Annotated in this window: 47 protein-coding genes and 3 tRNA genes (2 of these 50 cut by a window edge); 17 read left to right on the top strand and 33 right to left on the bottom strand. The window is 37.1% G+C overall.

All coding sequences use genetic code 11. The annotated features are described in order from the left end of the window. From L1I30_RS11855 to L1I30_RS11835, 5 genes are all read left to right on the top strand, one after another. Positions 1-1,807, top strand: the 3' portion of a protein-coding gene (locus L1I30_RS11855; protein WP_236134507.1) for a polyribonucleotide nucleotidyltransferase. The gene continues 410 nt to the left of window position 1, outside the view; 1,807 of the gene's 2,217 nt are visible here — the last part of the coding sequence; its start codon lies beyond the left edge, outside the window; it ends in the stop codon at positions 1,805-1,807. A 263-nt stretch (positions 1,808-2,070) separates the two neighbouring features. Continuing rightward, positions 2,071-2,934 carry a sigma-70 family RNA polymerase sigma factor gene (locus L1I30_RS11850; RefSeq protein WP_029035204.1) on the top strand — a complete coding sequence of 288 codons (864 nt, stop codon included), beginning with the start codon at positions 2,071-2,073 and terminating at the stop codon, positions 2,932-2,934. 223 nt (positions 2,935-3,157) lie between these two features. Further along, positions 3,158-3,568 (top strand): BLUF domain-containing protein, encoded by a 411-nt coding sequence (locus L1I30_RS11845; protein ID WP_236134506.1) that lies wholly within the window; start codon positions 3,158-3,160, stop codon positions 3,566-3,568. Between the two features lie 46 nt (positions 3,569-3,614). Beyond that, complete coding sequence (rpe, locus tag L1I30_RS11840) at positions 3,615-4,277, top strand: ribulose-phosphate 3-epimerase (RefSeq protein WP_236134505.1); 663 nt, start codon at positions 3,615-3,617, stop codon at positions 4,275-4,277. After that, a complete protein-coding gene (locus tag L1I30_RS11835) occupies positions 4,264-5,256 on the top strand; it encodes a YpdA family putative bacillithiol disulfide reductase (RefSeq protein ID WP_236134504.1) in 993 nt (330 codons plus the stop codon). Before rpe ends, L1I30_RS11835 begins: the two co-directional genes overlap by 14 nt. Positions 5,257-5,291: 35 nt before the next feature. On the opposite strand, the gene L1I30_RS11830 is transcribed toward L1I30_RS11835, so the two are convergent. From L1I30_RS11830 to L1I30_RS11805, 6 genes are all read right to left on the bottom strand, one after another. Beyond that, positions 5,292-6,755: an aldehyde dehydrogenase family protein gene (locus L1I30_RS11830; protein WP_236134503.1), complete on the bottom strand. Its 1,464-nt coding sequence runs from the start codon at positions 6,753-6,755 to the stop codon at positions 5,292-5,294. Positions 6,756-6,871: 116 nt separating this feature from the next. After that, positions 6,872-7,228: a hypothetical protein gene (locus L1I30_RS11825; RefSeq protein WP_236134502.1), complete on the bottom strand. Its 357-nt coding sequence runs from the start codon at positions 7,226-7,228 to the stop codon at positions 6,872-6,874. A 110-nt stretch (positions 7,229-7,338) separates the two neighbouring features. Continuing rightward, entirely contained in the window at positions 7,339-8,469 is a 1,131-nt protein-coding gene (locus L1I30_RS11820; protein WP_236134501.1) for a cytochrome-c peroxidase, read from the bottom strand. A gap of 1 nt (position 8,470) precedes the next feature. After that, the gene (locus L1I30_RS11815) at positions 8,471-10,063 is read right to left on the bottom strand and encodes a DUF6850 family outer membrane beta-barrel protein (RefSeq protein ID WP_236134500.1); all 1,593 of its coding nucleotides are present in this window, start codon (positions 10,061-10,063) and stop codon (positions 8,471-8,473) included. A gap of 6 nt (positions 10,064-10,069) precedes the next feature. Next, a complete protein-coding gene (locus L1I30_RS11810; protein WP_236134499.1) occupies positions 10,070-11,416 on the bottom strand; it encodes a DUF4876 domain-containing protein in 1,347 nt (448 codons plus the stop codon). A gap of 29 nt (positions 11,417-11,445) precedes the next feature. Continuing rightward, on the bottom strand, positions 11,446-14,097 hold the full coding sequence (locus L1I30_RS11805) for a TonB-dependent receptor (RefSeq protein WP_236134498.1): 2,652 nt from the start codon (positions 14,095-14,097) through the stop codon (positions 11,446-11,448). 516 nt (positions 14,098-14,613) lie between these two features. Here L1I30_RS11805 and L1I30_RS11800 point away from each other — a divergent pair. Further along, entirely contained in the window at positions 14,614-15,768 is a 1,155-nt protein-coding gene (locus L1I30_RS11800; RefSeq protein ID WP_236134497.1) for a porin, read from the top strand. Between the two features lie 78 nt (positions 15,769-15,846). After that, the gene (locus tag L1I30_RS11795; protein ID WP_236134496.1) at positions 15,847-16,557 is read left to right on the top strand and encodes a DUF4488 domain-containing protein; all 711 of its coding nucleotides are present in this window, start codon (positions 15,847-15,849) and stop codon (positions 16,555-16,557) included. A gap of 120 nt (positions 16,558-16,677) precedes the next feature. On the opposite strand, the gene L1I30_RS11790 is transcribed toward L1I30_RS11795, so the two are convergent. From L1I30_RS11790 to mraZ, 15 genes are all read right to left on the bottom strand, one after another. Continuing rightward, a tRNA-Arg gene (locus tag L1I30_RS11790) sits at positions 16,678-16,751 on the bottom strand. 33 nt (positions 16,752-16,784) lie between these two features. Next, entirely contained in the window at positions 16,785-17,237 is a 453-nt protein-coding gene (locus L1I30_RS11785) for a GatB/YqeY domain-containing protein (RefSeq protein ID WP_236134495.1), read from the bottom strand. An 88-nt stretch (positions 17,238-17,325) separates the two neighbouring features. After that, positions 17,326-19,305, bottom strand: coding sequence for a cell division protein FtsZ (gene ftsZ / locus L1I30_RS11780; RefSeq protein ID WP_236134494.1), 1,980 nt, complete (start codon positions 19,303-19,305; stop codon positions 17,326-17,328). Between the two features lie 28 nt (positions 19,306-19,333). Continuing rightward, positions 19,334-20,686 carry a cell division protein FtsA gene (gene ftsA / locus L1I30_RS11775; protein WP_236134493.1) on the bottom strand — a complete coding sequence of 451 codons (1,353 nt, stop codon included), beginning with the start codon at positions 20,684-20,686 and terminating at the stop codon, positions 19,334-19,336. Positions 20,687-20,689: 3 nt separating this feature from the next. Then, positions 20,690-21,406: a cell division protein FtsQ/DivIB gene (locus L1I30_RS11770; RefSeq protein WP_236134492.1), complete on the bottom strand. Its 717-nt coding sequence runs from the start codon at positions 21,404-21,406 to the stop codon at positions 20,690-20,692. Beyond that, complete coding sequence (murC, locus tag L1I30_RS11765; RefSeq protein WP_236134491.1) at positions 21,396-22,751, bottom strand: UDP-N-acetylmuramate--L-alanine ligase; 1,356 nt, start codon at positions 22,749-22,751, stop codon at positions 21,396-21,398. The genes L1I30_RS11770 and murC overlap by 11 nt, the downstream gene beginning before the upstream one ends. A gap of 5 nt (positions 22,752-22,756) precedes the next feature. After that, positions 22,757-23,857, bottom strand: a complete 1,101-nt coding sequence (gene murG, locus L1I30_RS11760; RefSeq protein WP_236134490.1) for an undecaprenyldiphospho-muramoylpentapeptide beta-N-acetylglucosaminyltransferase — start codon at positions 23,855-23,857, stop codon at positions 22,757-22,759. Then, positions 23,854-25,056, bottom strand: coding sequence for an FtsW/RodA/SpoVE family cell cycle protein (locus L1I30_RS11755; RefSeq protein WP_236134489.1), 1,203 nt, complete (start codon positions 25,054-25,056; stop codon positions 23,854-23,856). Before L1I30_RS11755 ends, murG begins: the two co-directional genes overlap by 4 nt. 44 nt (positions 25,057-25,100) lie before the next feature. Then, positions 25,101-26,444 carry a UDP-N-acetylmuramoyl-L-alanine--D-glutamate ligase gene (gene murD, locus L1I30_RS11750; RefSeq protein WP_236134488.1) on the bottom strand — a complete coding sequence of 448 codons (1,344 nt, stop codon included), beginning with the start codon at positions 26,442-26,444 and terminating at the stop codon, positions 25,101-25,103. A 6-nt stretch (positions 26,445-26,450) separates the two neighbouring features. Next, positions 26,451-27,683 carry a phospho-N-acetylmuramoyl-pentapeptide-transferase gene (mraY, locus tag L1I30_RS11745; RefSeq protein WP_236134487.1) on the bottom strand — a complete coding sequence of 411 codons (1,233 nt, stop codon included), beginning with the start codon at positions 27,681-27,683 and terminating at the stop codon, positions 26,451-26,453. Between the two features lie 37 nt (positions 27,684-27,720). Continuing rightward, positions 27,721-29,184, bottom strand: coding sequence for a UDP-N-acetylmuramoyl-L-alanyl-D-glutamate--2,6-diaminopimelate ligase (locus L1I30_RS11740; RefSeq protein WP_236134486.1), 1,464 nt, complete (start codon positions 29,182-29,184; stop codon positions 27,721-27,723). Continuing rightward, positions 29,181-31,187 carry a PASTA domain-containing penicillin-binding protein gene (locus L1I30_RS11735; protein WP_236134485.1) on the bottom strand — a complete coding sequence of 669 codons (2,007 nt, stop codon included), beginning with the start codon at positions 31,185-31,187 and terminating at the stop codon, positions 29,181-29,183. The genes L1I30_RS11740 and L1I30_RS11735 overlap by 4 nt, the downstream gene beginning before the upstream one ends. Before the next feature lie 7 nt (positions 31,188-31,194). Then, a complete protein-coding gene (locus L1I30_RS11730) occupies positions 31,195-31,506 on the bottom strand; it encodes an FtsL-like putative cell division protein (RefSeq protein ID WP_236134484.1) in 312 nt (103 codons plus the stop codon). A gap of 46 nt (positions 31,507-31,552) precedes the next feature. Beyond that, positions 31,553-32,449 carry a 16S rRNA (cytosine(1402)-N(4))-methyltransferase RsmH gene (gene rsmH, locus L1I30_RS11725; RefSeq protein WP_236134483.1) on the bottom strand — a complete coding sequence of 299 codons (897 nt, stop codon included), beginning with the start codon at positions 32,447-32,449 and terminating at the stop codon, positions 31,553-31,555. Continuing rightward, on the bottom strand, positions 32,436-32,903 hold the full coding sequence (mraZ, locus tag L1I30_RS11720) for a division/cell wall cluster transcriptional repressor MraZ (protein ID WP_236134482.1): 468 nt from the start codon (positions 32,901-32,903) through the stop codon (positions 32,436-32,438). The genes rsmH and mraZ overlap by 14 nt, the downstream gene beginning before the upstream one ends. Positions 32,904-33,193: 290 nt before the next feature. On the opposite strand from mraZ, the gene L1I30_RS11715 reads away from it, so the two are divergent. Continuing rightward, a complete protein-coding gene (locus L1I30_RS11715) occupies positions 33,194-33,958 on the top strand; it encodes an alpha/beta fold hydrolase (protein WP_236134481.1) in 765 nt (254 codons plus the stop codon). A gap of 11 nt (positions 33,959-33,969) precedes the next feature. Continuing rightward, positions 33,970-34,575, top strand: a complete 606-nt coding sequence (gene yihA, locus L1I30_RS11710; RefSeq protein ID WP_236134480.1) for a ribosome biogenesis GTP-binding protein YihA/YsxC — start codon at positions 33,970-33,972, stop codon at positions 34,573-34,575. A gap of 124 nt (positions 34,576-34,699) precedes the next feature. Here the strand turns inward: yihA and rpsT are convergent, their stop codons facing one another. From rpsT to proS, 4 genes are all read right to left on the bottom strand, one after another. Then, positions 34,700-34,948, bottom strand: coding sequence for a 30S ribosomal protein S20 (gene rpsT, locus L1I30_RS11705; protein WP_236134479.1), 249 nt, complete (start codon positions 34,946-34,948; stop codon positions 34,700-34,702). A gap of 30 nt (positions 34,949-34,978) precedes the next feature. After that, positions 34,979-35,050, bottom strand: a tRNA-Glu gene (locus L1I30_RS11700). Positions 35,051-35,127: 77 nt separating this feature from the next. After that, a tRNA-Glu gene (locus L1I30_RS11695) sits at positions 35,128-35,199 on the bottom strand. 261 nt (positions 35,200-35,460) lie between these two features. Then, complete coding sequence (proS, locus tag L1I30_RS11690) at positions 35,461-36,939, bottom strand: proline--tRNA ligase (protein WP_236134478.1); 1,479 nt, start codon at positions 36,937-36,939, stop codon at positions 35,461-35,463. 119 nt (positions 36,940-37,058) lie between these two features. Between proS and L1I30_RS11685 the strand changes: the two genes are divergently transcribed. Both L1I30_RS11685 and L1I30_RS11680 read left to right on the top strand, forming a co-directional pair. Then, a complete protein-coding gene (locus L1I30_RS11685) occupies positions 37,059-38,084 on the top strand; it encodes a hypothetical protein (protein ID WP_236134477.1) in 1,026 nt (341 codons plus the stop codon). Between the two features lie 22 nt (positions 38,085-38,106). Then, positions 38,107-39,618: an OmpP1/FadL family transporter gene (locus tag L1I30_RS11680; RefSeq protein ID WP_236134476.1), complete on the top strand. Its 1,512-nt coding sequence runs from the start codon at positions 38,107-38,109 to the stop codon at positions 39,616-39,618. Between the two features lie 10 nt (positions 39,619-39,628). Here L1I30_RS11680 and L1I30_RS11675 read toward each other — a convergent pair whose 3' ends face one another. Next, positions 39,629-41,443 carry a T9SS type B sorting domain-containing protein gene (locus L1I30_RS11675; protein WP_236134475.1) on the bottom strand — a complete coding sequence of 605 codons (1,815 nt, stop codon included), beginning with the start codon at positions 41,441-41,443 and terminating at the stop codon, positions 39,629-39,631. A 189-nt stretch (positions 41,444-41,632) separates the two neighbouring features. Here L1I30_RS11675 and folE point away from each other — a divergent pair, with 189 nt between their 5' ends. The 5 genes from folE to L1I30_RS11650 all read left to right on the top strand — a co-directional run bounded on the left by folE (position 41,633) and on the right by L1I30_RS11650 (position 45,468). Beyond that, positions 41,633-42,310, top strand: coding sequence for a GTP cyclohydrolase I FolE (folE, locus tag L1I30_RS11670; RefSeq protein WP_236134474.1), 678 nt, complete (start codon positions 41,633-41,635; stop codon positions 42,308-42,310). A gap of 40 nt (positions 42,311-42,350) precedes the next feature. Continuing rightward, positions 42,351-43,838 (top strand): cysteine--tRNA ligase, encoded by a 1,488-nt coding sequence (gene cysS / locus L1I30_RS11665; protein WP_236134473.1) that lies wholly within the window; start codon positions 42,351-42,353, stop codon positions 43,836-43,838. Positions 43,839-43,855: 17 nt separating this feature from the next. Beyond that, entirely contained in the window at positions 43,856-44,080 is a 225-nt protein-coding gene (yidD, locus tag L1I30_RS11660; RefSeq protein ID WP_236134472.1) for a membrane protein insertion efficiency factor YidD, read from the top strand. Between the two features lie 79 nt (positions 44,081-44,159). Beyond that, positions 44,160-44,972, top strand: coding sequence for a prolipoprotein diacylglyceryl transferase (gene lgt, locus L1I30_RS11655; protein ID WP_236134471.1), 813 nt, complete (start codon positions 44,160-44,162; stop codon positions 44,970-44,972). A gap of 4 nt (positions 44,973-44,976) precedes the next feature. Next, the gene (locus L1I30_RS11650) at positions 44,977-45,468 is read left to right on the top strand and encodes a DUF192 domain-containing protein (protein ID WP_236134470.1); all 492 of its coding nucleotides are present in this window, start codon (positions 44,977-44,979) and stop codon (positions 45,466-45,468) included. A 287-nt stretch (positions 45,469-45,755) separates the two neighbouring features. Here L1I30_RS11650 and secDF read toward each other — a convergent pair whose 3' ends face one another. The 5 genes from secDF to asnB all read right to left on the bottom strand — a co-directional run bounded on the left by secDF (position 45,756) and on the right by asnB (position 54,740). After that, entirely contained in the window at positions 45,756-48,737 is a 2,982-nt protein-coding gene (gene secDF, locus L1I30_RS11645) for a protein translocase subunit SecDF (protein ID WP_236134469.1), read from the bottom strand. 165 nt (positions 48,738-48,902) lie between these two features. Beyond that, positions 48,903-49,829, bottom strand: a complete 927-nt coding sequence (gene mdh, locus L1I30_RS11640) for a malate dehydrogenase (RefSeq protein ID WP_236134468.1) — start codon at positions 49,827-49,829, stop codon at positions 48,903-48,905. An 88-nt stretch (positions 49,830-49,917) separates the two neighbouring features. Further along, complete coding sequence (locus L1I30_RS11635) at positions 49,918-50,913, bottom strand: DUF6588 family protein (protein ID WP_236134467.1); 996 nt, start codon at positions 50,911-50,913, stop codon at positions 49,918-49,920. 127 nt (positions 50,914-51,040) lie between these two features. Then, a complete protein-coding gene (gyrB, locus tag L1I30_RS11630) occupies positions 51,041-52,981 on the bottom strand; it encodes a DNA topoisomerase (ATP-hydrolyzing) subunit B (RefSeq protein WP_236134466.1) in 1,941 nt (646 codons plus the stop codon). A gap of 142 nt (positions 52,982-53,123) precedes the next feature. Continuing rightward, positions 53,124-54,740, bottom strand: a complete 1,617-nt coding sequence (gene asnB, locus L1I30_RS11625; RefSeq protein ID WP_236134465.1) for an asparagine synthase B — start codon at positions 54,738-54,740, stop codon at positions 53,124-53,126. A 255-nt stretch (positions 54,741-54,995) separates the two neighbouring features. Here asnB and L1I30_RS11620 point away from each other — a divergent pair, with 255 nt between their 5' ends. Next, entirely contained in the window at positions 54,996-55,556 is a 561-nt protein-coding gene (locus L1I30_RS11620; protein ID WP_236134464.1) for a DUF2911 domain-containing protein, read from the top strand. Between the two features lie 57 nt (positions 55,557-55,613). On the opposite strand, the gene L1I30_RS11615 is transcribed toward L1I30_RS11620, so the two are convergent. After that, the gene (locus L1I30_RS11615; protein ID WP_236134463.1) at positions 55,614-56,246 is read right to left on the bottom strand and encodes a 7-carboxy-7-deazaguanine synthase QueE; all 633 of its coding nucleotides are present in this window, start codon (positions 56,244-56,246) and stop codon (positions 55,614-55,616) included. A 155-nt stretch (positions 56,247-56,401) separates the two neighbouring features. Continuing rightward, positions 56,402-57,671, bottom strand: partial view of a SusD/RagB family nutrient-binding outer membrane lipoprotein gene (locus L1I30_RS11610; RefSeq protein ID WP_236134462.1) — the 3' portion only. 119 nt of this gene lie beyond the right edge of the window; only the last 1,270 of its 1,389 coding nucleotides appear in the window; its start codon lies off the right edge, out of view; the stop codon is at positions 56,402-56,404.

Genomic DNA, 57,671 nt, shown 5'->3' with positions numbered 1-57,671 from the left:
CGCTATACAACTTTCAGACATCCCTTTTGAAACTCCAATTTCAGAAGCACGTGTAGCTAGAATTGATGGAGAATTCGTTATTAACCCTAGCCGTACCGATTTAGCAAAAGCCGATATCGACATGATTGTAGGTGCTTCTGCAGATTCAGTAATGATGGTAGAAGGTGAAATGCACGAGTGTAGCGAGGAGGAAATGGCTGAAGCTATTAAATTTGCACACGAAGCAATTAAAGTTCAAATTGATGCACAAGTTCGCTTAGCTGAGGCTTTTGGTAAGAAAACCCCACGTGACTACGAGCCTGAGAAAAAAGACGAGTCTATTAAAGACCGTATAAATGAAGCGGTATATCAAAAGATATACGACATTGCAAAACAGGCACTTCCAAAGCATGACCGTGCAGATGCATTCTCATCTCTTAAAGAAGAAGTTAAAACTCTCTTTTCAGAAGAAGAATTAGAAGAACATGGTGGCTTAATCTCTAAGTATTTTAAAGAAGTTCATAAAACTGCTGTTAGAGACCTTACCCTTAAAGAAGGAATTCGTTTGGATGGTAGAAAAACTGATGAAATTCGACCTATTTGGAGTGAAATTGATTACCTACCATCTACACATGGTTCGGCTATCTTTACTCGTGGGGAAACTCAAGCTTTAGCTACAGTTACCTTAGGAACATCAAGACAGGCAAATCAAGTAGATCTTCCAACCTACCAAGGTGAAGAAACTTTTTACTTGCATTATAACTTCCCACCTTTCTCTACAGGAGATGCTTACCCTTTAAGAGGAACATCAAGACGTGAGATTGGACATGGAAACTTAGCACAACGTGCTTTAAAGAATATGATTCCTACAGACTGTCCTTATACAGTACGTGTGGTATCGGAAGTGTTAGAATCTAACGGTTCTTCTTCTATGGCTACAGTATGTGCAGGAACAATGGCACTTATGGATGCAGGAGTTAAGTTGAAAAAGCCAGTTTCTGGAATTGCAATGGGATTGATTTCTCAAGGTGAAGACTATGCTGTTCTTTCTGATATTTTAGGTGATGAAGATGCTTTAGGAGACATGGACTTTAAAGTAACAGGTACTGCTGATGGAATTACAGCTTGCCAGATGGATATTAAAGTAAAAGGTCTTTCTTACGAGATTCTTGTTAATGCACTTAAACAAGCTCGTGAAGGGCGTCTACATATTTTAGGAAAAATTCATGAAGCTATTGCAGAGCCAAAAGCAGCTGTAAAAGCACATGCTCCTAAAATGGTAACAGTAACTATTCCTCAAGACTTTATTGGAGCCTTGATTGGACCGGGAGGAAAAGTGATTCAGGAACTTCAAAAAACTACAGGAACTGAAATTGTTATTAATGAAGTTGATGAGCAAGGTGTGGTAGAAATTCTTGGAACCGATCAGGAGGGAATTGATGCAGTACTTAGAAAAATTGACTCTATTACCTTTAAACCTGAAAAAGGAAGCGTTTACGAAGTAAAAGTGATTAAAGTTCTTGACTTTGGAGCTGTTGTAGAGTATGTTGATGCTCCAGGTAACGAAGTTCTGTTACACATTTCTGAATTGGCATGGGAACGTACCGATAATGTAACTGATATAGTTAATATTGGAGATGTGATAGATGTTAAATATTTTGGAGTAGATCCAAAAACCAGAAAAGAAAAAGTTTCAAGAAAAGCTTTATTAGAAAAACCGGAAGGTTATGTGGCAAGACCACCACGTGACGATAAAGGTCGTGATAATAGAGGATCTCGTGATAATAGAGGTCGTGATGACAGAAAACCAAGAGAGAACAGAAACTAAAGTTTCATTTCAATCTTTAATTTATTTAAAAGAGGCAAACTTAATAGTTTGCCTCTTTTTTTTATATCATAAGCATTATTTTGCTTTAGGGATAGTAGCGAAAAGCCCACAGCGACTGGAAGGAGCGAGGACTTCTAGCGAATAGCCCGACCCGAAGGGAAAAGCCCTAAAAAAAATTATCAACAAGTTTGTAACATTTTGCGAACTCTCTACGTATAATAACTACAAGAGCTATTCACAATAAAATTCCAAGGAGAAGATAGATGAGACAACTTAAGATTACGAAGCAGGTTACAAATCGTGAAACTGCATCGCTAGATAAGTATTTGCAAGAAATAGGAAAAGTTGACCTGATTACTGCCGATGAAGAGGTGGAATTGGCACAACGAATTAAAGCCGGTGATGACCGTGCATTGGAAAAATTAACAAAGGCCAATTTACGTTTTGTAGTATCTGTGGCTAAACAATATCAAAATCAGGGGTTAACACTTCCTGATCTTATTAACGAAGGAAACTTAGGATTGATTAAAGCAGCGAAACGTTTTGATGAAACACGTGGTTTTAAATTTATTTCCTATGCGGTATGGTGGATTCGTCAGTCTATACTTCAGGCATTAGCTGAGCAATCTCGTATTGTGCGTTTGCCATTGAACAAGATTGGATCTATTAACAAGATTAATAAAACATTTGCTTTTCTTGAGCAATCTCATGAGCGCCCACCAAGTGCTGAAGAGATCGCCAAAGAATTAGATATGACTATTAACGACGTTAAAGAGTCTATGAAGAACTCCGGGCGTCACGTATCTATGGATGCGCCGTTGGTAGAAGGAGAAGATTCTAATCTTTATGACGTATTACGTTCTGGAGAATCTCCAAATCCTGACAGAGAATTATTACATGAATCTTTAAGAACCGAAATAGAAAGAGCCCTAGAAACATTAACTCCACGAGAAGCAGATGTTATAAGATTGTATTTTGGATTGGGAGATCAACATCCAATGACTTTGGAAGAAATAGGAGAAACCTTCGATCTTACCAGAGAGCGTGTTCGCCAGATAAAAGAAAAAGCTATTAGAAGATTGAAACATACTTCTAGAAGTAAAATATTGAAAACATACCTGGGATAAATTACCAGGTAAAGATGACAACAGTACATCTTCAATAATTTTTATTGAAGAATAACTGTTCGTTTTTTGATTGATGAATGACCCCGGAGTGATGACCGGGGTTTTTTCATTTCTATAAACCACTATTTTAAGAAAATTATAATACTCTCATCGATGAATAAGGGCTCTTAACCATTATAATTTATCTATTTTTAAGTTTACTTAACCTAACATTAAATTTTATATGCGTTTTGCCATTAGTTATGTAAGCACCGTAGATAGGGAGCTTAATGAAAAAGAAATCATTGAAGTATTGGATTGGAGCAAAAATTGGAACAACAGTCATAATATTACCGGTCTATTACTTTATTCAGAAGGAAACTTCTTTCAGGTGATTGAAGGAGAAAAAGAAGATATTAAGTCATTATTTGAAAGAATAAAACAAGATTCAAGACACCATAACATTATCAAAATATTTGAAAGAGAAATACATAAAGAGGCTTTCGACGGGTATATTTCTGATTTCATATCAGAAAACACTCAATACAAAAGGAAAACTGTTGAAAATTACATAAATCATATCAAAGTATTGGACGAAAGCACTCAAAAAGCGGTCATTAATATCCTGGGGCATTTTATAGATAACAACTGCTAAGTTTATTCTTTCTATTTTTGCACTTCACAATCACGACACAACATTTATGACACCTAAACTTATTGCCCCCTCGGTTTTAGCCGCCGATTTTGCCAATCTTCAAAGAGATCTTGAAATGATTAACTCCAGTGAAGCCGATTGGTTTCATATAGATATTATGGACGGAGTATTTGTACCTAACATTTCATTTGGAATGCCGGTATTAAAAGCTATAAATGAACATGCAAAAAAAACCATAGATGTACATTTAATGATCGTGGATCCTGATAGATATATCAAGGAATTTGCAACTTTAGGCGCGAACATCTTAACCGTACATTACGAGGCCTGCCCTCATTTACACCGTACCCTGCAGGCAATTAAAGCGGAAGGTATGAAAGCCGGGGTAGCAATTAATCCGCATACAAATGTAGAATTATTGAAAGATATCATTCAGGATATCGACCTAGTATGTGTAATGAGTGTTAACCCTGGTTTTGGCGGACAAAGCTTTATAGAAAATACTTATTCAAAAGTTCAGAGATTAAAAGAAATGATAGTAACCCATAATGCTCCTACCCTCATTGAAATTGATGGAGGAGTTACAGATAAGAATGCTTCTCAATTGATAAATGCTGGAGCAGATGTACTGGTAGCAGGTAGCTATGTCTTTAAATCTGAAGACCCATTAAAAACTATAAAAGGACTTAAAGAAATTGCAAATTCATAATTCTCAGTACGATCTTATTATTATTGGGGGCGGGCCAATTGGTATTGCCGTTGGCCTGGAAGCTCAAAAAAACAATCTCTCTTATCTTATTATAGAGAAAGGATGTCTTGTTAATTCCATATATAATTACCCCAGTAATATGTCGTTCTTTTCAACCTCAGAAAAGCTGGAGCTGGATAATATTCCATTTATAAGCACCAATCCGAAGCCAAAAAAAGCCGAGGCTCTTGAGTATTATAGAAGAATAGCCACCTCAAATAACCTTAATATCAATTTATTTGAAATGGTTACCGGTGTAAATTCGGAAGATGAAGAGAAACATGTGGTGAGCACGAATAAAACCACCTATACCGCTAATAATATAGTAATAGCAACCGGTTTCTATGACATACCCAATTACCTAAATATTCCCGGCGAGCAGTTACCTAAAGTAGCACATTACTACAATGACCCTCATTACTATGCCACTCAAAAAACTATAGTTGTTGGAGCGAGCAATTCAGCAGTTGATGCTGCTCTGGAAATTTACAGAAAAGGAGGTGATGTTACTATGATAGTTCGCAAACCGGAAATTGGAGAGAGAGTAAAATACTGGGTACGTCCGGATATAGATAACAGAATTAAAGAAGGTAGCATTAATGCTTATTTTAATGCCAGCCTAATAGAAATAAAGGAAAAAGAAGTTGTTATTGCTACTCCTGAAGGGAATAAAAGTATAGAAAACGATTTTGTATTACTATTAACCGGCTATCGTCCTAATTTTGATTTCCTTAAAAAAATAGGTATCAGGTTATCTATAGACGGCAAGCAAATTCCTAGTTATAATGATGAAACTATGGAAACCAATATTAGCGGCATTTATTTAGCCGGGGTAGTATGCGGCGGTATGGAAACCCATAAATGGTTTATAGAAAATTCCCGAGTCCATGCCAATATGATTGTTTCCAGTATACTGAAAAAACAAAAAAAGACCGTGTAAAATCACAGTCTTTTTTTGTTTAGAAGGCAAATCATTTAAGCGAAAGGCTCATAATTACGAGGCTCATGCTGAACGGTTACCCACTGCAAACGAGTAAATTCTTCAAGAATAAAATCTCCATTAAAACGACCTAATCCCGATCCTTTTTCTCCTCCAAAGGGAGCATTCGGTTCGTCGTTTACAGTTTGATCGTTTATATGTATCATACCTGTCTCAACCTTTTTAGCAAAGGCAAGACCTTTTTCAACATTTCTGGTAAATAGCGCCCCGCTCAGTCCAAAATCCACAGAATTTGCGATTTCCAAGGCTTCCTCTTCATCACTAAATCTTATAATCGGTGCAACAGGACCAAAGATCTCATTTTTTGCAATAGCCATATCGTTGCTTACATTATCGAGCACCGTTGGCTCCAAAACATTTCCTTTATTCTTACCCCCTACTTTTATTACAGCTCCAGCAGCTGTACTTTCCTTTATATCCTTCAGAATTCGTTCTACCTGGTCATGATCAATTAATGGTCCTATCAAATTTTTCTTATCGGCTGGATCACCAAATTTCAATTCTTTAACTTTAGACACAAATTTTTCAACGAACTCATCACCAATTTTCTCATGTACCAACACTCTATTAATGGACATACAAATTTGACCTTGATGCATGAATTTCCCGAAGACAGCAGCATTCACCGCCTGATCAATATCGGCATCCTCCATAACAATGAAGACGTTGTTACCACCAAGCTCTAACGCAACTTTTTTAATAGCTTCTCCGGCAATTTTACCAATATTACGTCCAACCGGTGTTGAACCTGTGAAGGAGATCAGTTTAGGAATAGAATTCTGCACGAAATAATCGCCAATTTCTGAACCTCTACCTACAACCACATTAAAAACTCCTTTTGGCAACCCTGCTTCTTCAAATATTTTTGCAGCTAGTACCGCTCCAGTTACAGGCGTTTGTGAGGAAGGTTTAAGTACAATTGTATTTCCTGTGGCCAAAGCAGGTGCTATGGAACGCATGGAGAGGTTTAGTGGGAAGTTCCAAGGGCTTATTATTCCTATTACCCCTAATGGTTTTCTATAAGCTCTACTCTCCTTACCAGGTGTTAAAGAGTCAAATATAAACCCGTGAGTCCTGGTTGGAAACGATGCGGACTCTCTCATTATCCCAAGAGTGATTTGTACTTCAACCTCAGCTTTTACGATACTACTTCCCGCTTCCTTAACCAGCCAAGCGATAATTTCTTCTTTCCTGGCTTCTATAATAGAAATAGCTTTATTAATTATTTCTATTCGTTCTTTGGGAAGTGAATTCCCCCAAGTTTCGGCCGACTTTTTCGCTGAGTTATAAGCATCGTCTACATCCTTTTTGCTCGCACCTTTGTAAGAATTAATAGGCGACTCATCAAAAGGGTTAATATTTTCGATGACCGAATCATCACTCCCATCAACCCATTTTCCTGCAATATATTGTTTGTTTAGATCTTTGTACTTTGTCATTTTTTATTTTTGAAATTATACAAAACCTGTGATAATTGCAGTTAAGGAAGTGGTAAATAAAAAAAGGCGATTTAACAAGTGTTGAATCGCCTTAAAAATTAAACTCCATTATTTTATCACATAACAATTACTTCATTATTATAAATACCTGTCTTTTTTCTGCTTAATAATTGTCCATAAAATTCTAAATCTGTTTCATTCGATTTAAACGACTTTTTTAACCATTTTTTCTTGTCCGATATAGAATAACTCATGATCTTAATTTCGGGATATTGAGAATTACTATCATACTGTTCCACTCCAATTTCAATGGAATGATTCTCTTCGTTATATGCTACGAACTTTGCAAGAAAGTTATGCTTCAATAAGGAAACGAAATCTTCCGGTAAAGATTTACAGTTGGTACATTCACTTAAATACTCATCAACTAAGCTTTGCATTTCATTTTCTATTTCTGGCTTATTATAATACATGGTCATAATCTAAAAATCATTGGTTACGAGCATAAATTTATAATAAGCATTCCCCTATCAATTTTATTTGTAAAATGTTTAACGCTTAAGCTTAAAAAACTCCAAAAAAATTAATTGGGTAGAACTGGAGGGGATTCTCTTTTTGATCTTGATTCCAATGTTTTAATAAAATCGATTAAAGCTAGCTTTTCATAATTTGAAAGCTGAAGTTTTTGCAAGATTGATGAAGTTACAGGGAATAATGTATCTTTTAACTGACTCCCTTTCCTTTTTGGTTGGGGCATGCCGGCATTATACATATTAATTACCCCTTCTAAATGCGGGAATAAGCCATTATGCATATACGGACCCGTTCTTGACACCTCCCTTAAACTGGAAGTCCGAAATTTACCAATATCTTCTTTTCTTCCCGTTACTTCATAAAGCCCTAGATCTTCAAATTTCCTTCCGTAATATGTTAAACCGGTATTATGAAATTTATTATCTGAAAAGTATCCGGTGTTATGGCAGTTAATACATCGGGCTTTGGTTCTAAACAAATGCAATCCCAACACTTCCGTATTTGAATAAACAGAAGAATCGCCATTTATGAAGCGATCAAATTTTGTACTTTCACTCACCAGGCTACGTTCAAACGTGGCAATCGCCTTTCGTATTTTACTTTCATCTACTCCCGGCTCATTAAAAGCTTCTAAAAATAGAGGTTCATAACCTTCAATTTGTGCTATTTCCTCTACGGCTAAATTAATATGGAAATTCATTTCCAGACTATCGCTAACTGGAAATGCAACCTGCTCTTCCAAAGTATTTGCACGACCATCCCAGAAGAAGCTAGTGGCATATCCAACATTTAATAAAGTCATTGCATTCCTTCTTCCTAGCTGCCTGTTATGTCCATAACTAACTCTTCGGCTATCGCCCCAACCCAATTCTGAATCATGGCAACTGGCACAGGCAATTTGCGCACTACTTGATAACCTTGGGTCAAAAAATAAGGTCTTACCTAATTTCCTTTTGGCATCGGAATAGGAATTATTTTCAGGATATTCTAGATCAGATAAATGACCTATATCTTCAAAATCCTGTAATACCAGAGAATCAAGTTCTGGTTTTGGCCAGGTAGTGTAATCTCCGCTACTATATCTCATTCTAAGATCATCAATGTCATACTCCTGATATACTTTGAAACCTGTAAACGCAGTAATGACCGTTATTAGAAAGAGGGTTTGAACTTTTTTCATATTAATAATATACAGTTAACCCCATTGAAGTCTGAAATCGATTGGGTGCAGTGTTGCTAAAATATTTGAGATCATTTAAGGCCCATAAATTCCCGGCTTTAATATGCAAGAGGGTATTAAATTTATTTGTTGAAGCCAGCTTTAAATTTACTCCCACAGTTAAATCTAACAAATCGCTACTAAGCATTTCTACATCTGGATATATTACATCATTGTAATAATCTTTCAAGGCCAAACCTGCATAATCATTTTCAGCTATATTCTGTAAATATATTTGATTACCATTAATGAATTCTGAACTCAAATTATATTTCAATCCAATTTCAGCAAAAGGAGCTAGGGCGATATGTTCGTTTAATTGAAAAGATTTTAACCCGTAGAACGCAAGATTCACGTTGTGCAGATTAGATTGAGTAGCTGCCAATGCATCTTTCTGGCTTACATTTGAATACGAGATTTTTGTACCTACATCAAATAAGGTCTGTGTATTATTTTGCCTTATATAACCCAAGTTGAACAGTGCACTATTCTTATTTAGGGCATAGCTCTTTCCACCTTTAGAAAACCAAAAGTTATTTCCTGTGGTATTTTTAGCTAACACTTCAACCTTTAAACTTTTTAAGGGAGTTATTTTGTGAACAGCAGTTAATTTAAATTCAATAGAACTTGGTTTAAAAGTTGCAAAATAATTAGAGTGATCATCCTCATCTTCAACCTCCTTACTTCTATACGTAATTTGTTCTTTTTTGAGAAATGATAAATCTGCCAAAATTAAATTTTTTGTCGAGGTATAAGTGTAACCAAGATTCAAGCCTTTTCGTTTATAACGCCGCAGTGTCGAGTTTTGGAAAGTATTAGATAAAGAACCGTATCCCGCAATCCACTTCACGTATATGTCGTAATTCACGGGGATATTCTGATCATTATTAGAAAATTTTATATCATTTTGCACATGTGTAAAACCATATTCTCCCGCAATTTTTAAACTATGTTGCTCAGATATCTTATAATTGGCTCCCCCTGTAACTCCAAGATCATTATAAGTTATTTCAGGTCGTGGATCTAAGTCTGTTCTGTATTTGTTAGCAAGACCATATTCAATATTCAACAAAAAATGAAGTCTATCTGTTAGTATGGGGATAAATAAGCCTCCCTGTAAATTGTATTCCTGATTACTCCATTTTGCTCCTTTTGAAACACCAAAATAATGTGGATCTGGCATCACCCCTTCATCAGGAAGTTGATAAGAAAGATTCCATTTCAAATTATCATAATATGATTTTTGAATGGAAAGATTTCCGAAGAATGTAATACCCTTTTTATTATGATAGATCCCGGTGGAGGAAAGTCCAAATTCATGAATTCCTTCAGGTTCTGCCCCTTGTTTAAGCTCGCCTGATGCATAATTATAAAATAAAGACGAAGCGGTATAATCGGCTATGGGAGCATATAAGTAATTATTGGGATTGGTTCGTATTCCTTTTAAAAGATCAGCATAGAAATAATTATCTACCGCATTACTATTTGCAGAATCTTGAGCCCTTAAATTAATATTTACAGACACCATTATAATAATAAAAAAATACCGCTTCATGTTTTATTATTCTATAATTACCTGTGGATGAGCTAATACTTCAAAATCGTTTGAAGAATTGTTAGTGTCTTGATAGAATACCTTCCCATCCAGCTCTCTTTTCACTTTTCTTATTACAGATTCTGATGAATACTTCCCGGAAATGGTTGCTATTTCACCTGCATCAATCTCATCTGCCAATCGTTTAGGCTTCGCTTTAGAAGGATCGATATTTTGCAGTTCCACGCCATCCAGTAGTGCAGAATTTGGAATTTGTTTGAAAGTAGCTACCTCATCATCATAGCCATCTATACCAACACTTGGCAAGGGCACAGCATTCCATTCGCTAAACTCGGTTTCGGAGGTGAAGAATATCACCAATGCCTCCCTACCAAAAGGATCTAATATTAGGTCTTTACCGCCGTAGCTTTTAAATTCAACTTCCATATTCACCGCGTTAGGATTATCGATGTCGGAATCTAACCATGTTTTTCCTTGCGATTCCTGGTAAGGTCTATAATAAGCTTCAAAAGGCGCCTGGCTAAGATCGATGGTTCTCTCTGGCTCCGGCACTTCAAAGGTTACCGTTTCTCCCTCCTCATCTTGTACCACCAAAGGAGCTTTATGGTTTACCGCGGTGGCCGCAATAATTACGCTTTTACCTGAGCCTAATGGGTATTCCGTTCCATTTCCGGGAATTTTGATCACCTCATCGGAGTATACATATTTTGAGTTTGCATTTTCAATGTCGGCCTGACCTATAGACATACTCCAGTCGTATTGTCCATTGGGCAAATAATAATCTTTTGGAGTGGATGATACCGAAGAAGTCCCTTTTATTTGTGCAATATGCAAGCCATCAAGATATATGGTTTCATTTGAATTATTATGTATTTCTATGAACAGGTCTCTAAAAGATGCGCCCAGCCTAATATCAGATCCCGCGTGGTAGATCTGTTTAATTATAAGGTTTCCTATTCTCCCGGTTACCAGTTCCAGACTTGTAGAAGTATTAGAAGTCTCATTAATTACCAGGTTTTCCAGAGATGCATTAAATGTCACATTTTCCTGTACTTCCTGTCCCGAAAATTCCTGATACTGCTCTGGAGTAAAAGTTCTTGATACATTTACTTTATATATTCCGGGAACCACTTCCAGGCTCGCTATTCCTGATATATCGGTTACCACTGAATAATTTTTTCCGTCATCATTATTAACCAATTTAACCTCGGCATTGGCTGCAAACTGATGATCGTAATTCTCGTTATAACTTATTTCGAAATTATGAGCGACGGGAGCTATAAAATTAACATCGTCATCTTTACTGCAGGCAAATAGCAGTGCACTTAAACCGAATAGTAGAATTTTTTTCATGATATAAAACTGAGTTAATTAAAAATTGATTAGAATTGATATTTAATTTGTGCGCCAAAACTGATTAGGCTATTTCTCTTACTACTTGTTTCATCAACCGTAACGACCGGATGATAATTCAAAAAGTTATTTGCATATACCGACATACTTAATCCATTAAGAAGTTCTTTCGTTGCTCTAAGGTGAAAATTATGATACGCCGGGGTCTTTTTATCTTTTGCTTCTGATGGGCTAAGCAATAAACCATCATATTTAGAATCTCCTTTTTCCTCTTCTGCTATTTCTATTCGCTCGGCATTAGCATTAAGGTATGCCGTGGGATAGATATTAGAGGTACTTGCATATATGTTTTCCTGTGTAAATTGCTCGGCAGTAAGGGAAAGCAAAAGTCCTAATTCTGATAAGTGATGAGTTATTGTAGCTCTTAACCTTAGTCTATCTGACTTTGAAGGGAGCCCATTATAAAATCCATATAGAATATCCTCTTCAAGCACATTATTATTTTTCTTCATTTTTTCTAACTCCGAAACCGAACGTGTATAGGTATACGAGCCATTTAAGCTAAGAGATGTATTAATAGCTTCAATTTTTCGAAAATTCAAATAGAATTCAATTCCCTTATCTACAATTTGCTGTGCATTCTTGCTAAGCGAATAACTTAAAATGTATGGGGAGTATCCGGAGACCACATAATTAGGTGGCATGTTAGGTATAGAAAAATCAAACTCCACTATAGGAAAAGCCACTTTTTCAAGTTCATTATAGCCCGTTATTCCATCGAACGTATGATTATAATATGCAGTAAAAGCAAAATTTCCAAAGGAAGGGTTATAATTAAAACCAACTTCATATTTCCAACTTTTTGAAGGTTCCAATTGGATTTTGTCCAACTCCTTCTTATAGGTCTGAACTAGGTTAAAGGAATAACTTGAAGTTCTAAAGTCTCTTATAAGAATATCAAAGTATTTGTCTCCCGGGTAAATTTGAGCAAGAGATGGTGCTTTGGAAGCAAAACCTAAGCCTCCTCTAATACTTATTTTCTTTGTTAGTTCATACCCTAAATTTATACGCGGACTGTAACTTGAATATGCATTTTGAATATCGTAGCGTAAACCAAGATTTGCGTATAATTCCTTCCCACTTTCAAACTTCCATGTAATATTATCTTGAGCATACAATCCAATATTTACGCGAGGTTTAACATAGCCATCATAATCGAGGGCACGTATTCCCTCGCCCGAGCTTAACGAACTTCCACCTCCGCTAAGAGTAACCTGTGTATGTGCATTTTTAGGATCATATGATTTCCCCTTTCCTCTATTGTCACTATAAGATGTATTAAGTCCAAACGATACATTCTGCCTTAACTTATTTGAAGAAAATTCCTTATCGATGGATGTGGTTGCACTTAAATTGATGGGCTGCCCATAAACCTCTTTAACTTGCAAATAGGCTACTGGCGTATAACCCGCCGTAAATAGCCCTGTCTCCATGCTTTGCGGCACTACTCTACCACCATCATTTTTGAAAGACTGCGCAAACGAGTGCTGATAGGAATAAGAATAACCAAGCGTGAAGTTGAAATTATCTATGAAGTTACTATTAGGCTTCCAATTAAAACGATTGCTTAAATGTATTCCTCGGTCCTTTCTAAATTTAGCATCTTTACCTCCATCATCATTATCCTTGTCATAATTCGTGTCGTCTAAATTATTATGAAGAGTTAAAGAGAGTGTATTTCTTAGCGTTTTAGATGCATTATAAACCGACCAAATTACCGAAGCAGTAATTCTATTATATTGTTCTAAACTATTTCTTGGATCTGAATTAGCATTCAGATAATCTAAAGATAAGCTAAGGTTACCAAAATTAGTTAGCCTCACCCCTTTACTTAAGCTCACGGCTGTATTCCCCTGGCGAATGCTTGAATTAATAGTAAATGGTGTAACACCAGCTTTCCTGTTTATCTTTATTAGCCCACTGGTAAGATCTCCATATTTTGCATCAGGTATCCCACTAATTACCTCAACTTCTTCAATATTAGATGCTGGAATAGTTCTAAGGTCGATACCAGAATTTAAATTATCATAAGATGTAAGTCCGCTCGAGCTATTATAGCTTTGCATATTCTCATCGTTAGAAAGTTTCACTCCATCCAGAAGATAGGATACTCCAAAAGAATTGATAGAGTTTGGCTGAGCGGTACGTAAAGAAATACTATTGGAAGCATTAAGCGAAGGAGGTGTGATTTCCTGGCCGGGCAATTGTTTTAAAATATCAGAAAGACTGTAAGATTGCACCTGACTAAGAGCATATTCTCCCAAGCTAATTGCCGATCCAATTTTGCTTCTTTTAGGAACAGCAGTTACTCTAACCTCATCAAGTCTCAAATTATCCGGGTGAAGAAAAATTGAATCGGAGGTTCTTTTTAAAAAATCTTCATCAGATAAAAGAAAGGGCGCTCTTCCTAAAATTTTAAATTGAATTTCAAAATCACTGTTCTCAACCAGAAAGTTGAACTCTCCCTTTTCATTACTTACAGTCCACTCATTTCCTTTTAAATTGATTACAGTAACACCTTCAAGAGGCTCTACGCCATCTTCAGAAAAGATCACTCCATCTACCGGAACCTGACTAAAAACAGTATAACTGAAAAAGATAAAAATGATAGATATTCTCATGCCTAGATTTATTCCGGGCAAATATATAATCTTATTTATAATAAGTCTAAATAAATACACTTAAATATATTCATTCTAATCTCATGTAAAACCTCGATGTCAACTTAGGCGATTCTTTAAGAAAAATCAACAATCATAAATAATAATAAATGTATAAGCAAATAGTTTGGAATAATCTAAATAGGAGCGTAATTCCATTTAATAATGATAAATGAAATCAGAGCGCGTATTTTAAATATGAAAAATGTCATTAAAAAATTGATTGTCAACTTAATTAAATTTGTATAAGATCTGAAATTGACATATTCGATTTAATATCAGCTTTTCAAGCATATAATGAGACCTGCTAAAATTTACAGTTCTTTATTATTGGTCTATGCTCTCATTCCAATTAATTTTCAGTAAATTTCTAAATAGACTTCTAGAATATAGTTTTCTTACTGAACTTAAGGCTCGGATTGATGATGCTTCTGGCCACTATCCAGCTAAAATTAAATTGCAAATTTCTATCAATTTATGATCAAGTCATTTTTATTTACCATACTTGTATTAATCCCTATAGTGGGATTCTCACAGAAAAACGACAGTCTGACTGAACCTATTATCTCGATTGAAAAGGGGAAGCTCTTAAAAAATATTAATATCACGTTCGATATGCGCATGGAGTTTCAGGCATATACCTTTAGGGGTGGTGACCACTATTACAATGGGATGCAATTTCAAAATGGCCATACAGCCCTGGGAATTTCCGGAAAATTACATGAGAAGGTCAACTTTCATTTTAGAAACCGCTTTAATAAAGGGAGCGATGTACAAACCCTGGATCAACTGGGAAGCAATATCGAATTGGCCTATATAGACGTTAAAGCCAGTCCTGCCCTTAATCTATTAATGGGGAAAATGAGTGCGTTTTATGGTGGTTTTGAATATGAGTTTAGTGCCATGGATGTTCTGGAATACAATGACATTCAAAGCAATGCCCTAGCCTATGTTACCGGGGCAGGAATTACTTATCAAGCCTTAGAAAATCACAAATTTGGGTTTCAGGTTTTAAACTCCCGAACAATGCACTATGATGACCTTTACGGCGATATAGTTGCACAAGATATCCAGGAACCTACCTGGCCGGTGGCAGTTGTGGGAAACTGGCGCGGAAGCTTTTTTGATGGAAAATTCCAAACCATTTATAGCATGAGTTATTCCAATCAAGTAAAAAGTAAAGGCACCTCTTTTTTTACTTTAGGCCACAAATACCAAAACCATAATCTAACTGTAATGTATGATTTTAATTATAGTTTTGAACAGGTAGATACCAAGGGTATTATCACTAATATTTTGGCTAACGGGCAGGTTGCAGAGGATGTGATGTATATCGAAAATTGGTTAAGAGCAGAATATCAATTCAGCCCAAAATTTAAAGGTTTATTAACCCTCATGACCAGTAGCGCCTATGATGACGTGAAAAGCAACCGAAATCATATGAGAACAAGCTATGGAATGATCCCAAGCGTTTATTACACCCCATTTAAGAATATTGATGTAAGATTTTACATAGCTTATATTGGCAGATATTTCGAACATTCCAGTTACACCATAGAAAAACTGGATGCGTCCAACTATAATAAAAATGAAGTAAGAGTTGGCTTTATCGCTCCCCTATTGTTATTGTAAGATTACATCGCCATTAAACTTAAGGGCTGAATATTTAAAGGGATTAAGAATTAAATAGAATTTATAAAATCTATACATATGAAAAAAACAGTTGTAGTGCTTATTTGTACTTTAATATCGATTGGAATTAATGCCCAAAATGTTATTGGTGCCTGGGAAAACTATGTAACTTCTGAAAATGGAGAAAAATTAAGAAAGGTGATTATTTATGCGGATGGTTATCAAGTGTTAACAACATATAATGCAAATACTGGAAAATTTATTCGTTCCGTTGGAGGTACGTGGTCCTTGGATGGAGATGTGATAACACAAAAAGTAGAATTTCACACAGAGAATTCTGAACTTGTTGGCACTGAGGGAAGTTTTAAAGTGATTATTACTGATGATATATTTGAAATGGTTGATAAAAACATGAAATTCATAAGAATAGATAATGGTGAACCAGGGAAATTACAAGGCGCCTGGTTAATGTCTGGTAGAACAATAGAAGGTAAAACTCAACTGCGAGAAACAAGTGGGCCGAGAAAAACGATGAAAATTTTATCTGGAACTCGATTTCAATGGATAGCTTACAACACCGAAACAAAGCAATTTATGGGAACAGGTGGAGGCACCTACACTACCATAAATGGTGAATATACAGAGAATATCGAATTCTTTTCCCGGGATGATTCCAAAGTTGGGCTTAGCTTAAAATTTAACTATAGTCTAATTGATGGCAAATGGCATCACACAGGATTGTCTAGTAAGGGAGATCCTATTAATGAAATATGGAGTGTAAGGGAATAATTTTATTCAGAAGGAGGTATAAATAATGAAAGACTAATAAAGCATATAAGCCATACCCTGTTGGATATGGCTCATACACCAACCTTAGAACGCTTTATGTGCGATTCACGGGTTTATTTGTGACCCCGGCAGGATTCAAACCTGCAACCCTCAGAGCCGAAATCTGATGCGCTATTCAGTTGCGCCACGGAGCCATTAATATTGTGCTCTAACAAGCAAGTAGTAACCTAGTTACTTAATTTTTTCTTTACAAGCATTGAGATAGTCTTACCATCAGCTTTTCCTGCTAACTCTGCAGAGGCTAAGCCCATTACTTTCCCCATATCTTTCATACCTTCAGCACCAGATTGAGCGATTATCCCCTCTACTACCTTCTCTACCTCTTCCTCACTTAACTGGGCAGGTAAGAACTGCTCTATAACTGCGGCTTGATCTAATTCAGGTTGAGCAAGATCTTCGCGCCCCTGCTCTACATAGATGGCAGCACTATCTTTACGTTGTTTCACTAGCTTTTGAAGCAACTTTAATTCTTCTTCCTGGCTAAGATCTTCTTTTGAAGAGTTTTCGGTAGCAGCTAATAAAATACCGCTTTTTATAGCTCTTAAAGCTTCCAATTTCGTAGCATCTTTCGCTCGCATTGCAGCTTTCATCTCTGTCATCACCTGCTCTTGTAAACTCATGATCTTTAATTTTTAAGGTGTGCGAATATAAAATAAAACCCGAAATTCTGCAATGAATTTCGGGTTTATAAAGGGTGTAGAAATACAATTAATCTACATTATCATGTAAATATGAATTATTACTTCTAAATTTAAGTTCTTCGTTGTCTCCGCTACCCAAAGTAGTTCTAGAGAGTTTTTCCTCCCCGGCCTTAGAATTATCAAGATCTATTCCCGCACGTTTGTAGGCTGGCTGTTTTTCAATTTCATCTATTTGAGAAGCGTTACTTCTAAATTTATAATTAAACTCTTTCATCTTGGCTCTTCTCTCAGCCGCACGCTCTATTAGTCCATCAGAAATTGGATTGTTGAAAGGATCCATATCTTCATCAGTTGAAGGAGCAGAAGGCTCTTGTGGGGCTATGGTTTTCTTTTCAAAAACAATTTCCTCTTCTTCCTTCGCTTTTGCCGGAGCAGGCTTCGATTTTTTAAGCATTTGCTCTACTTCCATATAATCGTCTAAGCTATAACGCTTAATTCCAGTATTAGAACTTTCAGTAACAGGAATAATCTCAATTGGTTCATTCACTTCCATATCCATGGTTGCCTCATTGAAATTATGAACTATCCTTTTTGGCTGAGCTTCCTCCTTTTTAGAAACAGGTTTGGAACTCACCTCTTCTTTATGTGAAGCTCTTGGCTTATCTTCTTCTTTTTTGTTAATAGGAAAATCAAAAGTGAACATAAATTGATCTTCACCTTCAGAATCTACTTCCTTAGGTTCCTCCACCTCAATTCCGCGAACATCATCAGAAGCATCTGTGATAATGAAATCCTCTTCCATATAATTTACTTCTTCGTAAATCACTTCCATATTTCTGGCACTGGGAGGAGTGCTTAAATTATAATCTGATTTTGGTTTAGGAGCTACCGCAGGCTCTTCCTCATCAAGACTATGTACTATTTTCGGTTCTTCAACTTTCTTTTCGTCTAAAGGTGAATTTGCAGCCTGGTATTTATTAGATGAAAAATTATGTACCGCTCTTTGCTCATCTTCCAGTGTGTGGATGATCTTCTTGGTTTCGGTATTAACAATCTCGTTTTGTTGCTCTACATTAAAACCTGTAGCAATAATAGTTACAGCAATAGCATCATCTAAGCTCTCATCTTCACCAACCCCCATAATGATGTTGGCACTATGTCCAGCTTCTGATTGGATATGATCGTTAATTTCACCTATTTCATCAATAGTAATTTCTTCTGAACCAGAAACGATTAGCAGTAATACGTTCTTAGCTCCTTTAATTTTATTGTCATTAAGTAAAGGGGAATCCAAAGCCTTCATAATAGCATCACTTGCACGACTGGCACCAGACGCAGAAGCCGATCCCATTATAGCCGTTCCGCTATTACTTAAAACTGTTTTCGCATCACGTAAATCGATGTTTTGTGTGTAGTGATGTGTAATCACCTCGGCTATACCTCTAGATGCTGTAGCCAAGACCTCATCAGCTTTTGAGAAACCAGCCTTAAAACCAAGGTTTCCATAAACTTCACGCAGTTTATTATTATTTATAACGATCAAAGAATCTACATGGCTTCGAAGTTTTTCAACCCCCCGTTGTGCCTGCTCATTTCTCATCTTACCTTCAAACTGAAAAGGGATTGTTACTATACCTACGGTAAGTATATCCATCTCCTTGGCTTGCTTGGCAATAATTGGCGCAGCACCAGTACCTGTACCACCACCCATTCCGGCAGTGATAAATACCATTTTTGTATTGGTATCCAGCATTCGTTTGATCTCCTCAAAACTCTCTACAGCAGCCTGCTCACCCACTTCTGGATTTGCTCCTGCTCCCAATCCTTCTGTAAGGCTAACCCCTAACTGAATTTTATTGGGAACCGTGCTGTTTTCCAAGGCTTGCGAGTCGGTATTGCAAATAACAAAGTCCACTCCCTTTATTCCTTGTTGATACATGTGATTAATAGCGTTGCTACCACCTCCACCTACACCAATCACCTTAATGACATTTGATTGGTTTTTAGGTAAATCGAATGAGATATTTTCGAATTCTGTACTGCTCATAAATCCTGATTTACTGGTTCTATATATTTTACTCTGCGTTATCTAAAAAATCTTTAAACTTCTCTGCCCACTTATCGAATATGCTCTTTTTGGGAGATTTTCTCATACCTTCCTGTAAGGTCTCTTCCACATCATTTTCCTCCTCATTAGTTTGCTCCTCACTTTCATTCTCTACCTTTTCAGGCTGAATTAAAGTTACCTGCTCCTGGAAACGTGCATTCTTTTGCTCTAAGCTGTTTAACACTAACCCTACCGCTGTTGCATATAACGGACTGGTAGTTTCAGCATCGCTATTGCCGGCTAAATGCTCGTTAGGATATCCAATTCTGGTATCCATTCCGGTAATATATTCGGCCAGTTGCTTTAAATGTTTCAACTGAGCTCCTCCTCCGGTTATTACCATCCCGGCGATCAATTTTTTCTTTTGTTCCTCGTGACCGTAATTCTTGATCTCCAAATAAACCTGTTCAATAATCTCCACTACTCTGGCGTGGATTATTTTTGAAAGATTCTTTAAGGTGATCTCTTTTGGCTCTCTTCCACGAAGTCCGGGAATAGAAACGATCTCGTTATCTTTATTTTCTCCAGGCCAAGCCGATCCGAATTTTATCTTCAACAACTCTGCCTGCTTTTCAATAATAGAACAACCTTCTTTAATATCTTCAGTAATCACGTTTCCTCCAAAAGGAATTACAGCCGTATGACGAATAATACCATCTTTGAAGATTGCAAGATCTGTGGTACCACCCCCTATATCGATAAGTGCTACTCCCGCCTCTTTTTCTTCCTGACTTAGCACCGCATTCGCCGAAGCTAAAGGCTCCAAAGTCACTGCTGAAAGTTCTAAACCTGCGCTTTTAACACATCGCCCTATGTTTCTGATAGAAGAAACCTGTCCTACCACAACATGGAAATTTGCCTCCAAACGTCCACCGTACATTCCAATAGGTTCTTTTATCTCCGCCTGCCCATCAACTTTGAATTCCTGAGGTAATACATGAATGATTTCCTCTCCAGGAAGCATTACCAATTTATGAACTTGGTTGCAAAGGGTATAGATATCATCTGCATCTATTACTTCATCTGGGTTAGGTCTGGTGATATAATCACTATGCTGTAAACTTCTAATATGTTGCCCTGCAATTCCCACCACAACATCTTGAATCTTCAAGCCGGAATCGGCTTCAGCCTCTTGAATTGCCTGTTGGATGGATTGAATTGTTTGTGTAATATTATTCACAACACCACGATGAACACCAAGACTTTTGGATTTACCTATTCCGATAATCTCCATTTTCCCGTATTCATTCTTTCGCCCAATCATAGCCACGATCTTCGTGGTTCCTATATCAAGCCCTACTGCAATTTCGTTGTGTTCCATAACTTATTTTTTAGTGCAAACAACCTGATTTCCAAATTGTAAATCCACCATATTGTAAGTATTTAAAATATCATCTTTCAAAGCTTTTTTATAAAATGCCTTGAAATTGTTGAATTTATCTCCTATCCGTTCTGCCTTTCCGAAGAAAAGCTCAAAATCCATTTTTCTTAACTCTAACTTATAAGCTCCGCTTCTTCCTTTAGAAATCGAAGTAATATGCTCGGTTAAGAACTTATCCCTGCTTATATAATCCAGTAAAGGATAAACATTTTTTAAGTCCTTTTCTTCAACACCCTTTAAAATTGGCACTCTAGCTGAATAAAATTGGGAACGAGGCATTTTATTGCCTAACCTGTCTATATAATATATTTCATTCCCCAAAACTCTTCCAATGGGCTTACGCTGACTGATCTTTGTTTTTAAAGTTCCATCCAGCGTTAAAAACACCTCTGCATTTTCAATCATATCATGATTGTTCAAGATAGATTCTACCCTATTCAAATCTAAAGCTTCTTTACCTACACTCGTGGCACCTACTTTATTTTGTATTAACAATTTATTAACCGCTTCCTCAGTAACATACAGGTTTTCAAATTGGATAAATTGCACTTCAATTTTATTCAATTTTCGGTCATTATTTCTCCTTTCGGCAAACCCGTATAAGAACATAACGAGACCAATTATAATAATTGCTTTTATGTAGTTAAAATTAATTTTCACCACCTAATGCTTTTACAATTTTACTCACCTCTTCTCCAATATCTCCTGCACCCATAATTACAACTACCTCACAATCTGATTGTTGTATTTCCTGCACTAACGCAGCTTTATTCACTAATTTTTTGTGAGAATTTTCAACCTTTGAAAGCAGCCATTTAGAAGTGATTCCTTCAATTGGTAACTCCCTAGCAGGATAGATATCAAGCACGCGAATTTCGTCAAATTTACTCAGACTTTCACCAAAATCATCAGCAAAATCGCGCGTTCTACTGAATAAATGTGGTTGAAAAAAAGCAATCACTTTTTTACCCGGATGCATTTCTCTAACCGCTTGATGCACAGCCGAAATCTCTGTAGGATGATGTGCATAGTCGTCTATTACAACCAGTTCATCCGTTTTAATTTTGTAAGAAAATCTTCTTTTAACTCCTTTAAAACTATATAATGCCTTGGAAAGCTCAAGGGGTGGGGCCCCAAAATGAAGAGCCATTGCCAAGGCAGTTATAGCATTTAGCAAATTGTGTTTGCCGGGTAGAGTACATTTTAAATCTCTTATTATTTCTGTAGGTGTTTGCAGATCGAACAAATATGTTCCATTAACCACACGCACATTTATCGCTGCATAATCTGCAGTATCTTCTATACCAATTGTTGTTCCTGCAAGAGGTAAACCATTCTTCACAAATAACATTCCACCTTCTGGTATTAAAGCCGCGAAATCATTAAAAGACTCCATCAACTTTTCGGGAGCACCGTAAATATCTAAATGATCGGCATCCATAGAGGTTATTGCTGCTATGTTTGGAGAAAGCCTTAAAAAAGACCTGTCAAATTCATCTGCCTCCACCACCATAGCCTCATTTCCATTTAAAATCAGGTTACTCTGTATATCCTCACTTATCCCTCCCAAAAAGGCAGTTACTTTAACTCCAACTTCTTTTAATAAATGACCTAAGATAGCAGTGGTAGTAGTTTTTCCATGAGTTCCTGCAACAGCCAATGTAAACACTCCCTGAGTGATCATGCCAAGCACCTCTGCTCTTTTCTTTATATCATAATTATTCTTAATAAAATAAGAGAACTGCAGATGGTTATTGGGAACCGCAGGGGTGTAAACAACCAATGTATCAGCGCTATTCATAAATGAAGATGGAATCTGTTCAATCTTATCTTCATACAACACAATTATACCCTCTTCTTCCAGTTTTTGCGTAAGGCTACTTCTGGTTTTATCATACCCAGAAACATTCTTCCCTAGAGACTTGAAATACCGCGCAAGAGCACTCATTCCAATTCCTCCAATTCCAATGAAGTAAAAGTTTTGTATGTTTTTGAATTGATTCATCTAACTTATATAGTAGGCTTTATTATTTTTTCTATTTCATCAACAATTGCTGAAGTAGCTTTAGGCAACGCCAATTTTTTAATATTTTCTGAAAGATCTTCTCTTACTTTTTCCGAATCAAGTATCAGCAACATCGTTTCTTCAAATTTTTCAACCAGATCCTTTTCGTCAAGCACAAAAGCAGCATTTTCATTTGCTACTGCCAGTGCATTCTTAGCCTGATGATTTTCAGCTACATTAGGCGAAGGAATAAACAAAACTGGCTTACCCACTACACATAATTCTGAAACACTACTGGCTCCCGCTCGGGAAATAATCATATCTGCGGCGGCATAGGCAAGATCCATTCTTTTTAAAAAAGCGGTAGTTTGAATAAGCTTACTATCATGATTCTTATATTGCTCATAATACAAGGAACCTGTTTGCCAGATTACCTGGATATTCCTTTCTTCAAAAAGATTTTTGAATGCTTCCATTAACTGATTAATCCTACGAGCTCCTAAACTTCCTCCCAAAACCAGTAAGGTCTTTTTCTTCGAATCTAGTTTGAATAACGTAAGAGCCTCTTCTCTTTTACTGGAAATATCTATAATGTCCTGTCGTACCGGATTCCCTGTTTTTTTTATTTTATCTGCAGGGAAAAATTTTTCCAGATCGTCATAAGCGGTGCATATTACATTCGCTTCTTTCCCCAATAACTTATTTGTGATGCCGGGATAAGAATTCTGCTCCTGTATAAGCGTTGGTATCTTTCTGGAATTTGCCACCTTTAATAATGGTCCGCTCGCAAATCCACCAGTTCCAATAACAACATCTGGCCTAAACTTTTTAATTATCTTTCTAGAGTTCCATAAACTATCTATCAGCTTAAATGGAAAACTCAAATTCTTCAGACTTAATTTTCTCTCCAAGCCAGTAATCCAAAGGCCTTCTATATGATATCCCGCTTCCGGAACCTTGGTCATTTCCATTCTATCCTTAGCACCAACAAAAAGGATTTCGGCATCTGGATGTCTTCTTTTAATTTCATCAGCAATAGAGATTGCAGGATAGATATGTCCTCCTGTACCTCCGCCTGAAATTATCACTCTCATCTGCTTCATCATATTGCTTCGCTTAAAATATCCAACGGATTTTCCTCTTCATTTTCCATTTCTTCAGAAAGCTTAATTTCTTCTCGCTCTGCGCTCACACTTAATATAACTCCCAGAGCCAGGCAAGTCATCCAAATGGAAGTCCCCCCACTGCTTACCAATGGTAAAGTTTGTCCCGTTACAGGAAACAACTCTACCGCTACCGCCATGTTTACCAGGGCTTGAAAAACTATTGGCAATCCAACTCCTATTACCAGCAACTTCCCAAATACAGTATTTGACTTAGTAGCTACAATTACAATTCTGAACAATATCAATAAATATGCGGCCATAACTCCAAAAGCACCAACAAGTCCCATTTCTTCAACAATAATGGCATAAATAAAATCGGAAGATGACTGTGGTAAAAAATTTCTCTGCACACTCTTACCTACTCCCACGCCTACTATTCCACCACGAGCAATAGCGATTTTTGCTTTTTCTATTTGATAATCGGCGTCCGTATCTTCATCATTTGCAAAGTTCTCGATCCTGCTTGTCCATGTGTCTACTCTGTTGGGCAGCAAACCTGGAAAAGCCTTTGCCGTAAGAATGAATAGTGTAAGTATAAGTGCTCCCGCACCAAGAATAATTCCAATATATTTTATAGGATAGCCCCCTAAAAATACCAGAATGGTAACCATGGTAAAAATGATTGCTGTTGTAGAGAAGTTAGCAGGTAAAATCAACATTAGAACCAGTCCTACCGGCAACCATAATGGTAATATCGTTTCTTTAAAAGTTACTTCCTTATCAACGATCCTGGTAAGATACCGGGCTACATAGATCATTAACACCACTGCTGCCAATGTTGAAGATTGAAAAGTAACACCCACTACGGGAATTTGTATCCACCTACTGGCGTTAGCCCCATCTATGGTTGTACCCTGTACAATAGTATAAACTAACAGTAATATTACCACCGGCAACATTAAAATGGAAAGTCCTTTAAAATAATTATAAGGAATTTTATGTATGGCAAAAAGCAAACAAAAGCCTAACAGCAAATGGAAGAAGTGCACCACCAAATAATTGAAGGTACTTCCATCTCCATACAAATAGGCGATATTACTACTTGCACTATACACCGGTAAAAATGAAAATATCGCCAACAATGCGGTGGTAGCCCAAATAACTTTATCTCCTTTAAGATTTGAAAAGATACTGCTCATGCTAATTAATATTCCTTTTCTATTTTATATAAATACTATTCTGCTTAAAGTTTTCTAACCGCGTCTTTAAATTGTCGACCACGATCTTCATAATTCTCAAATAGATCAAAACTTGCACAAGCCGGTGAAAGTAAGACCGTATTTCCTTTATCGGCAATCTTATATGCCATTTGCACTGCCTCCTGCATAGATTGAGTTTCTGCCATCATATCTACACAGTTTCCAAAGGCTTCGAAAATCTTTGCATTATCTACCCCCAAACAAATAATTGCCTTTACTTTTTCATTTACCAGTGGCAACAATTCGGCGTAATTATTCCCCTTATCTACACCCCCAACTATCCATACAGTTTCTGCGGACATACTATCTAAAGCATAATATGTAGCATTAATATTTGTAGCTTTTGAATCGTTCACATAAAGCACATTATTAATTTTTAGCACTTTTTCCAGGCGATGCTCCACGCCTTGAAAATCTTCCATACTTGCACGTATAGTTTCCTTTCTTATTCTAAGTAATTGCGCTACTGTAGAAGCAGCCATTGCGTTTTTTGAATTGTGTTTGCCTTCTAATTTCAAAGATGATGTTGGCATAATAAACTGGGTGTTATTTATATTAATTTTGATATTGTTGTCCTCTATATAGGCGCCCTGTTCCATTCTATCCTGAAGAGAAAAAGGCAATTTTTGAGATTTTACAGGATTCTCTTTAATCCATTTTGATATAATTTCGTCATCTGCATCATATATAAAAAAATCATCTGCTGATTGATTTTCAGTAATTCTAAATTTTGAAGCTACATATTCATTCAGATTGTAATTGTACCTATCTAAATGATCTGGAGTGATATTAGTAAGCACCGCGATATGAGGTTTAAAATCTACTATTCCGTCCAGCTGAAAACTACTAAGCTCCAAAACATACCAATCAAAATTCTCTTCTGCCACCTGTTTAGCAAAACTATCTCCTATGTTCCCGGCCATTCCTACCGAAAGCCCACCATTCTTTAAAAGGTGATAGACCCATTTAGTAGTGGTAGTTTTTCCATTACTACCGGTAATACCAATAATTTTTGCATCGGTATATTTTGAAGTGAATTCAATTTCCGAGATTACAGGTATTCCCTTTTCATGTAATTTTTTCACCAAAGGTGCTTTATCAGGAATTCCAGGACTTTTCATCACTAGATCTGAAGCCAGAATTCTTGTTTCATCGTGACCGGATTCTTCCCAAGCCACAGCAAGTTCTTCCAGCGCTTTCTTGTATTTATCTTTTATTACTCCGAAATCTGAAACAAAGACCTCAAACCCTTGCTTTTTAGCCAAAATAGCCGTTCCCACCCCGCTTTCGCCGGCTCCAAGAATTGCTATTTTTTTAGTTTCAGTCATTATATATTATCTAAGTTTTAAAGTCACTACCGTTACAATTGCCAGAAATATTCCCACTACCCAAAATCGAACAACAATCTTACTCTCGTGCAATCCTTTCTTTTGATAATGATGATGTAATGGCGACATTAAAAATATTCGGCGGCCTTCTCCAAATCGGCGTTTGGTAATTTTAAACCAGGACACCTGCAATACCACCGATAAATTCTCTACTAAGAAAATTCCACAGAGTATGGGGATCAGTAATTCCTTTCTTGCCGCAATTGCAATTACAGCTATAATACCCCCTATTGTCAAACTTCCGGTATCTCCCATGAATACTTGTGCGGGATAGGTATTATACCAAAGAAAGCCAACTAATGCCCCGGCGAATGCCGTAATAAAGATGGTCATCTCTCCAGATCTTGGGATGTACATAATATTGAGATAGTCTGAAAAAATGATATTTCCCGATACCCAGGCAAAAATCCCAAGCGTTAGCACTATTATGGCCGAAGAGCCGGCTGCTAACCCATCAATTCCATCTGTAAGATTAGCACCATTAGAAACTGCGGTAACTATAAAGATTACTATTGGAATGAATATAAGCCATGCATAATTAGCTAAAGAAGGGTTGATCCAGGTGATTAGACTCGAGTAATCGAATTCATTATTTTTAACGAATGGAATTGTAGTAGTGGTACTTTTTTCTTCTTCCCCTACACTTACTTGTTCGTTTTGTGCTACAAGTTCATTTTTAAATGAAGCCTGATTGGTTTCTTCCTTTACAGTAATCCCCGGATGAAAATACATAGTACACCCAACAATAAGCCCCAGACCAATTTGCCCAATTACCTTAAACTTCCCTTGTAAGCCTTCCTTATCTTTTTTAAAGGTTTTTATATAGTCATCAATAAAGCCAATGGTTCCCATCCATAAAGTGGTAATTATAAGTAACAAAACGTAAATATTTTCCAGTTTTGCGAATAATAAAACGGGAATAAGGGTGGCTATTATAATAATAATCCCACCCATAGTAGGAGTTCCAGCCTTTTCACTTTGCCCAACCAATCCAAGATCTCTTACACTTTCTCCTACTTGCTTTTTTTGAAGATAATTGATGATCTTCTTACCATAAATTGTAGAAATAGCTAAAGATAAAATAATAGCCATAGCCGAGCGAAATGAGATAAACTCAAACAATCCCGCTCCGGGAACCTGGTAATTTTCATCTAAAAAATTAAATAGATAGTATAACATATCTTCTTTTACGAACTCTTTTTAGAGAGCAGGTTAATTATTTATCTAACTGATTCAAAAAATCGGTTACAATTTTAAAATCATCGAAATCTGATCTTTTCCCATTTACTTCCTGATAGGTTTCATGACCTTTTCCGGCAATCAGAATAATATCATTATCCTCTGCCAATTGGCAAGCCGTCTTAATGGCCTGCATTCTATTTACAACCGTCATTGTTTTTTTAAAATCCTGTGGCTCCACACCTGCCTCCACATCTTTTAATATCATTTCAGGATCTTCGGTTCTAGGATTATCGCTGGTAAAGACAACCTTAGTACTAAGGGCGGCTGCGATCTTCCCCATAATAGGTCGTTTTGTTTTGTCCCGATCTCCCCCACAACCAACAACTGTAATTAGCTCTTCGTTTTTGGTTCTTATCTCATTGATGGTTTCAAGAACATTTTTGAGTGCATCGGGTGTATGAGCATAATCTACTATGGCCGTTATCTTTTTCTTAGAAACCACGTATTGAAAACGCCCGCTTACTGAATTCAATTCACTAATTAACCTTAAGCTTTCCTGAGTTTCTAATCCCAATAATTCGGCAGCAGCATAGATTGCTACAATATTATATGCGTTGAAATTTCCAATTAGTTTAGACCATACTTCGTTTCCATTCAGCTTCAATAATAATCCGCCAAACTGATTTTCCAATATCTGCGCGCTATAATCAGCATAGGATTTAAGTGCGTAGGTATATTTTTTAGCCTTTGTATTTTGAAGCATCACTGCTCCATTTTTATCATCTACATTGACCAAAGCAAATGCTGAAGCAGGGAGATGGTCGAAAAACGACTTTTTTACATCTCTATATTCAGCAAAGGTGTTGTGGTAGTCTAAATGATCGTGAGAAAGATTTGTAAATATCCCTCCTGCAAACTTTAAAGCAGTAGTTCTTTCCTGAGCAATTCCATGAGAGCTCACCTCCATAAAGCAATATTCCACACCTTCCTCATTCATTTTCTTCAAATATGAATTGATCATTAAAGAATCTGGTGTAGTGTGAGTAGCCGGAAATACCTGATCGGCAATCCTGATATTTACAGTAGATAGTAAACCAACTTTAAACCCAGCCTTAGTAAATAAGTGATATAATAGAGTTGCAATCGTAGTTTTACCATTAGTTCCCGTAACACCCACCAGTTTTAAATTCTCTGAAGGATTTTCGTAGAAGTTTGCTGCCATGAAAGCTAAAGCCTTCTTTGAATTTTCTACCTGAATATAGGTAACCCCATTTACAATTCTTTCAGGCATGGCTTCACAAATTACCGCAATGGCACCCTGATTTACCGCCTTATCAATAAATTCATGACCATCAGAAATTGTTCCTCTAATAGCTACAAAAGCATCATTCAATTCTACTTTTCGCGAATCGAATTCTACTGCATTTATAGTTACTGAAGTACTGCCCACAACAGCCTCCATGGGTACTCTATATAATATGTCTTTTAAAATTTTCAACTTAAACTTAGGGCTACTTTTTGGTTATTTTCTATTTTCTTACCTGGGGCAATTGACTGATTTTTCACATTTCCCCTCCCGGAGATCTGTACTTTCAATCCTAAATTTTCCAGGATAGCAATGGCATCCATCACCGGCATTCCGGTAACATCGGGCATTACTTTTAAATTCTTTTGCGCGGTGGCATAATATTTCTCAAAATCCTTTGAGATCTTATCATTTTCAATTTCTAATGATTCTATCTCGTCCTCCACAGGAGTATCGGTATATATCTTTTGAGCGATTCTTTTAAATACCGGACCACTCACATCAGCACCATAATACCCAACTCTATTGTCCGGCTTATGAATTACAACAATACTGGTATACTTTGGCTCATCTGCAGGAAAATATCCCACAAAGGAGGATATATACCTCGGGTTTGAATTCCAGTCCTTCATCCAATACTCTGTTTGAGCAGTTCCTGTTTTACCTGCCATAGAAAAATTAGGTGAGTATAAACTCTTAGCCGTTCCACGAACAACCACATTCTCCATTAAAGCTTTCACTTTATTTACAGTTTCCTGAGAACAAATAGAAGGGTTGAGAACCTTCATGTCATTTTTCTCAATGGTTTTATCCCACTCCTTGATCTCTTTAATAAATCTAGGCTTCACCATTACTCCATTATTTGCGATGGCATTGTAAAATGACAGTGTTTGCAAAGGAGTAATTTGAATACTTCCATATCCGTAAGCCATCCAGGGCAAGGAAAGTCCAGACCATTTTTTATCTCCGGGGCTTGGAATATAAGGTATTCCCTCACCTTTTAGGGAAAGTCCAAGAGGTTCGTTCAAGTTCATACGGTTTAGCCCGTCAATGAATTTTTGTGGTTTATCCTTATAATTCTCGTAGATCAGTTTAACCAAACCAACATTTGAGGAAACTTCAAAGGCACGAGCGGCAGATATTTTCCCATAACCTCCGCGGTGGGAATCACGAACTCGGTATCCTTTAACCTTAAAAATTCCATTTTCGGTATCTACCACGGTACTGGTATCTACTACCTTATCTTCTAAAGCGACTACTAGCGCCATCAGTTTGAAAGTAGAACCAGGCTCGTGAGTTTCACCTACTGCATAGTTCAATTTTTCATAATAAGTTCCATCGGCAGTACGACCCAAATTAGAAATAGCTTTTATTTCACCGGTTTTTGTTTCCATGACTACCACTGTCCCATGATCAGCCTTGTATTTTTCTAATTGAGCTAAAAGTGCATGATGGGCTATATCCTGAATATTTACATCTATAGTAGATATTACGTCGTATCCATCTTTGGGCTCTACCTCATTATTATCGCTTATTGGCTTCCATTGCCCTTTTGCTATCTTCTGCTTTAATCTATGTCCGTCCTTTCCATCTAAAAAAGGCCCAAAAGCCCCTTCCAATCCCACGCGGGTATAATAACCCTGGTCATCTTTTCTTTCATAGCCAACCGTTCTCGCAGCCATAGCTCCAAGGGGATGTTCTCTAACCGTTCGCTGCTCCACGATCATCCCACCCTTATAGGCCCCGAGTCTGAACATAGGAAAGCTCTTAACTTTTAAATATTCAGAATACCCTAAATTACGAGCTATAAGGAAGTAACGGTGCTTATTTATCCTTGCAGCTCGAATTCTTTGAGACCAATGAGAGGCACTTTTCCCAAACATGGCTGCAAGCTCTTTGGAAAGCCCCTGAATATTATCTTCAAAGTTCTTATCTGAAACCGTTACCGCATCGAAGCGAATATCATATTTAGGCACAGAGGTTGCCAGCAAATTCCCATTGGTATCATATAGATTCCCTCGATTTGCCGGAATAGTAAAGTTTTTGAAAGCGCGCTCTTCAGCTAACTGATTGTACTTATCACCCTCTACAAATTGAATATTCAATAGCTGCACAGCTACCGCCCCCGCAAAGAGAAACATACAACCCGCTATAATATATAATCGGTTCAATATGTGCTTTTCAGTTGTCGCCACGCTACTATTATTCTTTTATCTTAATTTTTATCTTGAAAGGAGGGGTTTCCGAAGGTTTCACTCCTCTTGCTGCCATTTTATTGGTAATGGTAGATTCCATCTTCAACTTCATTAATGCTGAACGCACATCTACAAATTCACTTCTTAGCTCTCTAACTTCATCATTTAAACGGGCAATGCCGTGTACTTTTCGCTCTGCACTGTGAGAGCATGCAATCATTACAATTGCTAAAAGAGTACAAAAAACAATAAACCTCCAGTTCTTTACAGCATCGCTGCTAATAAGAAAATTTGCTTTTAAGATGTTGCTAATACTCATTATTAATTACTTCTAATTTCACCTACCCCCTCTTGAGCAAAAGATGCTACAATTTCTTAGCTATTCTCAATTTCGCACTTCGAGCCCGGTTATTTTCATATATCTCCTGAGCAGAAGGAACAATTAGACCTCCAACCTTTTTAAAAGGAACGTCTATATTTCCAAAAAAGTCCTTTTCAGGCTCACCCTCAAAAAGACCACTTCGTATATAACGCTTTACCAATCGATCTTCTAGGGAATGGTAAGAGATCAAACTGAGCCTTCCACCTTTTTTAAGCAAATCTTGAGTTTGAAGCAAAAACTCCTTTAAAGCTTCAATTTCCTGATTCACTTCAATTCGTATAGCCTGATATATTTGCGCCAAGATCTTATGCTCTTTCTCTTTAAACAGAAAAGGCTTCAACACTTCCTTTAACTGATCGCTACTTTCTAGAGGCGCTTCCTCTCTTGCACTTACAATGGCAGCAGCAATTTTTGGAGCGTTTCTTAAATCAGCATACTCATAGAACATTTTTTTAAGCTGCTCATGGTCGTATTCATTAATAACATCATAAGCACTTAAGCTACTCTTCTGACTCATTCTCATGTCGAGCTTTGCTTCAAAACGAGTAGAAAATCCTCTTTCTGCTTCATTGAACTGATGCGAGGAGACTCCAAAATCTCCAAGTATTCCATCCACCTGCTTTACACCATGAAATCTCAAAAACCTCTTTATATATCTGAAGTTCTCGTTTATCAAAGTAAATCTAGGATCATCTATCGCATTTCTCAACGCGTCCTGATCCTGATCGAAAGCATATAATTTTCCTTTTTCTCCCAAACGCGATAAGATCTCTCTCGAATGCCCACCACCTCCAAAAGTAACATCTACATACACCCCATCCGGCTTAATATTTAAGCCATCAACAGATTCTTTTAGCAATACAGGATTATGATATTCCATCAAATTCATCGTTACCCATTACTTCTTCCGCCAGATCTGCAAAATCATCCGCCGAAGCTTCAATGGTATTTTCGTATTTCTCTTTATCCCAGATTTCAATAATATTAATTGCTGAAGACAAAACGATCTCTTTTTCTATTTGAGCAAAACCAATAAGATCTTTCGGGATCAACAATCTTCCATTAGAATCCACCTCCACCGTTTTAACACCAGCAGTAAACCTTCTAATAAAATCATTGTTTCGTTTTTTGAAGCGGTTCAAACCATTCATTTTTAACATCAACTTATTCCATTCATCCATCGGATACAACTCCAGACATGATTGAAATACAGCACGTTTCAACACAAAACCTTCTTGCAACATAGGAGCCAATTGCTTTTTAAATGCAGAAGGCACCATAAGGCGGCCCTTTGTATCTACTTTGCATTCGTATGTTCCAATCAAGTTTACCACTCCAATTCTTTATAGTTTCAAATATATTGAATTTATTACCACATTTTACCACTTTACTCCACTTTGTTGATAAGTTTTTCCACCTATTATGCTGAAACACTTCTGAATAGAGCTACTTCATTAGGTTTCAGCAGGTTGATAAATAGCATTAATTTTTACACTTATTGGGATTGAAAAAACTGTTTTTTTGAAGCCAAAAGCTTTAACTAAATGAACACTGTATTTAGTAAAAATGATTATACTTGTACTGAAATCGCTATATTTGCGATTGCTAACCGCAAAGGGCATCAATGGAACATTATTTACAGCAAGAAGGAAAGTTTACCTACCTGGAAAAAGGAGAAGGTACACCAATCGTAATTTTGCATGGGCTTATGGGCGGATTAAGTAATTTTGATGGTGTAGTAAACTTTTTCCCGGAAAAAGGCTACAAGGTTGTTATCCCAGAACTTCCACTTTACACCATGTCTCTTCTTAAAACCAGCGTAGGAACTTTTGCAAAATATCTTAAAGAGTTTATTGAATTTAAAGAATACAAAGAAGTTATATTATTAGGAAATTCCTTAGGAGGACATATCGCCCTTCTATTCACAAAAATGTTTCCTGAACTTGTAAAAGGACTTGTTATCACAGGCAGTTCTGGATTGTATGAAAACGCAATGGGCGAAAGCTACCCGCGACGCGGAGACTATGAATTCATAAAGAAGAAGGCTCAAAATGTTTTTTACGATCCTGCCGTAGCAACCAAAGAAATTGTAGACGAAGTGTACGTTACTGTAAGTGATCGCAACAAACTTATAAAAACATTAGCCATTGCAAAAAGCGCCATTAGACATAATATGGCTAAGGATCTTCCTAAGATGACCACACCCACTTGCATCATTTGGGGAAAGAACGATACAGTAACCCCTCCGGAGGTAGCTGAAGATTTCAATAGACTACTTCCCGATTCCGACCTGTATTGGATAGATGAATGCGGGCACGCCGCTATGATGGAACACCCAGATCTTTTTAATGATCTTTTTAATAGCTGGCTGCAAAAGCGAGAATTTTAATTCCCAAACAAATGAAAATTAAAACTGCTGAATTTATAATCAGCAATAGTGATGTTTCCAGGTGCCCCGACAGCTCCTTACCAGAGTACGCCTTTATAGGACGAAGCAATGTTGGAAAATCATCCCTTATTAACATGCTTACGGGACGCAAAAGCCTGGCCAAAATTTCAGGACGCCCGGGAAAAACACAGTTAATAAATCATTTTCTAATCAATAATGAGTGGCATTTGGTTGATTTACCGGGATATGGATATGCTAGAGTATCAAAATCCATAAAGAAAACCTTTCAAAAATTTATTACTGCATATTTTGAACAGCGCAAACAAATGATATGCGCATTTGTTCTAGTAGATTGTAGACACGAACCACAACCTATAGACTTAGAATTCATGCAATGGATGGGAGAACACGGGATACCTTTCTGTATTATCTTCACTAAGGCCGACAAGCTAAAACCAAAGGCATTAGAAAGAAATATTGAAGCTTATAAAGATAAATTACTGGAAACCTGGACAGAAATTCCCCAGTATTTTATAACCTCCTCTGCCAACAATCTAGGCCAGGAAGAGGTTTTGGAATTTATAGACAGTATCAACCAACAATTTATAAGGGAATAAAAAAAGAAGCAATTGCTTCTTTTTTTTATATGCTATTTTAAAACTCAAATGAGAGCAACAAAAAAAACCGTTAGGAATTATTACAATTCCTAACAGCTTTTAAATAAATTGAACACTAATTATATTAAAGTGCCGAAACGTGCTTAGCCAATTTTGACTTCAAGTTCGATGCTTTATTATCGTGAATAATGTTATTCTTTGCTAATTTGTCAATCATAGAAACTACAGAAGGAAATAAAGTTTCAGCTTCTTTCTTATCAGCTTCACGCAATTTTTTGATGGCGTTTCTGGTAGTTTTATGTTGGTAGCGATTTCTAAGACGCTTGGTCTCATTGCTACGGATTCTTTTTAACGCTGACTTATGATTTGCCATTACAAATACTATTTAATTAATTTTTTAAAGTAGTCCGTAGGGGAATCGAACCCCTGTTACCAGGATGAAAACCTGGCGTCCTAACCCCTAGACGAACGGACCATTATTTCAAAAAGGAAACTGTGTTTTCACAGCCAAACTTGTCCTTTTACAAGTTGATGCAATGTAAAATTGCTTCGTAGTCCGTAGGGGAATCGAACCCCTGTTACCAGGATGAAAACCTGGCGTCCTAACCCCTAGACGAACGGACCATTATTTGCTTAATTGCGGATGCAAAAATACAACTATTTTTAAATGCTGCAAATGTAGAAGTCACTTTTTCTAAAAAAAAATCAATTTTCAGAAAATCCTTGCAAAATCCACGCTCGAAAGATTCATTCTCTTATCATTTCCAGCATCAAAAAACATTGATAACCAGCACCATGTCAAAAAACTAATTTCAATTGCAAACTTATAAACTAAAAGAGAAATAAATTAATATTTTTTTCTATTTACTTCTCTTCAATTTATAATTAATAGGCTTTAGCAAATAAAACCCTTTGGGAGGAAGGTTTACCTGTTAAAACACATACTCCTTCTTCCTTTTCCGCATTTATAGGAATACATCTAATAGTTGCCTTGGTTTGCTCCTTTATTTTAAGCTCAGTCTCAGAAGTACCATCCCAGTGCGCCGATATAAATCCTCCTTTGTTTTTTAGCACCTCCTTAAATTCAGCATAACTATCTACCTCAGTAATATGAGAATCTCTATAGTTAGCAGCTCTATTAAATAGATTATCCTGAATCTCTACCATTAAGCCCTTCACTTTTTCCACTACTTCAGTTTGAGGAACTATCTCTTTACTTAGAATATCCCTTCTTGCAAGCTCTACACTTCCTTTTTCAAGGTCTTTAGGACCAATAGCAATTCGTACCGGCACCCCTTTCATTTCATATTGAGCGAATTTCCAACCCGGCTTATGTGTATCTCTATCATCATACTTTACAGACACCCCATTACTTCGAAGCTCAGAGGCTAATTTATTAGCAACTTCAGATATTTGAGCTAATTGCTCCTCTCCTTTATATATAGGAACAATTACAACCTGTATCGGTGCTAAGTTTGGAGGTAATACCAAGCCCTGATCATCGCTATGCGTCATGACAAGAGCTCCCATCAACCTTGTTGAAACCCCCCATGAAGTAGCCCAAACATACTCCAACCTACCTTCCTTTGTAGCAAATTTCACATCAAAAGCTTTAGCGAAATTTTGTCCAAGAAAATGAGAAGTCCCAGCCTGTAAGGCTTTGCCATCTTGCATCAAAGCCTCTATACAATAAGTTTCTTCTGCTCCCGCGAAACGCTCATTGGCAGTTTTGGTTCCCTTTATAACAGGTATTGCCATAAAATTCTCAGCAAACTCTGCATAAATATTATTCATTTGCTCAGTTTCTGCAATTGCCTCCGCTTTTGTAGCATGCGCCGTATGACCCTCCTGCCATAAAAACTCAGCAGTTCTCAGGAAAAGCCTAGTACGCATTTCCCATCGCACTACATTTGCCCACTGATTTATTAAAATAGGCAAATCTCTATAAGATTGAATCCAGCCCTTGTAGGTGTTCCAAATTATAGCCTCAGACGTTGGTCTAACAATTAATTCTTCTTCCAGCTTAGCATCGGGATCTACAATTAGCTTAGAACTATCTGCTGGATCTGTCTTCAACCTATAGTGCGTAACAACAGCACATTCTTTAGCAAATCCTTCAGCATTCTTTTCTTCAGCCTCAAACAGCGATTTAGGAACAAACAATGGGAAATATGCATTTTCATGTCCCGTTTCTTTGAACTTTCTATCTAGTTCAGCCTGCATTTTTTCCCAAATTGCATACCCATAAGGCTTTATTACCATACATCCTCGTACTGCCGAGTTCTCAGCTAGATCTGCCTTGACTACCAATTCATTATACCATTTGGAGTAATCCTCTTGGCGCGTTATTAATTTCTTACTCATTCTTGTTATTTGGCATAAATGTTGCGCCTTTTCAAAGTGTTGTGGCTTGTGTTAAAGGTACAACTAGTTAGCGCAAAACTAACTATTTTTGTAATGTTCAACAATTAAATACACAGCTAATGAAACTTTATTACTCCATATCAAGATACTTACTGATATTTATACTTCCTGTCTCATTGCTTTTGTTGACATCTTGTGGTTCATATCAATATTCAGGCTACGATCGCGACGGGATCTATAGTGAAACCCAAACTCAGGAAACGGAACAGGAAGCAAGAGAAGAGAACAACAATTACTATAAAAAATTATTTGAAGAAGAAGCTGCTCTTTACGGAGAGGTTCTCGAAGAAGGCGCCATCTTCACCGACATTGAGAGTTATTCATCTACCGGGGAATATGCTTACGATGACACTCGAACAAATTACCAAGGAGGAAATGCTCCTTGGGGAGAAGATCCAGATCAATACACCATTAATATATATAATAATAGTTTTTATGACGGTTTCTATAACCCTTATTGGGGAGGAGGAATTTATGCCTATGATCCATATTGGGGACCTTATTACCCAGGCTACTACCCTTATAACTACTGGCGAGGCCACCAATACTACCCCTATCATTATGGATATGGCTTCAGCATCGCGATCCATCCATTTATCTATGGCGCTGGCGGATGGTACAATCCATACAACTATTACGGACCCAGATATTACAACTATCGACACAATGTGGCTTATAACGCCGGAAGAAGAAATACTACTTCCTCATATAATAGGGCATACAATTTGCGAAATGCAACAAGCTTAAGCACTCGTGGTAGAAGCTCCAGTTACTCAAGAAGTATTAGAAACTTAAGAAGCTCTAATGATAATTATGGACTTACCAGACGATCTTCTTCTTATAACACACGCTCTAATACTAATTCTCCTTATAACACAAATTCGAGAGTATATAGCAATTCAAGAAGTAGCAACAACACGTACTCCAGACCCAGCAGATCAAGAAGCAATTCTACCTCAACAAGAAGCTCCAGCTCGGTAAGAAGTTCATCTTCTTCCACACGAAGTTCTTCTTCCACAAGAAGCTCTTCTAATAGCAGCTCTAACTCATCGGGCAGATCAAGTTCAAGAGGTAGAGGAAATTAGATTTCATTAAAAAAAACGCTTTATGAAAAAAATATATACTACAGCCATAGCCCTTTTAGCTATGGCTGTTTCGCAAGCTCAAGATATTACGGACGCCGTAAGATATTCTCAAAATGAATTAAATGGAACTGCAAGATTTAGAGCAATGAGTGGTGCCTTTGGAGCCTTGGGTGGCGACCTTTCAGCTATCGCTATTAATCCCGCCAGCTCGGCAGTTTATCTTAATAGTTCGGCATCATTTACATTAAATTACAGGGACACAGAAACTGACGCAAGATATTTTAACGGTTTTAACAGTAGTAACGATTCCAATTTAAATTTGGATCAAGCTGGTGCTGTTCTGGTTTTTAACAGCATTAACTCTGAAAACAACTGGAATAAGTTCACTCTGGCCGCAAATTATTCTCAGCAGAATAATTTTGAAAATGACTATTTACTGCGAGGGGCTAGTAATACTTCTATAGATCAATATTTTCTTTCTTATGCTGATGGTGTACCTCTGGAGTTATTGGAAACTATAGAAGATGAAACTATTTCAGACCTTTATAGATATTTAGGAGAAACTGAGGGGTTTGGAGCTCAGCAGGCATTGTTAGGATACCAGGCTTATATTATTGACCCTCAATCCAATGATACCAATAACACCATTTATAATTCTAATATTGCTGCTGGAAGCTTCGATCAGCAATCATCTTATAATGCTACAGGGTTAAATGGAAAACTATCCTTTAATTTTGCTACCCAGTATCAAGATTTTCTTTATCTAGGCCTGAATCTAAATCCTCACTTTTGGAATTATGACAGATCCACACAATTTTACGAATCTAACAGCAATCAGGGAAGCGAGACTTCAGAAGTGCTTTTTGTGAATAATCTAAGCACTACCGGAAATGGATTTTCTCTTCAATTAGGAGCTATCGCAAAGGTCAATGATTATGTGAGATTAGGACTATCATACGATTCTCCCACTTGGTTTACCATATCAGAAGAAACTTCGCAACGCGTATTAGCAAGTAATAATCAATTCAGCCAACCGTTAGATATAAGTCCGAATATTGTAAACGTATTCCCCGATTACAAACTTAAAACACCCGGAAAATTAACCGGGAGTATGGCAATTTTGTTTGGCGATCAAGGCTTGATAAGCTTTGACTATTCTTATAAAGATTTTTCCAAAACAGAATTACGACCAAGTAACGATCCTGATTTTGCTATACAAAACGCAAAAATTAAAAATGAACTAAAGGCCGCATCTACTTATAGAATTGGAGGAGAATACAGAATAATGGACTGGCGTTTACGAGGAGGATATCGATATGAGGAAAGCCCATATGAAAATGAGAGCACTATCGGTAATCTTTCCGGCTATTCTATTGGCGCTGGCTACAATTTTGGTAAGGTGAAGTTAGATCTTGCCTATGATAACGCTACCAGAACTAATAATCCTCAACTATTTCAAACAGGCCTGACAAACACGGCTAATATTCAACAAGATATTTCAAGCTTTGTTCTTACATTGAGTTTTGGAATCTAAATATAAAATTTTATTTTGTTAGCGTAAAATGACCTTTATATTTTGAAATACTCCCTGTTTCAAAATCTTTTACCTCTACCAGAAACCAATACTCATTAGAAGGCATTGATTTCCCATTAAAGGTTCCATCCCAGCCCCCAAGGCTGGGATTTAATTGTTTTAATAGGTTTCCATATCTATCAAAAATGTAAACCTTTTGAATGGAGAAATTCGGATCATTCACTACATTCCACACATCATTATACCCGTCGGCATTCGGTGTAAAATATCTTGGATAACCTATTAAAATAAATTGATCAGATACCGCGCTACCACAACCGTTAATCTCCCTAGAAAATATAACATGTTTTCCCGCAGGAACATTCTTAAATACAGGATCATTACGCCATACCCCAGTGTTATCTAAACTATATTGATAAATAGACTCCTCTCCCACACTCGATAAAGATGACGCAGTAACCTGATAACCTCCATCAAAATCATTACCAGTAATTTTCACCTCTACACCATCAGGTGGACCATAATAATGCAGAGCTGTAGTGTAGGTGTTTGAGCATCCAAAATTTATATTAGTGATGGTTACAGAAAGAGTTTCCACTTCAAGGTTTTCAGAAATAACGAATAATGCGTTTTCTTCTCCATCCCCATCAGGATCATTAAAAATACTCCACTCATAAGTAAATCCTCCTTGTAGCTGAGTTCCAATAGTGACAGGTGTTACTAAATCTTCATTTGAATCGATACAAAGCAACACTTCCTCGGGAATATCCACATCTGGAAACTCGGAGATATTAAGAGTAAATTGTATCGGGAGAGAAGTACAGCCAGTGCTTAAATTTGTTATAGTAGCATATAAAGTCTGTCCTTCTGTACCCTCGAATGAGTGGGGGTTAATAATAGATTTTTCGTTTTCCACATCAGATAATGATTGGAAGAAATCGGCCTTATACACATCGGGATCGGGATAATTTTGAGCAAGCCCCGTGTTTAGAGCAGTGAGATCGATTTCAGCAGTACCAGACGTAGCACACACGTATACATTCCCCGGGGAAACCGCGAGCGGAATTTCAAAATATTCAATTCGCACCTGATCTTCCACCTCAGTCCCTGTAACATCATTAACAGCAATAACCTTATAGAGTCCGCCCTCGCTAACATTTAAACTCCCGGAATCTTCATTAGGTATCAATACAAAATTCCCTTGATCCTCTTTATAACTATACCATTCAAAACGGGTGGCATAAATATTTTCAGCAACTAACTCTACTGGTTGTACACCACAAATCTTTTGATCATCTCCTAAAATATTAACGATAGAACAATCTGTAGAACCAGCAGAACTCGAAGAGGTATTGGTTTGATTCAAACTGATATAACCTGCAGCTTCTGAGTAATTAGTTATTAGAACAACATAGATCTCCCCTGCCCTAGCATCTACAATGCTAAAATTCTCTATTGCTTCAGGCCCATAACTACAAGCAATGACATTTCTGGCAGATAGAGCTGAATTCGTGCAAAAATCCTGTCCTTCAGTAAAGGGGCCATAGGTAATAAAGTCCACATCCAATGTTCCCCCGGTACCATCCGGATTCACGGTTTGTCTAATACCGAAATCCATGGTCCCAGAGTCTCCTACTTTAAGAAAAAACCATGCAGGATACGGCTGAGTTTCCAGGCAATCATAATCAGGTCCAGCTTCTCCATTGCTTATACTACTGTTTGACTGATTAGAATTAGGAAATATGTATTGAGTGTTTCCTGCGCAAAACGGCTGAATTGTAGCACAGCGATCCCCTTGTGCAAATAGAAATGTGCCGGTTGCCACAATAAAAAAAATACTTAAAAAGAAATGTTTTACATACATTACCAATACATAAGGGAATCTTCTGCAAATTAAGAAAAATAGCGTTACCCGCTATCCGGGGAATTTGTAAACTTTGCTGCAAACAGCTTTAAAATATGTATCTTTGCAAGTCAATTAAAAAGAATTCGACTACCTAAGAAAAAAATTGCTATGAAGATAGACAATATTGAAAAAGAAATAGATGAAATGGGTGATGCTCATGTATTTACCAGCACTGATAATCCGCTAAGAAGTGATGCTTTTGAGTTGACAAACGCTGAAAAAGTAGCACTTATCAATGAGGATGTAAAGCGCATATTAGAAACTTTGGGAATGGATCTTACCGACGACAGTATAAAAGGCACACCACAAAGGGTAGCTAAAATGTTTGTTAATGAGATTTTTGCTGGATTGGATCCAAAATTAAAACCCAAAGCTTCCACCTTCGAAAACAAATACAAATATGGGGAAATGTTGGTGGAGAAAAACATCACCATCTATTCTACTTGTGAACATCACTTATTACCTATAGTGGGAAGAGCTCACGTGGCCTATATCTCTAAGGGAAAAGTAATCGGACTTTCCAAAATGAATAGAATAGTAGACTATTTTGCAAGAAGGCCTCAAGTTCAGGAAAGAATGACAATGCAAATAGTGCAGGAATTGCAACAGGCCCTGGGTACACCGGACGTTGCCTGTGTGATAGACGCTAAACACCTATGCGTAAATAGCCGAGGGATTAAAGATATTGAAAGCAGTACAGTGACCAGTGAATTTGGCGGAGCTTTTAAAGAAGCTGCCGTTAGAAGAGAATTTCTTGATTACATTAAATTAGACACTTCATTTTAATCCAGCTATTTTAAATTAAAAATTAAGACAGAATTACTTTATGGCGCTTTACAAAGAACAAGGCTTGAAAATATATAATTCAATGACGGGGAAAAAAGAGCTTTTCACCCCCATAAGCGAAGGAAATGTAGGAATGTATGTGTGTGGCCCAACCGTATACAGCAATGTACACTTAGGTAACTGCCGAACTTTTATTTCTTTTGATCTCGTTTTTAGATATTTAAAGCACTTAGGCTATAAAGTACGTTATGTACGAAATATTACCGACGCTGGCCATTTGGAAAATGATGGAGAAACCGGAGAAGATCGGATTACCAAAAAGGCTCGATTAGAACAAATTGAGCCAATGGAAGTAGTACAGCGCTACACGGTAGATTTTCATAATATTTTAGAAAAATTCAATAACCTTCCTCCAAGTATTGAACCTACTGCTACAGGTCATATTGTAGAGCAAATTGAAACTATCAAAACAATTATCGATAAAGGTTTTGCTTATGAAGTAAACGGATCGGTTTATTTTGATGTTTTTAAATTCAACAAAGATCATGATTACGGAAAATTAAGCGGAAGAGCTTTGGAAGATATGATCGCTAATACCCGTGAACTTTCAGCACAAAGCGACAAAAGGAATCCGCAGGATTTTGCACTTTGGAAAAAAGCTGAACCCCAACATATAATGAGATGGCCTTCACCTTGGAGCGATGGTTTTCCAGGATGGCATTTGGAGTGTACCGTAATGAGCACCAAGTATCTAGGAGAATCTTTTGATATTCATGGAGGAGGAATGGATCTAAAATTTCCACACCATGAATGTGAGATTGCACAAGGAGAAGCCAGCACCGGAAAAAATCCCGTAAATTATTGGATGCATGCCAATATGCTTACTCTTAATGGTAAGAAAATGGCAAAGAGCACCGGAAATAACATTCTGCCTACAGAGATATTTTCAGGGAACAATGATATTTTAAGTAAAGCTTTTAGTCCATCGGTTACTAGATTCTTCATGCTACAGGCCAATTATCGCAGTATTTTGGACTTTTCTAATGAAGCGCTGCTAGCAAGCGAAAAAGGCTTTAATAGACTTATAGACGCTTACAACAGTATAGACAAGTTACCTTCCCATCCTTCTAATTCGTCATTTCCCGTAAGAGAATGGAGACAACGCTGTTATGATGCGATGAATGATGATTTTAACAGTCCTGTTCTCATTGCTACTTTGTTTGAAGCGGTAAAAGCTATTAATGCCATTAAAGAAGGTGAGATACAAATTACCAAAGACGATATAGAAGTGCTAAAAACAACTATGCATGACTTTATTTTTGATGTGTTGGGGTTAGTAGATGTGGCCGCTGTTAATGAAAATAACCTAGAAAAATTATCGGGTGCCGTTGAACTACTTATTAACCTTAGAGCGGAAGCAAGAAACAACAAGGATTTTGCAACTAGCGATAAGATTAGAGATGAACTCTTAGAAATAGGAATTCAACTAAAGGATGGAAAAGAGGGCACTACTTTTTCAATAGACTAAAACCTAACTTTTATTCAATGCTAAAAACATGGTTAGCCTATCCCTTTATAGCTCTGGTGAAATTCTATCAAAAAGCAATTTCTCCCCTTACCCCGGCTACCTGTAGATACACCCCAACCTGTTCACAATACACGCTAATTGCTCTTAAGAAATATGGAATTTTTAAGGGCGGATGGCTGGCTATAAAACGAATTTTTAGCTGCAATCCCTGGGGAGGTTCCGGCTACGATCCAGTTCCATAAAACCCGGAATATTTTCATCGAAGATTAATGCGGAATAAAGCAAAAACGTATATTTACCCATAAATTTAAATTATTCTACATGCTTTTTAATGCTATCACTTGGAGTCCTTCTGAAGGATTAGACCTAGGAATTTTAACCCTTCATTATTACAGTTTAATGTTTTTGATAGCATTTGGACTTGGATGGTACATTATGAAAAGTATCTATACAAAAGAAGGTATTCCAATTGAAAAACTGGATTCTCTTTTCATATACACCGTACTCGCAACTTTAATTGGTGCGCGATTAGGGCATGTAATTTTTTATGATTGGGATTACTTTCAGCATCATTTATTGGAAATTTTTCTACCGGTAAGATTTCAACCAGAATTCGAATTCACTGGGTTTAGAGGGTTAGCAAGTCACGGAGCTGCCATTGGAATAATAGTGGCAATGTACCTATACAGAAAAAGAGTTCTCGACAAACCTGTGCTTTGGATATTAGACAGAATAGTAATTCCTGTAGCAAGTGGTGGTGTCTTCATTAGAATTGGAAACTTCATGAACTCTGAGATCATTGGAAAACCAACAAATAGTGATTTCGGGGTCATCTTTCAAAATTTAGGAGAGACCTTCCCAAGGCATCCTGCTCAGTTATACGAATCATTTTGCTATTTGGTTATCTTCCTTATCTTATGGTTTATCTACTGGAAAACCGATAAAAAACAGAAGGAAGGATTTATTTTTGGCCTATTCCTAGTGATGCTATGGACGGTTCGTTTTTTCGTGGAGTTTATCAAAGAACCTCAGGTAGAAGAACGCGGTACGTGGTTATTCAACACGGGCCAATGGTTGAGCATCCCTTTTATAATTGCAGGATTTTATTTCATGTATCGTCCCTCAAAAAAATAACAGAATGAAGCTTAAAATCAACATACTTTTTTGCGGATTACTTGTAGGAATTCTTACTTCTTGCGGGGAAGACTCTAAGGATAATCGGGAAGTGGAAACAGCTGAAATCACCTTTAAAAAAGAGGGAGAATTATATCTATTAAAAGCTAAGGATACCATCAAAAAAATAGATATAGAAATTGCTGATAACGATTATGAACAGCAAACAGGTTTGATGTATCGGGAGTCCATGCTAGAGGAAGAAGGAATGTTATTCATATTCAATACTAGCAGCCCACGTAGCTTTTATATGAAAAACACTTATATACCCTTAGATATTATTTATTACAGCCAGGACAGTACTGTAGTAAGTTTCTATAAGAACACCACACCATTAGATGAAACATCTTTACCTTCTAATGCCCCGGCTAAGTTTGTTCTCGAACTCAACGCAGGGAAAATAGCCGAATGGAATATTGAAGTAGGCGATAAAATAGATTTTAAAAGATTAGATTAATAATAGGAGACTTTTCCAAAGTCCGGTATTCGTTTGTTTTCTACCAAACTTAACCCCTCTATAACATTTCATATAACCGACTATTTTAGACTTCTGAAGCCTCGAACAAAACAGGGAAGACATCTTTACCATTGTCATCTAAACGAGCCTCATTTGTGCTCTAACACCTTTTGTCTTGTCTACTCTAATCTAAATTTTGAAGAGATCATACCTTGCATACAATTTTCACACAAATAAAAAACCCTCTCAATAAATTGAGAGGGTTTTAATATTATAAGAGCATCTTATTACTCTTCAGTCTTAGCTTTATTTAGAGCCGATTTTTTCTTAACACTATCAAACATTACAGGTGTTGCAATGAATAAAGATGAATAAGTACCTACAATAATACCAACGATCATTGCAAACATAAACCCTCTTAAGCTTTCTCCTCCAAAGATGAAGATAGCCAACAATACGATTAAAGTAGTTAAAGAGGTGTTTAAAGTTCTGCTCAATGTGCTGTTTAATGCACTATTCACAGTTCTCCCCAACGGCCAGGTTGTATGCTCATTTACAAATTCTCTAATTCTATCGAATACAACCACTGTATCATTCAGCGAGTATCCAATAACAGTAAGTATCGCCGCAATAAACGCCTGGTTGATCTCCATATTGAATGGCATAATGTTGTATGCCAAAGAGAAAATACCCAACACGATTAATACATCATGAAATACGGCTGCTACAGCTCCTAATGAATATTGCCACTTTCTAAATCTCAATAAGATATACAGGAATACAACTATTAGAGATCCAAGAACTGCCCAGAATGAATCATTTTTGATATCATCGGCAATAGTAGGCCCTACCTTCATAGATTGCATAATTCCAATACTTCTGTCTCCAGAACCAACTGTGAAATCATCAAAAGTCACATCTGCAGGCAAGTATGATTTCAATCCATCAAACATCTTTTGCTGGATCTCAGCATCTACAGCTTCACCTTCGTCATCAACTTTATATTTAGTTGTAATCTTCAACTGGTTGTTAGCTCCAAAAGTTTTTGCTTCAGCACTTCCAAATACAGCGACAAGATCTTTCTCAACACTTGAAGCATTTACATCATCTGCAAATCTTACTGTATAAGTTCTTCCTCCAACAAAATCCACACCTTGGTTAAGGCCATTTGTAAAGAATGAAACAAGACTTATTAAGATTAAAATTCCAGAGATAACATAAGCGATTTTTCTTTTTGCAAGAAAATCAAAATTCATATTAGTGAACAACTTCTTGGTTACCGAAGTAGAGAAATCTAATGATTTACCATTCTTACCATATCCATCAATAAACAGTCTCGTAATAAATATCGCAGTGAAAAGTGAAGTTGCAATACCTATTAATAAAGTAGTAGCAAAACCTTTAATAGGCCCGGTTCCTAAAACAAGTAAAATAAGACCTGTTAAACCAGTTGTAATGTTTGCATCTAAAATAGAAGACAATGCATTGCTAAATCCATCTTTAATGGCATCACGCTGTATTTTTCCTTTAGCCAACTCTTCGCGAATACGCTCAAAGATAAGCACGTTTGCATCTACCGACATACCAATAGTAAGCACGATACCTGCTATTCCAGGCAAGGTTAGTACAGCACCAAGTCCTGCAAGTATTCCGAAGATGAATAATATGTTTACTGCTAAAGCTACATCTGCAAAAAGACCTGCTTTACCATAATAGAAAATCATCCATAACAATACGAAACCTAAAGCAATTAGAAATGACATAACTCCGCTGTCAATTGCCTCCTGACCTAAAGATGGTCCTACAATCTCACTTTGAATGATGTCTGCTGAAGCTGGTAATTTACCCGCTCTAAGCACATTCGCTAAATCCTGCCCTTCAGTGATACTGAAATCTCCAGAAATCTCACTTCTACCACCGCTAATTGGGCCGGTAGAAACTCCTGGAGCAGAATATACAATATGATCTAAAACGATAGCAATATTGCTTTTTTCGTTATAAGCTATTCCGGTCATTTCTTCCCAGGCTTTAGCACCTTTCCCGTTCATTTGCATTGAAACTGCAACACGCCCAACTTGATCGTAAGTTTGTTGCGCATCGGTAATAACATCACCCGTTAAAGAAGGAGTATTTTCGCGATTTCCCTGAAGCGCATATAACTCTACATTATTATCCTTTTCAACACCCCATGCAAATTCAGCATATCTCAAATCGCTTGAAAGCAAAGAGCGCACCTGTGGCATGTTCAAATATTCCCTTACCTGCGCAGTATCTTTAGCTGCAAAAACAGCCAATACCGGCCCACCCTGATACCCAGGAGACACCATAAGATCTAATAAAGGATTATTTCCTGTTTCAACTTCTGTAGAATCTTCTGCACTAGCTAATAACGCATCCAACTCATCATCTCCTTCAACAGCAGTAGTATCTTGTGAAGCTTCATTAGTTTGAGTGGCGTTATCTTTCTTAACCATATCAGCTAGAACAGCGTTGGCAGAATATAAGAAGTTAGCAAACTCAGTATTTTTATAAACATACCAGAATTCTAACTGAGCAGTACTTTGTAAAAGATTTTTTACCCTGCTGATATCTTTTGCACCAGGAAGTTCTACAAGAATTCTTCCCGTATTTCCTAAACGCTGAATATTGGGTTGAGTAACACCAAATTTATCGATACGCTTACGCAATACCTCAAAAGCTGAAGTAATAGATTCGTTAACTTTTTCTCTAATTACAGGCTGAACTTCAGAATTGGTCATTTCAAAAGTAACCTGATCACTTAAAGTCTTATTCGCAAAAATATCTGGAGATGCAAGTTTTGCATCAGATATGTTATCAAAAGACTCAAAGAAAAGATCAACATAACTTTCTTGGCTATCTTTTTGAGCGGCATCGGCTTCAGCCAATGCTTTATTGAAAGCTGGATCGTTGCTATTATTTGCAAGACCTCTTAAAATATCTTTAACAGAAATTTGAAGAATCACATTGATTCCTCCCTTTAGATCCAGACCTTTGTTAAGCTCCTTATCTTTAGCATTGTTATAAGTTATTCCCGCAAAAATTTCGTTTTCCCCAATAGAATCAAGGTATCTACCCTGAACCTGGTCACGTTTTACCGAGTAGTCCTCTACATCGGCACTAATTTTTTGCTTGGCGTAAGCATCTGCGTCACTTTCTACACTGTTGGCAATGAATGTAAATGATAATTGGTATATACATACCAATCCAAATAAAATTGCAAAAACCCTGATCAGTCCTTTATTCTGCATTCTTCCTTATATTTAGGTAATTTTTTAAAACGGACAAATATAGGATTTCATAATTCAAATCCCAATTATTTTTTTTTGAATAATTTAACTTTTAAACAAAAAAAAGACCGCTAATTTTGCGGCCTTTTTTGTCTGACTCTTAGGTCGATATCTATTTCTATAGAATTATAGCTCTAATAATGCATTGGTTTTTTTAACACCTTCAGCACTTTCTTTGATTTTTGCTGTTTCAGCTTCATCCAATTGAATTTCAACAATCTTTTCTAATCCATCTTTTCCAAGAATAGAAGGAACACCTATACAAAGATCGTTCAATCCAAACTCACCTTCCAATAAAGCTGAACATGGGAACATTTTCTTTTGGTCACACGCAATAGCCTGAACCATAGCAGAAACTGCAGCTCCTGGCGCATACCACGCACTTGTACCTAATAATTTAGTAAGAGTTGCACCACCTACTTTAGTATCTTCAGCAACCTGATTCAATCTATCTTCAGATAAGAAAGCTTTTACCGGCACACTGTTTCTGGTAGCCAATCGTGTTAATGGCACCATTCCAGTGTCACTATGCCCACCTATAACCATTCCATCAACATCAGATGGAGGGCATTCTAATGCTTCGCTTAAACGGTACTTAAAACGTGCGCTGTCTAAAGCTCCGCCCATCCCAATAATTCTATTTTTAGGCAAACCGGTGGTTTTATGAACTAAATAGGTCATAGTATCCATAGGATTACTCACCACAATCACAATGGTATCTGGAGAATGTTTTATAAGGTTTGAAGAAACCTCTTTAACGATATTTGCATTAATACCTATTAGCTCTTCTCTTGTCATCCCAGGTTTTCTTGGGATTCCACTTGTAATTACCACCACATCACTCCCGGCAGTTTTAGAATAGTCGTTTGTAGAACCAACTATTTTTGAATCAAAACCATTTAAAGTGGCTGTTTGCATAAGGTCCATTGCCTTTCCTTCAGCAACCCCTTCTTTGATATCCAACAATACTATTTCTGAAGCGAAATCTTTAATTGCAATATATTCAGCACAGCTGGCACCCACGGCACCTGCTCCTACGATAGTAACTTTCATTATATATGTTTTTTATGAATTATTATTAGTTGTAGCGAAAATACAAATTCTCTTTCAGTATTATTATAAGTAATGGTTAAAAATCAACCTATTGTATACGGTAATGCACTCCTAAATTTGCATTGAAAAAGCTACCGGCAGTAAGCATGCTGCTTACTTTGAATTTACCAAAGTATAGGTTGAAGCCAAGATCTGCCTTGAATTTAATTTCTGAATCTCCCAATGTTCCCAATTCTGAATTTAACTGCGTAAGAGATCCGCCTGAACCTCCAAACGCATAATCGAAGTTAGAATTAGTGATTCCGGCCGCCCCAAAAACTTCAAAGTTCTCATATAACTTAGACCCGATAACCTGAGCCAGCCATAGGTTCGCATCTACTTCAATTTCTTTTAATTCCAATAAAGAAGGGATACTTACAGGAGCAAAAGCATAATCTAATTTGATATTACTATACCCAATAGCAGCAGCAAATTGAAAATCCTCTTCTTTAGAATATTTAATGTATTGGTTAAAATTATGTTTTAACCCAACCCCGTAGGTAGAATACCCTACATCATCTACTGTAACGTTAGGAAGGTAACGCACTGTTACTTCAGTTCCATAAGGCAAGCCTACCGTTAACTGAGCAAATGGATGTGCCAATACTTTTTTATCTAAACCATCTATAGCATCAAACTCAAAATCAATCTTTTCTCCATCGTCAGATAAAGGATTAGTAACCTGCCCCTCAAATATTATATCTGTATCCGGGCCAAATACTGTAGGTAAAAGTTCACGATCAGAATCTTTAATTTTTATTATCTGAAGATCTTGATCCTGCAATAATTTAGTCTGCTTACTGCTTGGCACAAATAGAGCGTTTCCATGTACCGAGAAGTTAATTTGCCATTTATCCATTGCTTTGCCCGAAGAGAACCAGCCGGCACTCGACTGAACCGCAGCACCCTCAGCTCCCGGGGCCACAAAATTATCTGCAATAATTAGCATATCACTAATAATTTGCTCCTTATCACTTTGAGCCTTTAATGAATTGAATGCACAGAGAGAAGCAATTGCAAGTAGGTATTTAGCAGTTTTTTTCAAGATCTAGTAAATTTAGTTTGGGGTAAAAATAGTAAAAAATAAGATGAAGAGGGAATTATGCAGGCACCAAAAAAAAGCCCACGGTTTAACGTGAGCTTTCAATTCTATTCTTATATTAAAAAGTTATTTACACATCGATATTTGCGTAAACAGCATTTTTCTCGATAAACTCTCTTCTTGGCGGAACTTCATCACCCATAAGCATAGAGAAAATTCTATCGGCCTCTCCGCTGTTTTCAATATTTACCTGTCTCAATTTTCTATGAGCCGGATCCATGGTAGTATCCCATAACTGCTCGGCATTCATTTCTCCAAGACCTTTATATCGTTGAATTTGCACTCCGCCGCTAAAGCTATTTGCAATTTCATCTCGCTCCTTATCATTCCAAGCATATTGCTTTTTCTGACCTTTCTTCACTAAATACAAAGGTGGAGTTGCTATATAAATATGACCGTTCTCGATCAACTCTTTCATATAACGATAGAAGAAAGTTAAAATTAAGGTTTCAATATGACTACCATCCACATCGGCATCACACATAATTACCACTTTATGATATCTTAGCTTCGATAAGTTCAAAGCCTTACTATCTTCTTCAGTACCAATTGTAACACCAAGAGCAGTATAGATATTTTTAATCTCCTCATTGTCGAAAACACGATGCCTCATCGCTTTTTCAACATTCAATATCTTACCACGCAGTGGTAAAATTGCTTGGAAATTTCTATCTCTACCTTGTTTGGCTGTACCCCCTGCAGAATCTCCCTCTACCAGGTACACTTCGCATTTTGTTGGATCTTGCTCAGAACAATCAGATAATTTTCCAGGCAAACCACCTATACTCATTACTGTTTTACGCTGAACCATTTCACGCGCCTTCTTAGCCGCATGACGTGCCTGAGCTGCAAGAATTACTTTTTCAACAATGATCTTAGCATCACTCGGATTTTCTTCCAGGTAATTCTCCAACATTTCGGATACTGCCTGAGATACTGCTGAAGTAACTTCTCTGTTTCCTAATTTAGTCTTGGTCTGACCTTCAAATTGCGGTTCTGCAACTTTTACTGAGATAATTGCAGTCAAACCTTCTCTAAAGTCGTCTCCTGCGATTTCAAATTTCAATTTATCCAACATTCCGGAAGCATCGGCATACTTCTTCAATGTAGTTGTAAGACCTCTTCTGAAACCCGATAAATGCGTCCCCCCTTCATGGGTATTGATATTATTTACATACGAATGTAAATTCTCGTTGAAAGAAGTATTATAAATCATAGCAACCTCAACAGGAATATCATTTTTCTCTCCCTCCATCGAGATTACATGCGCAATAACAGGATCCCTGTTCTCATCAAGGAATTTTATAAATTCCTTTAACCCCTCTTCAGAATGAAAAGTTTCAGAAAAAAAACTCCCATCTTCATTAATTTGACGCTCATCGGTAAGAATAATTGTAATCCCTTTATTTAAAAAGGAAAGCTCACGCATTCTTGCCGCTAACGTATCATAATTATACTCAACAGTTTGCTGAAATATACTAGGATCTGGTTTAAATGTAACCATCGTCCCTCTTTCTGTAGTCTCTCCAATGGATTTTACAGGATACAAAGGCTTCCCTAGCTCATATTCCTGTTGCCAGATAGTCCCATCGCGATATACAGTAGCTTTTAGAGCAACAGAGAGTGCATTCACACAACTCACCCCTACCCCGTGTAACCCTCCGGAAACCTTATAAGAATCTTTATCAAATTTTCCTCCTGCCCCGATCTTGGTCATTACAACCTGCAGCGCAGAAACTCCTTCTTTTTTATGATGATCTACTGGAATACCCCTTCCGTTATCAATTGTGGTTACAGAACCATCTGCATTGATAGTTACTTTAATGGTATCACAGTGGCCAGCCATGGCCTCATCTATAGAATTATCAACTACCTCGTAAACCAAGTGGTGTAAACCTCTTACTCCCGTGTCTCCAATATACATGGAAGGCCGCATGCGTACATGCTCCATTCCTTCCAGCGCCTGAATACTATCTGCCGAATAATTCTTTTTTTCCGCTTCTTCGCTCATATATAATTCTGTTAAATTTTGTCAATTATTGCAACAGACAAATATAACAAAACCCTTATTCCTATTAGCTTGAAGCGCACATCAATACGTTTAAGTTATTAACAATTTTTGTGAAAAACGTCTATTTTAAGCCAATCTTAAATTAACTCACTTTTGCTGTCTTTGAAAAGCTCGTTTGCGCAATATGAGTAGAACTTGCTCTTCCACTTGGATCAAGATCATCCTGCCATTTTGGAATCCATTTCTTAACAGATTTCGCAGCGCTTTCCTGAGGGAAATACCCACTGAATATTTCACGATAATAGTAAGCCTCTTTCGTGGCAGGTGTGTTTACCGGATATTTAATATGCGCTGTTTCCATTTGCACATCGGTCACCTGAGATGAAGCAAATTCAATAAGACTATCTATCCAGCTATATCCAACTCCGTCGCTAAACTGTTCTTTTTGTCTCCAAAGCACCTCTTGAGGCAAAAATGGCTCTTCGGTGGTATCAAATGCTTTTCTCAATATATATTTTTCAACCCCACCATGCGTAGACGGCATTTTATCTCGTGGCGCTATTTCCATAGCTGTTTGCAGAAATGCTTTATCTAAGAAAGGGACTCTCGCTTCTAACCCATGGGCCATCGTCGATTTATCGGCTCTTAAACAATCTGCAGTAGACAACCTTTTAACCCTTCTAATGGTTTCTTTTTTAAATTCTTCTGCTGAAGGTGCGTTTTTAAAATACAGGTATCCTCCAAATATCTCATCAGCTCCTTCCCCTGAAAGCACCACTTTAATGCCTTTATCGGTAATTGCTTCAGATAAAAAATACATAGGTGTACTTGCGCGAATAGAGGTTACATCATAAGTTTCCAGATGCCAGATCAATTTTTTGATGATCTCGATTCCTTCAGCAACAGTAAAATGAATTTCATGATGCTCTGTTCCCAGAAAATCGGCTACTTTTTTAGCAGCAATTAAATCGGGTGCTTTTTCATCCAAACCAATAGAGAAAGAATGTAATTTTTTACCCTGTTCTTTTAATAATCTTGCTGCAATAGAAGATGTTAATGAAGAGTCTAATCCTCCGCTTAATAATACACCCAACGGCACATCCGACATTAAACGTTTTTTAGTTGCTGCAATTAAAGCTTCTCTTAATCTTGTAAGATCAGCTTTTTCCTCACATAGCTCGGTGTTATACCAATCTGGTTTATAATATTGCACAAATCCTGTTTCAGGCGTATAATAATATCCAGGAGGAAATGCTTCAAATTTAACACATTGATCTGCCAATACTTTCATTTCACTTGCAAACCACAAGGCACCAGATTCATCTTCTCCGTAATACAAAGGTTTTACTCCAATTGGATCTCTCCCAGCAATAAAGTCTTTCCCGTCTACTACAACGAAAGCAAAATCCCCGTCTAGTTTATCAACAAAACTATAGCCGTATTTTTCATATAAATGAACGATTACCTCTGAATCACCTTTTGTTCTAAACGTATGATCTTTTAAAACAGTTTCCTTTAATTCTTTGTAATTGTATATCTCACCATTATGTATCATCCAAGCGGTAGAAGTACCTTGAATTGGCTGGATACCGGTTGTAACATCCATTATTGAAAGACGTTCATGACATAGAACCGCTCCAGATTCAGTAATATGAAAATCACTTTCATCCGGTCCACGGTGTGTCATTCTCTTAGAAAGCGATTTGATCTTTTCCGCATCATCTTTTTTTGCTCCTATAACTGCTAATATTCCGCACATAACTTTGAGTTTTAATTACAGTTCAAATGTGCGGTGTTTATTTACAAATAAAAACATTAAATATAAAATTACTTACATCTGGAATGTAAAATATAAAAATTAAATTTAAACAGAAACCTATATTTCAATCATTGCTATGATTTTCTTTCATTTATAAAGTTGAATATTTTTAACAATTAATAAGCTTTTGATTAACGCTTATACTGAGGGTGAAATAGTACTTTTAACATTTAAACGAAATAAAAATAAAAAATTATGAAACGCATACTTTTAATAGCGCTTATTGTTGGAGCATCAATTCAACACAATACTCTAAAAGCGCAGACTACTGAAGGATTAAATTTCGCGAAATTAGATGCAAGCCCAATGGATCTTGCTATTTATAAAAACGCAGACAACAAGGTAGTAGCCCGAGTAATTTATAGCCGACCTCAAAAAAGAAATCGTGAGATCTTTGGAAAACTCGTTCCTTATGGCGAAGTATGGAGAACCGGAGCTAATGAATCTACTGAACTTACCTTATATAAGGACATGATGGTGGCCGGTGTTAAAGTAAATGCAGGAACTTACACCATGTACTCTATTCCAGAAGAAAACGAATGGACAGTAATTTTAAATAACAGTACATTTACCTGGGGTGCATACGAGTATACAGATAAACAGGATATTGTTAGAATTAAAGTTCCTGTGAAAAAATCTCCTACCAGTATCGAATCTTTCTCGATAGCTTTTGTAGCTAAAGAGGATGGAGCTGATCTTTTAATGGGATGGGACGACAGATATGTTGAAGTACCCTTTAAGACAGTAATTAAATAAAACTTACAATCACTTAAAATAAAACGGCCTCAAATTTACATTTGAGGCCGTTTTATTTTAAGGTATATTAAGGTATTTATGAGTTTGAAGCGACACCTTCCATTTAGGATTTTTCATCACATAATCCACAATCATTGGTACCACTTTATCTCGTTTACTCCATTCTGGCTGAAGATAGAGAATACAATCTTCATTTACGCGCGCAGCTTGTTCTTCAGCAAAAACCAAGTCATGCGCATTATAAACTATCACTTTTAATTCATCGGCAACCGCACAAACCTCATCGGTTGGCAATTTCATCTTTTTTGGAGATAAACATATCCAATCCCAAACTCCCGTAAGCTTATAAGCTCCAGAAGTCTCTATATGAACCTTGCATCCCTGAGCTTTTAAAGTCTCTGTAAGTATTGTCATGTCCCATGTTAAGGGCTCTCCACCCGTCACTACAACGGTATCACTGTGAGACACAGCATTTTCAACAATCTTCCCTATATGAGTTGGCGGATGTATGGTAGCATCCCAGCTTTCCTTAACATCACACCAATGACAACCAACATCGCAACCACCTATTCTAATGAAATAAGCAGCAGTTCCTTTGAAAAACCCTTCTCCCTGTATAGTATAGAACTCCTCCATTAATGGAAGCATTATACCCTTGTCCACCAGCACTTTTGTATCTTCTGTAATCATAGCCTGCAAAGATAAACAATCTTACAGTTTTAATACTTTCTTTATCGTGGGATTATCTGCATTCACTATAAAAACAACTTATCGTTACCTGCAGTAATATAATTACATCAAAAAAGCCGGTAAACACCGGCTTTTTTGATATTGATAAGAGCAGGTTACAAATCCCACCATACCTTACCATAAATACTTTCCTGCCCATTGAACTGTCGTTGCACCGCAGCATCATAATTAACCTCGTTATTAAAGGCTTCATTATCTGGATAAGAAAGTCTGTTAGGAACATCTGCCCCATTTGGCGAAACTAAATCGTTAGGATACCCAGTTCTTCTCCATTCTGACCATGCTTCATAGCCAAACATATATAAATGCACCCAGCGTTGGTTACCAATTTGCTCCATAGCTCTGGTATCATCAAAAGCAATTTCAGGATTATTCAAAAATTCCTCAACTCCATCTGAACTACCAGTCCATTGTACAATAGATTGTTCGATTGCCATATTATATAAGGACTCTGTATCTTCAGATATCCAACCACGTTCAGCCGCCTCTGCCATAGCAAATAACACCTGTGCGTAGGTCACTAAATAGACTGGTGCATCCTGAGCATAAATATCTGAACCTAAAAGCGAGAATTCTTCAGTACCAATATTATCTTCTTCTCCAAATTGCAAGCCAACATACTCCCCGTTGGCTCTAGCAGGATCTGCATAAACAGGTAACCTTGGATCACTTACAGGTTTCATTTCTTCAACTAAGGTTTCGGTAACAGCCCACCATTCACGATTTTGATCTACCACTTGTCCATACCAGTAGTTCTGGCTATTAGCATCGGCCAAATGTCTAAACACAAGATTATCACTATTAGAAGCAAAAACTCCTGCACTCAGCGCATCGTTAAATTCCTGCATTCCTTTAGAAGGGTCTACTTCCGATAATCGCAATGCCATTAAAAGTCGAATTGTATTCCCCAGCTTTTGCCACTTAGACATGTCGCCACCATAGATAATATCATCTGAAATACTTCCTGCAACCATCATGGCATTTGCATCTTTCAGCTCCTGAAAAAGACTGTTATAAATAGACTCCTGGGTATCGTATGCCGGAGTGAAATCTTCTGCACCCTTTAACGCTTCCGAATATGGCACATCTCCCCATCTGTCGGTAATATTCCAATAAAAATAAGCTCGTAAGATCTTTGCTACCGCCACTTGATTTGGAACGGGCCCTTGAGAAGCGCTTAACTCTTCAGAATCGATAACCGCCTGCAGATTTGCTAATGGCCCCTGATACAAGCCGTAAAAACTAGTGCTCTCCTCAGGATAGAGAGAAGCACCCACATACTGAGTTTCTGCTAAATATTGCGCCATAAACTCTCCTTTTGGTGAAGAAGCTAAACCTGGCAGGTACAGTGCAGCATTCGCAATA

It is taken from the genome of Gillisia lutea (assembly GCF_021568705.1).
GTDB lineage: Bacteria > Bacteroidota > Bacteroidia > Flavobacteriales > Flavobacteriaceae > Gillisia > Gillisia lutea.
Note: the sequence above shows the minus strand (reverse complement) of the source record. Positions and strands in the feature narration are given on the sequence as shown.

What these genes read in the sequence shown, in the direction of transcription:
- L1I30_RS11850 (WP_029035204.1), top strand. Translation starts at nt 2,071, where the DNA reads ATGAGACAACTTAAGATTACGAAGCAGGTTACAAATCGTGAAACTGCA.
- L1I30_RS11845 (WP_236134506.1), top strand. Translation starts at nt 3,158, where the DNA reads ATGCGTTTTGCCATTAGTTATGTAAGCACCGTAGATAGGGAGCTTAAT.
- rpe (WP_236134505.1), top strand. Translation starts at nt 3,615, where the DNA reads ATGACACCTAAACTTATTGCCCCCTCGGTTTTAGCCGCCGATTTTGCC.
- L1I30_RS11830 (WP_236134503.1), bottom strand. Translation starts at nt 6,755, where the DNA reads ATGACAAAGTACAAAGATCTAAACAAACAATATATTGCAGGAAAATGG.
- L1I30_RS11825 (WP_236134502.1), bottom strand. Translation starts at nt 7,228, where the DNA reads ATGTATTATAATAAGCCAGAAATAGAAAATGAAATGCAAAGCTTAGTT.
- L1I30_RS11820 (WP_236134501.1), bottom strand. Translation starts at nt 8,469, where the DNA reads ATGAAAAAAGTTCAAACCCTCTTTCTAATAACGGTCATTACTGCGTTT.
- L1I30_RS11815 (WP_236134500.1), bottom strand. Translation starts at nt 10,063, where the DNA reads ATGAAGCGGTATTTTTTTATTATTATAATGGTGTCTGTAAATATTAAT.
- L1I30_RS11810 (WP_236134499.1), bottom strand. Translation starts at nt 11,416, where the DNA reads ATGAAAAAAATTCTACTATTCGGTTTAAGTGCACTGCTATTTGCCTGC.
- L1I30_RS11805 (WP_236134498.1), bottom strand. Translation starts at nt 14,097, where the DNA reads ATGAGAATATCTATCATTTTTATCTTTTTCAGTTATACTGTTTTTAGT.
- L1I30_RS11800 (WP_236134497.1), top strand. Translation starts at nt 14,614, where the DNA reads ATGATCAAGTCATTTTTATTTACCATACTTGTATTAATCCCTATAGTG.
- L1I30_RS11795 (WP_236134496.1), top strand. Translation starts at nt 15,847, where the DNA reads ATGAAAAAAACAGTTGTAGTGCTTATTTGTACTTTAATATCGATTGGA.
- L1I30_RS11785 (WP_236134495.1), bottom strand. Translation starts at nt 17,237, where the DNA reads ATGAGTTTACAAGAGCAGGTGATGACAGAGATGAAAGCTGCAATGCGA.
- ftsZ (WP_236134494.1), bottom strand. Translation starts at nt 19,305, where the DNA reads ATGAGCAGTACAGAATTCGAAAATATCTCATTCGATTTACCTAAAAAC.
- ftsA (WP_236134493.1), bottom strand. Translation starts at nt 20,686, where the DNA reads ATGGAACACAACGAAATTGCAGTAGGGCTTGATATAGGAACCACGAAG.
- murC (WP_236134491.1), bottom strand. Translation starts at nt 22,751, where the DNA reads ATGAATCAATTCAAAAACATACAAAACTTTTACTTCATTGGAATTGGA.
- murG (WP_236134490.1), bottom strand. Translation starts at nt 23,857, where the DNA reads ATGATGAAGCAGATGAGAGTGATAATTTCAGGCGGAGGTACAGGAGGA.
- L1I30_RS11755 (WP_236134489.1), bottom strand. Translation starts at nt 25,056, where the DNA reads ATGAGCAGTATCTTTTCAAATCTTAAAGGAGATAAAGTTATTTGGGCT.
- murD (WP_236134488.1), bottom strand. Translation starts at nt 26,444, where the DNA reads ATGACTGAAACTAAAAAAATAGCAATTCTTGGAGCCGGCGAAAGCGGG.
- mraY (WP_236134487.1), bottom strand. Translation starts at nt 27,683, where the DNA reads ATGTTATACTATCTATTTAATTTTTTAGATGAAAATTACCAGGTTCCC.
- L1I30_RS11730 (WP_236134484.1), bottom strand. Translation starts at nt 31,506, where the DNA reads ATGAGTATTAGCAACATCTTAAAAGCAAATTTTCTTATTAGCAGCGAT.
- rsmH (WP_236134483.1), bottom strand. Translation starts at nt 32,449, where the DNA reads ATGGAATATCATAATCCTGTATTGCTAAAAGAATCTGTTGATGGCTTA.
- L1I30_RS11715 (WP_236134481.1), top strand. Translation starts at nt 33,194, where the DNA reads ATGGAACATTATTTACAGCAAGAAGGAAAGTTTACCTACCTGGAAAAA.
- yihA (WP_236134480.1), top strand. Translation starts at nt 33,970, where the DNA reads ATGAAAATTAAAACTGCTGAATTTATAATCAGCAATAGTGATGTTTCC.
- rpsT (WP_236134479.1), bottom strand. Translation starts at nt 34,948, where the DNA reads ATGGCAAATCATAAGTCAGCGTTAAAAAGAATCCGTAGCAATGAGACC.
- proS (WP_236134478.1), bottom strand. Translation starts at nt 36,939, where the DNA reads ATGAGTAAGAAATTAATAACGCGCCAAGAGGATTACTCCAAATGGTAT.
- L1I30_RS11685 (WP_236134477.1), top strand. Translation starts at nt 37,059, where the DNA reads ATGAAACTTTATTACTCCATATCAAGATACTTACTGATATTTATACTT.
- L1I30_RS11680 (WP_236134476.1), top strand. Translation starts at nt 38,107, where the DNA reads ATGAAAAAAATATATACTACAGCCATAGCCCTTTTAGCTATGGCTGTT.
- folE (WP_236134474.1), top strand. Translation starts at nt 41,633, where the DNA reads ATGAAGATAGACAATATTGAAAAAGAAATAGATGAAATGGGTGATGCT.
- cysS (WP_236134473.1), top strand. Translation starts at nt 42,351, where the DNA reads ATGGCGCTTTACAAAGAACAAGGCTTGAAAATATATAATTCAATGACG.
- yidD (WP_236134472.1), top strand. Translation starts at nt 43,856, where the DNA reads ATGCTAAAAACATGGTTAGCCTATCCCTTTATAGCTCTGGTGAAATTC.
- lgt (WP_236134471.1), top strand. Translation starts at nt 44,160, where the DNA reads ATGCTTTTTAATGCTATCACTTGGAGTCCTTCTGAAGGATTAGACCTA.
- L1I30_RS11650 (WP_236134470.1), top strand. Translation starts at nt 44,977, where the DNA reads ATGAAGCTTAAAATCAACATACTTTTTTGCGGATTACTTGTAGGAATT.
- secDF (WP_236134469.1), bottom strand. Translation starts at nt 48,737, where the DNA reads ATGCAGAATAAAGGACTGATCAGGGTTTTTGCAATTTTATTTGGATTG.
- mdh (WP_236134468.1), bottom strand. Translation starts at nt 49,829, where the DNA reads ATGAAAGTTACTATCGTAGGAGCAGGTGCCGTGGGTGCCAGCTGTGCT.
- gyrB (WP_236134466.1), bottom strand. Translation starts at nt 52,981, where the DNA reads ATGAGCGAAGAAGCGGAAAAAAAGAATTATTCGGCAGATAGTATTCAG.
- asnB (WP_236134465.1), bottom strand. Translation starts at nt 54,740, where the DNA reads ATGTGCGGAATATTAGCAGTTATAGGAGCAAAAAAAGATGATGCGGAA.
- L1I30_RS11620 (WP_236134464.1), top strand. Translation starts at nt 54,996, where the DNA reads ATGAAACGCATACTTTTAATAGCGCTTATTGTTGGAGCATCAATTCAA.
- L1I30_RS11615 (WP_236134463.1), bottom strand. Translation starts at nt 56,246, where the DNA reads ATGATTACAGAAGATACAAAAGTGCTGGTGGACAAGGGTATAATGCTT.